This is a genomic window from Enterococcus sp. AZ163 (assembly GCF_050498925.1).
GTDB classification, from domain to species: domain Bacteria; phylum Bacillota; class Bacilli; order Lactobacillales; family Enterococcaceae; genus Enterococcus_A; species Enterococcus_A ferrettii.
Genome location: NZ_JBIPAO010000001.1, coordinates 228,803 through 270,000, shown reverse-complemented (window position 1 = coordinate 270,000; position 41,198 = coordinate 228,803). Strand labels below are relative to the sequence as shown.

At 40.1% G+C, this 41,198-nt stretch carries 33 protein-coding genes, 1 pseudogene and 1 other annotated feature (2 of these 35 running past the window's edge); of the genes and pseudogenes, 20 read left to right on the top strand and 14 right to left on the bottom strand.

What is annotated here, in order from left to right; translation table 11 throughout:
* The 3 genes from metK to IGI46_RS01325 form a co-directional block, all read left to right on the top strand.
* A protein-coding gene (gene metK / locus IGI46_RS01335; protein ID WP_429964555.1) for a methionine adenosyltransferase crosses the window boundary here: on the top strand, window positions 1-888 show its 3' portion. It extends 303 nt beyond the left edge of the window; the window shows 888 of its 1,191 coding nt (coding positions 304-1,191); its start codon lies beyond the left edge, outside the window; it ends in the stop codon at window positions 886-888.
* Window positions 889-990: 102 nt separating this feature from the next.
* Entirely contained in the window at window positions 991-2,463 is a 1,473-nt protein-coding gene (locus IGI46_RS01330; protein ID WP_429964554.1) for an MDR family MFS transporter, read from the top strand.
* 55 nt (window positions 2,464-2,518) lie between these two features.
* Window positions 2,519-3,304, top strand: a complete 786-nt coding sequence (locus IGI46_RS01325) for an alpha/beta hydrolase (RefSeq protein WP_429964553.1) — start codon at window positions 2,519-2,521, stop codon at window positions 3,302-3,304.
* On the opposite strand, the gene IGI46_RS01320 is transcribed toward IGI46_RS01325, so the two are convergent.
* Genes IGI46_RS01320 through IGI46_RS01310 form a run of 3 tightly spaced genes read right to left on the bottom strand, consistent with a single transcriptional unit; the run spans window position 3,301 to window position 5,487 of the window.
* Window positions 3,301-3,876, bottom strand: coding sequence for a class I SAM-dependent methyltransferase (locus IGI46_RS01320; protein WP_429972686.1), 576 nt, complete (start codon window positions 3,874-3,876; stop codon window positions 3,301-3,303). The genes IGI46_RS01325 and IGI46_RS01320 overlap by 4 nt on opposite strands.
* Window positions 3,851-4,831: a TIGR01212 family radical SAM protein gene (locus tag IGI46_RS01315; protein ID WP_429964993.1), complete on the bottom strand. Its 981-nt coding sequence runs from the start codon at window positions 4,829-4,831 to the stop codon at window positions 3,851-3,853. The genes IGI46_RS01320 and IGI46_RS01315 overlap by 26 nt, the downstream gene beginning before the upstream one ends.
* A complete protein-coding gene (locus IGI46_RS01310; RefSeq protein ID WP_429972685.1) occupies window positions 4,831-5,487 on the bottom strand; it encodes a phosphatase PAP2 family protein in 657 nt (218 codons plus the stop codon). Before IGI46_RS01310 ends, IGI46_RS01315 begins: the two co-directional genes overlap by 1 nt.
* Window positions 5,488-5,620: 133 nt before the next feature.
* Window positions 5,621-5,814, top strand: a binding site (T-box leader).
* 50 nt (window positions 5,815-5,864) lie between these two features.
* Between IGI46_RS01310 and leuS the strand changes: the two genes are divergently transcribed.
* Window positions 5,865-8,378, top strand: coding sequence for a leucine--tRNA ligase (gene leuS, locus IGI46_RS01305; RefSeq protein ID WP_429964550.1), 2,514 nt, complete (start codon window positions 5,865-5,867; stop codon window positions 8,376-8,378).
* A gap of 42 nt (window positions 8,379-8,420) precedes the next feature.
* On the opposite strand, the gene IGI46_RS01300 is transcribed toward leuS, so the two are convergent.
* Complete coding sequence (locus tag IGI46_RS01300; protein WP_429964549.1) at window positions 8,421-9,521, bottom strand: glycerol dehydrogenase; 1,101 nt, start codon at window positions 9,519-9,521, stop codon at window positions 8,421-8,423.
* A gap of 221 nt (window positions 9,522-9,742) precedes the next feature.
* Between IGI46_RS01300 and IGI46_RS01295 the strand changes: the two genes are divergently transcribed.
* Genes IGI46_RS01295 through IGI46_RS01285 form a run of 3 tightly spaced genes read left to right on the top strand, consistent with a single transcriptional unit; the run spans window position 9,743 to window position 12,244 of the window.
* On the top strand, window positions 9,743-10,477 hold the full coding sequence (locus IGI46_RS01295) for a metal ABC transporter ATP-binding protein (RefSeq protein WP_207703058.1): 735 nt from the start codon (window positions 9,743-9,745) through the stop codon (window positions 10,475-10,477).
* Complete coding sequence (locus tag IGI46_RS01290; protein WP_429964548.1) at window positions 10,467-11,309, top strand: metal ABC transporter permease subunit; 843 nt, start codon at window positions 10,467-10,469, stop codon at window positions 11,307-11,309. The genes IGI46_RS01295 and IGI46_RS01290 overlap by 11 nt, the downstream gene beginning before the upstream one ends.
* Window positions 11,306-12,244, top strand: a complete 939-nt coding sequence (locus tag IGI46_RS01285) for a metal ABC transporter substrate-binding lipoprotein (RefSeq protein WP_429964547.1) — start codon at window positions 11,306-11,308, stop codon at window positions 12,242-12,244. Before IGI46_RS01290 ends, IGI46_RS01285 begins: the two co-directional genes overlap by 4 nt.
* Window positions 12,245-12,370: 126 nt before the next feature.
* Here the strand turns inward: IGI46_RS01285 and IGI46_RS01280 are convergent, their stop codons facing one another.
* The gene (locus IGI46_RS01280; RefSeq protein WP_429964546.1) at window positions 12,371-13,870 is read right to left on the bottom strand and encodes a UDP-N-acetylmuramoyl-L-alanyl-D-glutamate--L-lysine ligase; all 1,500 of its coding nucleotides are present in this window, start codon (window positions 13,868-13,870) and stop codon (window positions 12,371-12,373) included.
* Window positions 13,871-14,215: 345 nt separating this feature from the next.
* On the opposite strand from IGI46_RS01280, the gene IGI46_RS01275 reads away from it, so the two are divergent.
* Window positions 14,216-15,862, top strand: a complete 1,647-nt coding sequence (locus IGI46_RS01275) for a polysaccharide biosynthesis C-terminal domain-containing protein (RefSeq protein WP_429964545.1) — start codon at window positions 14,216-14,218, stop codon at window positions 15,860-15,862.
* 38 nt (window positions 15,863-15,900) lie between these two features.
* Here the strand turns inward: IGI46_RS01275 and IGI46_RS01270 are convergent, their stop codons facing one another.
* Complete coding sequence (locus IGI46_RS01270) at window positions 15,901-18,573, bottom strand: HAD-IC family P-type ATPase (protein WP_429964544.1); 2,673 nt, start codon at window positions 18,571-18,573, stop codon at window positions 15,901-15,903.
* A gap of 527 nt (window positions 18,574-19,100) precedes the next feature.
* Between IGI46_RS01270 and IGI46_RS01265 the strand changes: the two genes are divergently transcribed.
* On the top strand, window positions 19,101-19,760 hold the full coding sequence (locus IGI46_RS01265; protein WP_429964543.1) for a LysM peptidoglycan-binding domain-containing protein: 660 nt from the start codon (window positions 19,101-19,103) through the stop codon (window positions 19,758-19,760).
* A 174-nt stretch (window positions 19,761-19,934) separates the two neighbouring features.
* Window positions 19,935-20,519: an undecaprenyl-diphosphatase gene (locus tag IGI46_RS01260; protein ID WP_429964542.1), complete on the top strand. Its 585-nt coding sequence runs from the start codon at window positions 19,935-19,937 to the stop codon at window positions 20,517-20,519.
* 11 nt (window positions 20,520-20,530) lie between these two features.
* On the opposite strand, the gene IGI46_RS01255 is transcribed toward IGI46_RS01260, so the two are convergent.
* Together IGI46_RS01255 and IGI46_RS01250 are read right to left on the bottom strand one after the other, a co-directional pair.
* Window positions 20,531-21,148 carry a helix-turn-helix transcriptional regulator gene (locus tag IGI46_RS01255; RefSeq protein WP_429964541.1) on the bottom strand — a complete coding sequence of 206 codons (618 nt, stop codon included), beginning with the start codon at window positions 21,146-21,148 and terminating at the stop codon, window positions 20,531-20,533.
* 93 nt (window positions 21,149-21,241) lie between these two features.
* On the bottom strand, window positions 21,242-22,093 hold the full coding sequence (locus IGI46_RS01250; protein ID WP_429964540.1) for an RluA family pseudouridine synthase: 852 nt from the start codon (window positions 22,091-22,093) through the stop codon (window positions 21,242-21,244).
* 254 nt (window positions 22,094-22,347) lie between these two features.
* On the opposite strand from IGI46_RS01250, the gene IGI46_RS01245 reads away from it, so the two are divergent.
* The 3 genes from IGI46_RS01245 (at window position 22,348) to msrA (ending at window position 25,954) form a co-directional block, all read left to right on the top strand.
* The gene (locus IGI46_RS01245; RefSeq protein ID WP_429964539.1) at window positions 22,348-24,534 is read left to right on the top strand and encodes a PBP1A family penicillin-binding protein; all 2,187 of its coding nucleotides are present in this window, start codon (window positions 22,348-22,350) and stop codon (window positions 24,532-24,534) included.
* A 67-nt stretch (window positions 24,535-24,601) separates the two neighbouring features.
* Complete coding sequence (locus IGI46_RS01240; RefSeq protein WP_207703047.1) at window positions 24,602-24,943, top strand: YlbF family regulator; 342 nt, start codon at window positions 24,602-24,604, stop codon at window positions 24,941-24,943.
* 180 nt (window positions 24,944-25,123) lie between these two features.
* On the top strand, window positions 25,124-25,954 hold the full coding sequence (msrA, locus tag IGI46_RS01235; RefSeq protein ID WP_429972684.1) for a peptide-methionine (S)-S-oxide reductase MsrA: 831 nt from the start codon (window positions 25,124-25,126) through the stop codon (window positions 25,952-25,954).
* Window positions 25,955-26,005: 51 nt separating this feature from the next.
* Here the strand turns inward: msrA and IGI46_RS01230 are convergent, their stop codons facing one another.
* The 3 genes from IGI46_RS01230 to pflB form a co-directional block, all read right to left on the bottom strand.
* Window positions 26,006-26,872 (bottom strand): aldo/keto reductase, encoded by an 867-nt coding sequence (locus tag IGI46_RS01230; protein WP_429972683.1) that lies wholly within the window; start codon window positions 26,870-26,872, stop codon window positions 26,006-26,008.
* A gap of 79 nt (window positions 26,873-26,951) precedes the next feature.
* On the bottom strand, window positions 26,952-28,307 hold the full coding sequence (locus IGI46_RS01225) for a GNAT family N-acetyltransferase (RefSeq protein WP_429972682.1): 1,356 nt from the start codon (window positions 28,305-28,307) through the stop codon (window positions 26,952-26,954).
* A 319-nt stretch (window positions 28,308-28,626) separates the two neighbouring features.
* On the bottom strand, window positions 28,627-30,903 hold the full coding sequence (pflB, locus tag IGI46_RS01220) for a formate C-acetyltransferase (RefSeq protein ID WP_429964535.1): 2,277 nt from the start codon (window positions 30,901-30,903) through the stop codon (window positions 28,627-28,629).
* A 430-nt stretch (window positions 30,904-31,333) separates the two neighbouring features.
* On the opposite strand from pflB, the gene IGI46_RS01215 reads away from it, so the two are divergent.
* Window positions 31,334-32,203, top strand: a complete 870-nt coding sequence (locus IGI46_RS01215) for a hypothetical protein (RefSeq protein ID WP_429972681.1) — start codon at window positions 31,334-31,336, stop codon at window positions 32,201-32,203.
* A 120-nt stretch (window positions 32,204-32,323) separates the two neighbouring features.
* Here IGI46_RS01215 and IGI46_RS01210 read toward each other — a convergent pair.
* Window positions 32,324-33,859, bottom strand: a pseudogene (locus IGI46_RS01210) (IS1182 family transposase); the annotation flags it as partial.
* Between the two features lie 143 nt (window positions 33,860-34,002).
* On the bottom strand, window positions 34,003-35,403 hold the full coding sequence (locus IGI46_RS01205) for an APC family permease (protein ID WP_429972680.1): 1,401 nt from the start codon (window positions 35,401-35,403) through the stop codon (window positions 34,003-34,005).
* Between the two features lie 130 nt (window positions 35,404-35,533).
* On the opposite strand from IGI46_RS01205, the gene IGI46_RS01200 reads away from it, so the two are divergent.
* Window positions 35,534-36,307, top strand: coding sequence for a helix-turn-helix transcriptional regulator (locus tag IGI46_RS01200; protein WP_429964532.1), 774 nt, complete (start codon window positions 35,534-35,536; stop codon window positions 36,305-36,307).
* A gap of 45 nt (window positions 36,308-36,352) precedes the next feature.
* On the opposite strand, the gene aguA is transcribed toward IGI46_RS01200, so the two are convergent.
* Entirely contained in the window at window positions 36,353-37,456 is a 1,104-nt protein-coding gene (gene aguA / locus IGI46_RS01195; protein WP_429964531.1) for an agmatine deiminase, read from the bottom strand.
* Between the two features lie 210 nt (window positions 37,457-37,666).
* Between aguA and IGI46_RS01190 the strand changes: the two genes are divergently transcribed.
* The 5 genes from IGI46_RS01190 to ilvB form a co-directional block, all read left to right on the top strand.
* On the top strand, window positions 37,667-37,876 hold the full coding sequence (locus IGI46_RS01190) for a helix-turn-helix transcriptional regulator (RefSeq protein ID WP_207705226.1): 210 nt from the start codon (window positions 37,667-37,669) through the stop codon (window positions 37,874-37,876).
* A complete protein-coding gene (locus IGI46_RS01185) occupies window positions 37,876-38,349 on the top strand; it encodes a hypothetical protein (RefSeq protein ID WP_429964530.1) in 474 nt (157 codons plus the stop codon). Before IGI46_RS01190 ends, IGI46_RS01185 begins: the two co-directional genes overlap by 1 nt.
* A 68-nt stretch (window positions 38,350-38,417) precedes the next feature.
* Window positions 38,418-38,882, top strand: a complete 465-nt coding sequence (locus tag IGI46_RS01180; protein ID WP_429964529.1) for a hypothetical protein — start codon at window positions 38,418-38,420, stop codon at window positions 38,880-38,882.
* 71 nt (window positions 38,883-38,953) lie between these two features.
* Window positions 38,954-39,685 carry a TraX family protein gene (locus IGI46_RS01175; RefSeq protein WP_429972679.1) on the top strand — a complete coding sequence of 244 codons (732 nt, stop codon included), beginning with the start codon at window positions 38,954-38,956 and terminating at the stop codon, window positions 39,683-39,685.
* A 144-nt stretch (window positions 39,686-39,829) separates the two neighbouring features.
* Window positions 39,830-41,198 carry the 5' portion of a biosynthetic-type acetolactate synthase large subunit gene (ilvB, locus tag IGI46_RS01170; RefSeq protein ID WP_429964527.1) on the top strand. 314 nt of this gene lie beyond the right edge of the window, so the window shows 1,369 of its 1,683 coding nt (coding positions 1-1,369); the start codon lies at window positions 39,830-39,832; its stop codon lies beyond the right edge, outside the window.

Here is a 41,198-nt window from a genome sequence, read left to right as displayed (position 1 = left end):
CCAGACATTGCTCAAGGTGTTGATGAAGCGTTGGAGATACGTGGAAAAGATCAGAATTTAGATGAAATCGGTGCTGGAGATCAAGGGTTAATGTTTGGTTTTGCAGTTGATGAAACACCTGAATTGATGCCTTTACCTATTTCATTGAGTCATCATTTGGTGAAACGATTGGCTGATTTGCGTAAGTCTGAAGAAGTGGCTTATTTAGGTCCAGATGCTAAATCGCAAGTAACGGTTGAGTACGATGAAGAAGGAAAACCATTACGTGTGGATACAGTTGTTATTAGCACTCAACATACTGAAGAGGTTGATAATGCTACCATTCAAAAGGATGTCATGGAAAAAGTAATCAATCATGTCATTCCTGCCAGTTTACTGGATAAAAAAACACGTTACTTCATTAATCCAACAGGTCGCTTTGTAATCGGCGGGCCTCAAGGAGATGCTGGATTAACTGGCCGTAAAATCATTGTTGATACGTATGGCGGTTATTCTCGTCATGGTGGTGGTGCATTTTCTGGTAAAGATGCAACAAAGGTTGATCGTTCAGCTTCTTACGCAGCACGTTATATCGCGAAAAATATAGTTGCAGCTGGTTTAGCTGAAAAAGTAGAAGTTCAATTGGCTTATGCGATTGGTGTCGCGCAACCTGTTTCTATTTCAGTCAATACTTTTGACACAGCTTCAGTTTCTGAAGAGAAACTGATTGAAGCGATTCGTGAGAACTTTGATTTGCGTCCTGCGGGCATTATTGAAATGTTAGATTTGCAGCGTCCGATCTATAGTCAAACAGCTGCTTACGGGCATTTTGGCCGAACAGATATAGAGCTTCCTTGGGAGCAAACAGATAAAGTTGATGCATTAAAGAAAAGCTTAAACATAAAATAAAATCGTACAGACGTAGAAAATAAATCTATGGAGTAAAGAGGCGGTTTCTGTTGATCATCTTGATCAGTAGGACCGTCTTTTTTCTGTTAATAGGAGGGGAAAATGGAAAGAAAAACGAATAAAAAATTAGTAACTACTGGAATTTTTATAGCTACTTTTATGACTGCAATTGAAGGAACGATTGTTACTACTGCAATGCCAACGATTGTCGGTTTGCTTCATGGCATGGAGATTATGAACTGGGTATTTTCAATTTATTTATTAACCAATGCGATGATGACACCGATTTATGGTAAGCTTGCGGATAAAATAGGTCGTAAGCCTATTTTTATTGCAGGGATTATTATTTTTGTTTTAGGATCGGCTTTATGCGGATTTTCGAATAGCATGATGACCTTAATTATTTCCCGAGCAATTCAGGGAATTGGTGCTGGAGCGATTATGCCAGTAGCCTTAACCATCATTGCGGATATGTATGAGTTTGAGCAGCGAACAAAAATTTTGGGTTTAAATAATGCTGCATGGGGAATTTCTAGTGTACTGGGACCTTTAGCGGGAGGATTTATTGTTGATACAATTGGCTGGCATTGGATTTTCTTTATTAATGTGCCAATAGGGATTGGTCTGATTTTCTTGATGCAATACTTTTTAGTGGAAGAGAAAAGGGAAAAGAGCACCAAAGAAATGGACTTTTTCGGCAGTATTTCGTTGATGTTGACGTTGGTAAGCTTATTGCTTGGGTTTCAGTTTTTAGGTGATAAGGGCATAAGTTCACAGGTAATAATTCTGTTTTTACTAACACTAGTTTTTGGAGGGACGTTCGTTTTTGCAGAGAAACGTGCAGAGGACCCCGTGATTGATTTGAGTTTGTTTAGGAATACGGCTTTTATGCTAGTGAATGGTGTAGCTTTCTTAATTAGTGGGTTTTTGATGGGTTTGGATGTCTACATTCCGATGTGGATGCAAGGTGTTTTGGGTAAATCTGCTGCAATTGGTGGATTGGTCATGGCCCCGTTATCAATCATTTGGATGGTGGGTTCCTTTTTATCTGGTCGCTTGTTGGTTCGTATGGCTGCAAAACGAGTATTGGCTATCGGTTTGATGGTCATCATGCTAGGGGCAGCAACCTTGCTGATTTTACCGATTCATAGTCCGTTTTGGTTATTCTTCATTATTTCGGGTGTGTTGGGCTTGGGTTATGGTTTGTCGTTAACTACAACAACCGTTGAGGCACAAAATAGCGTTCCGCAAAATGAGGTTGGAGTGGCTACTTCATTCAATACCTTGTCGCGAACGATTGGACAAACAGTCATGGTTTCAATTTTTGGAATTATTATGAATATTCAAATCGCTCACAGACTACCGACCGTTGGTGTGATCGGTGATCCTGATATTATGAATAAGTTGATTAATCCTCATACGGCAATGCAAATTGAACCCATGCTGCGTGAGAAATTAAGAGGAGTTTTGTTTAATGGTTTGCATCTCGTTTATCTGGCAGGGTTGATTTTGATCATTTTAGCGTTTGTTTTTACATTATCGGTTGGCAAAAAGCGAGAAAGTGATACACTATAAAAAAGGATTTTAGCCCTGTTCGATGAAAGAGCGAGCTGAACAAGGAGGAAAAGGAATGGCTTTCTTGCAAGTAAATGTTTATTCCAACGTATTGGAAATGGAAGTATCAATGAATGTACTGTTGCCGCAAACTACCCATAAAAAAATCGGAACCGTAACGCAGGGAGTAACTGAAGATGTACCGGTTTTGTACTTGCTTCATGGGATGGGCGGCAATCATAGTGTTTGGGAACGCCGAACCTCCATTGAACGTTATGCATCTATTTATCAATTGGCGGTGGTTATGCCATCGACTGATTTAGGTTTTTATACGGATACAACTTATGATATGAATTATTGGACTTTTTTATCTGAGGAGTTGCCAAAGATCGTACATGAGCTGTTTCCTCAGATCACTTATAAACGGGAAAAGACTTATGCTGCTGGTTTATCTATGGGTGGCTATGGTGCATTAAAGTTAGGTCTGCGTAAACCAGAAATGTTCGCAGCAGTGGCTTCTTTATCTGGAGCATTGATTTTGAATAACGTTGATGCTCTATTAACAACCCGCAAAGCTGCTTACTGGGAAGGAATTTTTGGTCCGTTAGATCAAATCAAGGGTTCAGCTAATGATCCAATGACTATGGTTGAAGAGTTGGCAGCAAGCAAAGATGAAGCACCTCACTTCTTTTTAGCTTGTGGTACAGAGGATTTCTTATATCCTGCTAGTCAGTTTATGGCGGCAAAGTTAGCGGAAAAGGATTGGGCTGTTACCTTTGAAGATGGTCCAGGAGAACATAATTGGATATTTTGGGATCATTGGATTCAACGAGTATTAGAATGGATGCTAAAAGGCAACTAGGAATTTCCTAGCTGCTTTTTTTTTTCTACACAAACCAAAATAGGGGGATTATTTTTTTGATTGATGAATTGATAGGTAAGAACGCTATAGTTTTCTTGCGGCAAGTTTGTGCAATAATCGAGTACGGCATTCTTTTCCTGATTCCCTCCATCATGGCCGTAGTAAATGACTAAAATCATTCGACCACCAGAAGATAGACGTTTCAAAATGGCTTTCATCGCTTGCTTAGTTGTATCAGGTAAAGTGATAATTTTCTTGTCACTGCTAGGTAAATAACCGAGATTGAAAATGGCTGCTTGAATTGGCTGACTTTCAGCGATTGTGGTTTCAATGGTTTCGTGTCCAGCTAAGAAAAGCGAAGAACGGGTAATCAATGCACCTAACTTTTCTTCGGTTTTAGTTAAGGCTTGCTCTTGAATATCAAAAGCATAAACCTGTCCATCGTTTCCTACTAATTCAGCCAAAAAAAGTGTATCATTGCCGTTTCCCATGGTGGCATCAATGACGTGATCACCAGGTTTAATAATTTCTTTGAGTAGGGTATGACTATAGCGTAAGGCTGTTTGCAGCATGGCTATTCTCCTGTCTAGCATTGAACTTTCCTTGATAAGAATTTCGCCAAAGCATTTCTTGATCGATAGCATTTAGAACTTCCCATTTTTTGAGACTCCACATAGGTCCCACTAAGGAATCCCAGGGTGCATCCCCTGTTAAGCGATGGATGATAATCTCCTCAGGTATCATTTCCAACTGATCACAGATAACAGAAACGTAATCTTCTCGAGTCATCAGTTGCAGCTTGCCTTCAGCATAATCGCGCAACATACGAGTGTTACGCATCAGATGCAACAGGTGAAGTTTAATTCCTTGAATATCGGAATCTAAAATGGTCCGCTTTACATTTTCTCGCATCATTTCCAGCGACTCTCCCGGCAATCCATTAATTAAGTGAGTGCATACATTGATGTTATGCTTGCGTAATCGAGCAACTGCATCGGTATAAGTAGAATAATCATGGGCACGATTGATTGCATTGCTAGTTTCCTCAAAAGTTGTTTGCAGGCCCAGTTCGACCCATAAATACATTCGTTGGTTCAACTCAGCTAAATATTCCACTACCTCGTTTGGCAAACAATCAGGACGGGTCCCTACTGAAAGACCCACGACACCAGGTAAATTAACGACCTGCTCAAAACGTTCGCGAATGACTTCGACAGGGGCATGTGTATTAGTAAAATTTTGAAAATAGACAATGTATTGATTGACGCTTGGCCATTTCAAATGCATCATATCAATTTCTTTTTGAAACTGTAGTGGCAAAGGGTCACTGGGAGCAACAATCATGTCACCAGATCCAGAGACACTGCAAAAGGTGCAACCACCATGAGCAGCAGTACCATCACGGTTTGGGCAATCAAATCCGCCATCTACTGGAACCTTAAAAATTTTTCCACCGAATTCTTGACGCAGGGCATAATTCCAAGAGTGATAACGTTTGGTGGGATCATCCGTATAGGTAAACACAATTATTTCCTCCCAATGGTTTTTAAATCGTAAACTAATTTTTGTTGGCGGTAATAAGGATAGGTGAACAGCAGCCAGCTAATTCCTAGTAAAAAACCACCTAATACGTCGGTTGGGAAATGAACACCCAAATAAATCCGACTTACTCCGATACCAAGGATCAATAAACCCAATAAAATTTGCAGAGCATACTGCCAAAATTTATTTTTGATAAATAGTCCTGTTGTAAAAATTAGTGTTCCGTACAAAATCATACTAGTTACTGAATGACCACTTGGAAAGCTGTAGCTATGTTCAGTGACCATATGAGGTAGAATGGTCGGGCGTGCACGTTGAAAGAATAACTTTAACAGCTGATTAACGACACCACTGATAATTACTAAGTTAGCACCTAACCAAATTGCTGTGATCCTTTCTTGGCTAAACCAGAATAATCCTAAAAATACAGCGGCCAAGATAACAATAGTCAAAGGGTTGGCAAATTTTGTTACCCATAGAAAAAATGTATCCATGGCAGGTGCCAGACTGTGAACACCTTGGATAATAGTCTTATCAAAGCCCTTCAAGGTTGTTGGATAAAAACGCACAATGTAGCAAAGTGCAGCAAACAGCAGCAACGTGAAGCTGCCAGCTAAATGATAATAAGGTTTATTTTTCATGATAATTCCTTTCTATACTAAACGCCATTTATTATACCATGAGCCTAAAGAGGCTTTAGCGATTTTTCTGATTCTTAAAAAGGAATTAAATTGAATTTATCAAGGGAATCTGCTAAGATGAAACTACTTGAATACTGATGCGTTGACAAGGAGTAGTAGAAGTTTTGGCATTTCAGAGAGTACGCGGTTGCTGTGAGTGTACATGCAAGGCCTTTGAACTTACCTTTGAGCATGATCAATAGGATCCGGTAAAGTGACCGTTATCTCTTTGAGGTTTGGCGTAAGCCAGATAAACATAGGTGGTACCACGTTTTCAACGTCCTATAGAAGATTGGCTTCTATAGGACTTTTTTTAATACAAATTAGGAGGAAGAGCAGTGAGTTACAATCATAAAGAGATTGAAAAGAAATGGCAGAAATACTGGGCTAAGCACAATGTCTTTAATACCCATGATGATCCAGAGAGTCCCAATTTCTATGCATTAGACATGTTTCCCTATCCATCAGGACAAGGCTTGCATGTAGGCCATCCTGAAGGCTATACGGCAACGGATATTATTTCACGCATGAAACGAGCACAAGGCTTTAATGTGCTTCATCCAATGGGGTGGGATGCCTTTGGTTTGCCAGCAGAACAATATGCATTAGATACCGGCAATGATCCGGCTGAATTTACTAAGAAAAATATTGAAACTTTCAAGCGTCAGATTAACTCATTAGGCTTTAGTTATGACTGGAACCGCGAACTTAATACGACTGATCCAGAATATTATAAATGGACACAATGGATTTTTGAGCAAATGTATGAAAAGGGCTTGGCTTATGAGGCGGAAGTTCCCGTGAACTGGGTACCTGAATTGGGAACAGTTATTTCTAATGAAGAAGTAATTGATGGTAAAAGTGAACGTGGCGGATACGATGTTGTTCGTAAGCCAATGCGTCAATGGATGCTTAAGATCACGGCTTATGCTGATCGTCTATTAGATGATTTAGAATTGGTTGACTGGCCAGAAAACATTAAAGAAATGCAGCGCAATTGGATTGGACGCTCAATTGGCGCCAATGTGACCTTTAAAGTTGCGAATTCAGAAGAAGAATTCACCGTTTTCACAACTCGTCCTGATACTTTATTTGGAGCTACTTATGCAGTGTTAGCACCAGAGTTGGATTTAGTTGGAAAAATTACAACACCTGAGCATCAAGAAGCAGTAGAAGCTTATAAAGTCGAAGCAGCGAAAAAATCGGAGCTGAATCGAACGGATTTGGCTAAAGAAAAAACAGGTGTCTTTACCGGAGCTTATGCTATCAATCCAGTTAATGGCAAGGAAATTCCGATTTGGATTGCAGACTATGTATTAGCTTCTTATGGTACTGGTGCGATCATGGCGGTTCCTGCTCATGATGAACGTGACTATGAATTTGCTAGAACATTTGGCTTAGAGATTGTTCCTGTTTTAGCAGGTGGTGACATTGAACAAGAAGCCTACACTGGCGATGGGGAACATATCAATTCTGATTTCCTTAATGGGTTGGATAAACAGGAAGCAATTGACAAAATGGTTGCTTGGCTGGAAGAACATAACTGCGGTAAAAAAGAGGTCAGCTATCGTTTGCGGGATTGGTTGTTCTCCCGTCAGCGCTACTGGGGTGAACCAATTCCTGTAATTCATTGGGAGGATGGCACTACAGGATTAGTTCCTGATTATGAGCTGCCATTGATCCTGCCTAAAACGGAGAATATTCAACCAAGCGGAACTGGTGAATCGCCGCTGGCTAATATCGAGGAATGGGTCAATGTTGTTGATCCTGAGACAGGAATGAAGGGTCGCCGAGAAACCAATACGATGCCGCAATGGGCGGGCAGCTCTTGGTATTTCTTGCGTTTTATTGACCCTCATAACAAAGAAACCTTAGCGGATTTTGAAAAGCTGGAACGTTGGATGCCAGTTGATCTTTATATTGGCGGGGCTGAGCACGCAGTATTGCATTTGTTATATGCTCGTTTCTGGCACAAATTCTTGTACGATATCGGTGTGGTTCCAACAGAAGAACCATTCCAAAAACTGTACAATCAAGGAATGATTTTGGGACAAAGTTTCCGTGATGAACGTGGGGCATTAGTTCCGACCAATCTGGTTGAAAAAGGTGACGGTGGCTGGTTCAACGTGGAAACTGGTGAAGAGCTGGAAGAAGCTCCAGCGAAAATGAGTAAATCATTGAAAAACGTCGTCAACCCAGATGATGTCATTCAAAAATATGGTGCCGATACGTTGCGTACCTATGAAATGTTCATGGGACCATTAGATGCGGCCATTCCATGGAGCGAAAATGGATTAGAAGGCAGCCGCAAATTCTTGGATCGAGTATGGCGCTTGATTGTTGACGATCAAGGGAAGATGCGAGATCACATTACTAAGATTAATGACGGAAAATTGACGAAAGTCTACAATCAAACCGTTAAAAAAGTGACGGAAGATATCGAGAATCTGCATTTCAATACGGCTATTTCTCAATTGATGGTCTTTGTTAACGAAGCTTATAAAGTAGATGCCTTAACCTACGAATACGTAGAAGGTTTTGTTCAGTTGTTGGCACCAATTGCACCGCACATTAGTGAAGAACTATGGCAAATTCTAGGACATGAAGAAGGAATTTCTTATGTTCCTTGGCCAATTCATGATGAAGAAGCTTTGGTGGAAAATGAAATTGAAGTAATCCTTCAGGTGAACGGTAAAGTCCGCAGTAAGCTGACCGTAGCGGTTGATCTGGAGAAAGAAGAACTAGAAAAACTAGCTATGGCTGACGAAAACATTTTGCGCAATATTGAAGGCAAATCTGTTCGTAAAGTGATCGTGGTACCAAATAAATTAGTCAACATTGTGGCTAATTAAACAAAAAAATGAAGCTGTCTCAATGCGAGACAGCTTCATTTTTTATTTAGGATGATACATCGTTACATAGGCATCCACAGCCTTTAGAGCTGCGGCCACATCATCAGCCGAGACTTTCATCGGCATAGTGTGAATTGTTTCCTCTTCAATTGTGGCCTGTTCGCCAATCTTAATCAAATCCTCGTAAGGAGCATCAGCCAAATACATGTCCTCCAAGGTTGTTGGCAAATCGAGTGTCTGATATAAATCAATATATTTATCTAATTCTTCCTGTGGGGCATTTTCTAGCATCAATTGAGTCAAGGTTCCATAAGCCACTTTTTCGCCATGAGACAACTCGTGAATTTTGCCATCTAAAACAGTAAAGCCGTTATGGATGGCATGGGCTGCGGCTAAACCAGCACTTTCAAAACCTAATCCGCTTAATAATGTATTGGCTTCTACAATTTGTTCAAAGGCATCAGTAACAACGTTGGCCCGGTTTGCTTCCATCGCTTTGAACGCATTTTCAAAAATGATTTCCTCGCATTTTTCAGCAATTGCCATCGCTGCTGCAGTTTGAGCACCGCCAGCCATCGTTTCACTATGGCTTTGGGCAACTGCACGAGCCTCGACTAAGGTAGCTAAAGCATCCGCAATACCAGCTGCCAATAATTCGGCTGGAGCATTAGCGACAACTTCGGTATCAATCAAAACTAAATCCGGATTTTTTTCATAAAAACGATAGCCTTCAAATTTCCCTTCATCAGAATAAATGACTGAAAGTGATGAGGTAGGCGCATCGGTTGAAGCAACGGTTGGCAGTACTGCGATTGGCAAATTGAAATTATCAGCCACTGCCTTGCCAGTATCAATAGCCTTCCCACCGCCTAATGCGACGATGACAGCAATATCTTCTTCTTCAGCTTTTTTTCCAATTCGTTCAATTTCGTCTTCTGAAGCTTCACCGCCAAAAATTTCTTTGATTGGTTTCATGTCTTCGTTTTTCATTGTTTCAAATAACTCTTCACCAACAATTTCCCAGACATCTTTATCAGTAATAATTAATACATTCGATCCCAAGGCTTTGATGTACTTCATACCATTTTTCAGCATCCCTTTGCCTTGGACATAGCGGGACGGACTTGCAAAAATTTTTTCCATCGTTCTTCCCTCCATTTAAATGAATACATTTAGTTTGTCATAGAAATTAACAGACATCCAAAAAAATGCTTTCACCCCAATTTGAAATCCGCCATTGAAATTTTCTAGAAAATATAAGTTGTGCTTGAATTAAATGTTAGAGTTGACTTATCTGCGAAATTAGGCTAACCTAAAACTATAGAAAATGAGAATTATTATCAATTCATTCGAGGTGGGTAAAAATGATTATCTGTGAAAATATTAACGTCAGCTACAACAATCAAGGAACAGCTCTGGAGGATATTAATCTTTCGCTGGAGGGACCAACCATTACTGGGGTTATCGGACCCAATGGTGCTGGGAAGTCAACGTTACTGAAGGCCATTTTAAATATAGTTCCTCATAGTGGGAATGCCGTGATAGATGGAGAAGCTGCAACGAAACGACTAAGTTCTATCGCTTATGTGGAACAAAAAAGCGCGCTTGATTTTACTTTTCCTATTACAGTTAAGGAGTGCGTTTCTTTAGGAACTTTTCCAGCAGTAGGTTTATTTAAGCGACTTGGTGCTAAACAGTGGCAAGATGTTCAAGCAGCTTTAACAGAGGTAGGTATGGAAAAATATGCGGATCGCCAAATCAGCGAGTTGTCAGGGGGACAATTTCAACGGGTGCTAGTTGCACGTTGCTTAGTTCAACAGGCGGATTATATTTTTCTTGATGAGCCCTTTGTAGGGATTGACTCCGTCAGCGAAGGCATTATCATGCAAACATTGCAACAGCTAAAGAAACAAGGCAAAACAATTCTGATTGTCCACCATGATTTGGGTAAAGTTGAAACTTACTTTGATCAGGTCATTTTGCTGAATAAGGAATTGATTGCAGTGGGAAAAACAAAGGAAACGTTTCGTAAAGCCAATTTGATTCGAGCATATGGCGATACGATTTTTATCGGAGAGGAAGTTCGCCATGCTAGCTAATTTTATTGAAGGATTGCAGGAGTTTCATTTTCTGCAAAATGCCTTAATCACCGCTTTAGTTATTGGCGTTGTTTCCGGGGTGGTAGGCTGCTTTATTATCTTACGAGGGATGTCTTTAATGGGGGATGCTATTTCTCATGCGGTTCTGCCGGGAGTGGCGATTTCCTACATATTAGGAATTAATTTCTTTATAGGGGCCATTACTTTTGGAATTTTAGCTTCAGTTATCATCACTTTCATCAAAAGCAATAGTGTAGTGAAGGGAGATACAGCAATTGGGATTACCTTCAGTTCATTTTTAGCATTAGGAGTAATCTTAATCGGAGTTGCCAACAGTTCGACAGACTTATTCCATATCCTATTTGGGAATATTTTAGCGGTACAAGACATTGATAAATGGATCACGATTGGTGTAGCAGTCATTGTGTTGACCGTAATTATTTTATTCTTTAAGGAGCTGCTAATTACTTCCTTTGACCCACTAATGGCCAAAGCATTAGGAATGAAGGTAAATTTTTACCATTATTTACTGATGATCCTGCTGACTTTGGTAGCAGTAACAGCAATGCAAAGTGTTGGAACTATTTTGATCGTAGCTATGCTGATTACACCAGCAGCAACCGCTTATTTGTATTCAAATAGCTTGAAGACCATGATGCTGATTTCTGCTTGTCTGGGGGCTCTGTCTTCTTTGCTGGGGCTGTTTATCGGTTATACATTCAATATTGCTGTCGGATCCTGCATCGTCTTAACAGCAACCAGCTTCTTTATCATCAGTTTCTTTGTGTCACCAAAACAAAATTTTTTACGAAAGAAGGTAGCAAGTGAATGAAAAAAATTTTAAAGAGTAGTCTATTCGCCATTCTAGGCCTAGTGATATTTGCCGCATGTTCCTCCGAATCTGCTTCCACTAAAGAAGAGGATAATGGAAAATTGAAAGTGGTCGTAACCAATTCGATCTTAGCTGATATGGCTAAAACAATTGGACAGGATCGAATTGATTTGCATAGTATTGTGCCGGTGGGGAAGGATCCTCATGAATATGAGCCTTTGCCAGAGGATGTGCAAAAGACCAGTAAAGCCGATGTCATTTTCTACAATGGCATTAATCTGGAAACCGGTGGGAATGCCTGGTTTACCAAACTGGTGGACAATGCCAATAAGAAAAAGGATCAGGACTACTTCGCAGTTAGTGATGGTGTTGAAGTCATTTATTTAGAAGGACAAAGCGAAAAAGGAAAAGAAGACCCACATGCCTGGCTAAATCTGGAAAATGGCATTATCTACGCCAAGAATATTGAGAAGCAGCTTTCAGCCAAGGATCCTGACAATCAAGAATTCTATCAAGCGAATCTTAACAAATATGTAGATAAATTAAGCACATTGGATCAAGAGGCTAAGGAAAAATTCGCCGCAATTCCTGAAGACAAGAAAATGATCGTTACTAGTGAAGGCTGTTTCAAATACTTCTCCAAGGCTTACAATATTCCAAGTGCATATATTTGGGAGATCAATACAGAAGAAGAGGGAACCCCTGATCAAATTAAGGAACTCGTTCAAAATTTACGTGCTAGCAATGTTCCGTCTTTATTTGTTGAAAGCAGTGTAAATGAGAAACCAATGAAGACTGTTTCCAAGGATACGAATATCCCAATTTATGCCAAGATTTTCACTGACTCCGTTGCTGAAAAGGGTGAAGATGGCGACAGCTATTACGCCATGATGAAATGGAATCTGGATAAGATCTCGGAAGGTTTATCCCAATAAAAAAGGAAAGTACTCTGTCTTGTAAGATGGAGTATTTTTTTCTTGTTTGAAGGCACTGACAGCGTAATACCAGTTGAAAAAGAGGACCTAAAATGGGCACATTTTAGGTCCTCTTCTGGTGTCAGGTTATTTGTTTAAGTAATTCTCTACAATGACATAATCGCCTTCGTAAAACTCGTCTTTTCCGTTTAAGGTCATATAGTTGTCAGTTCCTTTACCAGCTAAGATAACGGCATCATTAGGGCCAGCAGCTTCTATAGCTTGTAAAATTGCTCGTTTACGATCTTCAATATAAGAAACAGAAACTTGCTCGTTTTGAATCGCCTCTTGGATTTCATCGGCAATTTTTTTCGGATCTTCAAAGTTAGAATCGTCCATAGTAAGAATGGCTGCATCGGCAAATTCGCCAATCGCTTGTCCCAGTCCTTCACGGCGGGATTCGGCTTTGTTACCGGTAGAACCAGTGACGACGGTAATTTTACCTTTAGGATGGTTATCCTTGGCAAAGGATAGGATCGTCTTCATGCTCAAATAATTGTGAGCATAATCTACATAAATGTGGGCGCCATTTTCTTTAATTAAAAGATTCATCCGACCAGGAACTAGTGCTTCTGCTAGTCCTTTTTTAGCATTGGCAAGATCTGCACCTACCAATCGGCTGGCAATTAAAGCGGCCGAAGCATTTTCTTTGTTAAAATCTCCCGCTAAACGTATAGTGTATTCACCATTAAGACCTAAATCATCTGCTTCAGCTTGCAAAACGAAAGATAAGGGATGCTCCAATGGTTCAACATGGTAATCAGCTCCCATATCGCCATAGGTAATAACAGGGATATTTCGTTGTTGAGCCATTTCCAGCAGCAAATCACTATGGTCTGTCTCGTTTTGCAAAACAACTTTTTTTGAATTAGCAATCAGCTGACGTTTGCAGTAGAAATAATCCTCAAAGGTAGGATGCTCTATCGGTCCGATATGATCTGGTGAAATATTTAAGAAAATACCTACATCAAACGTCAACCCATAGACTCGAGCCACTTTGTAAGCTTGTGAAGAAACCTCCATTACAAGATGAGTCATACCATTTCCCACTGCTTGATGCATCATCTTGTACAGCTCTAAAGATTCTGGCGTTGTCAATTGTGACTTGAAGAAAGTAATGCCATCTAAGGTAGTACTTAATGTAGAGAATAAAGCTGTTTTTTGCCCATTCGAACGGTCCAGAATTTTTTTGGCGAAATAGGCTGTGGTTGTTTTGCCTTTGGTTCCAGTAATACCAATGATTTTCAGTTTTTCCTGGGGATGATCATAAAAGGCCATACTTAAAACAGCCAAGGCTTTTCGAATGTCATGAACGATGATAGCTAACTCCGCATCTACCTCGTAAGCTTGTTCAGCAATATAAACGGACAATCCTTGTTCTAATGCTTGCTCCAAGTAATCCTGCTTGAAATTATTTCCTTTACAGAAGAATAAAGTGTTCTCATCCACTTGACGGGAATCGTAGGACAATTGCTGAAAGTTTTTTTCAAAGGGAGCCGTCAAGCACCATTTAGCTGGTGTAATAAACTCTCGTAATAGGTTTTCTTTTTCTAAAATTGTTTGGATCTGCGTCAATGTTAAAGTCATGCAGCAACCTCCGTTACATTTTGTCTAAGTTATTATAGCACAGCGATTATTATGCAGTGTAAAAAAGGTCAAAGTTCATGAAGGCTTTATGAGAAAATCAGCAAACTTCAGCTTTTGCTAGTTGACCGCATATTTTCTTATTATTATAATCAATTTATGGCAAAAATGGATACTTGGTGTTTTTGGATTGTTAGTATCAATTTTAAAATAAAGAAATACAGCTAAATTCAATTTCTGAATATCAAATTTAATTTTTGGGAATCTTGTCATTATTAGTCAGGAAGGCTTCATTTTAGAAGAAAGAATGGTTGGCATGGGCCAGCTGAAAAAAGAAAGCAGGTTATTATGGACAATCGCAAAGCGGCCTATCGACCCGTTTATAACCCGAAAGAGAAGGTGATTCAACAGGCTTCTTGGTTAACAAGCGGCACTTTTTATTCCTGCTTATTAGGAGCGGTATTGATTATTCCTTGGTACGCATGGATGAAGGGGCAAGGAAATATTGCGAATAGCTACTTCGATATGAGTTATACTTGGTTTGGTATTTTTGGATTGGTGGCTACAGGTGGACTTCCCAGTCTTTTGGCCCAACAGGTGGAAAAATACAATGCCATGAGTGAATATCGAACCAGTCAGCGGTTATTCATTCGCTGCCTGCAGATTAGCTTAGCTTCAGGTGTGCTGGCAGCAGGAGCAATGTTTTTCTTGGCTCCATTTTTAGCCGGCGTCTCAAGAGGCGGAGAAGACTTAACAGCAATTTATCGTTCTATGAGTCTCGCCTTGGTGTTTTTCCCAGTGATGCGCGTATTACAGGGCTATTTTCAAGGCATGCAGGACATGTTTTCCATTGGTTTATCACAGCTAGTTTATCGCGGACTGCATGCATTGTTTATTCTTCTGAGCAGTTTTTTCTTGTTACAGGTAGTTCAAAGTAATTTTCGTACTGCCGTCATCCAAAGTGTATTTGCTGCTTCAGTGGGCGCTGTAGGAGCTTTGGTAGTCTTACTGCTTTGTTGGCAAAAGGATCAGGAACGCTGGAAAATTCAGGGAATGCGCAGTTTGGATAAAATGGAAAACTCCATTCAGATGATTCTTTGGGAAGCCTTTTTAGAGGTTTTGCCTTATGTTCTTTTAGGGGGAGGTCTCCTTGGTTATAAACTAGTGGATCAATTGACGTTTATTCCAATGATGGCTGCTCATACTAATTACAGCAATGAACAGTTGCTAAACCTTTATGGACTGTTTCGAGCAAATCCAGATCGGATTGCAGTTCTGCCTGTTGCAGCAGCCGGAACCTTGCTCTTTCGTTACTTACCTTCATTATTGGAGCGAATTGCTAAGCGGCAGAAACGTGAAATTGTTCGGTTCATCAGTATTCATTTGCAGCGTTTTGTTTATCTTATTTTACCGGCAGTGCTTTGGTTGATGATCAATGTACGGCCCGTTTATACTCTATTTTATGGTGCCAATCTCTTAGGAAGCCGAGTAATGAACTTAGTCTTGTTGAGCAGTTTCGTTGCAGCCTTTGGACTGTTTACTGCTTTGTTGCTGCAAAGTCTGGAACTAGCGAAACCTGCTTTGTATTATTGGATTGCGGGATTAGTTTTGAAAGGAATCCTACAAGCACCGCTAATTGAATTACTGGAGGCTTATGGTCCTCATATTGCAACAATCTTAGGGCTGACTCTTACCTGTGGGTTGTCTTTTAGAAAAATCAAAAAAGCAACAAAAAGCAATTATCAGCTGGCCTTTCGTCGGATCCTGCTAATTGTGTTATTGGTATTGGTTTGTGGGGTGATTACAATCGGTGTCAAACAGCTTAGCTACCATTGGTTATCCCCAGACAGCCGTTTACAGGCATTGTTGATTTGTTTAATTACAGGCCTGCTCAATACCGGTTTATATCTATATCTTACCCTTAAAATTCGTCTAGGTGATAGATTGTTGGGCGCAAGAGCGAAACGTTGGCGTAAAAAAATGAGAATTAAATAGAAGAAAACCCGAGCAATCACACTCGGGTTTTATTTATGTTATGAAGATTTGTGGGTAACCAGAATTGGCTTGCTGTTTCGGCGATTGCGCCATTTGTCAAATTCAGTAATGATTAGAATCAACATACCAGCAAGAAGTGAAACACCCCATTCAACTAAACTCATAGGAGCTGTGTGGAAGGCTTGCTGCATGAAAGGCACATAGGTCAAGATTAGCTGCAGTCCGATCATAATTGCAATGATAACGAAAGCCTTCTTATTGGTAAAGAATTCCTTTGACAGGGCATACTGAGAAGTACGGATATTAAATAGATAGAAAATTTTGCTGATAACAATAATATTTACCATCATAGTACTTGCAGTAGTATGATCAATTCCACGATCTAAAATCCAATCGTAAGCCATCAGGGCGGTTAACGCCATCAGAATCGAAACGTAGGCCATCTGAAAAATATCATGACGGCTCATAAGGCGGCTGCCGGTTTTCTGAGGTGGTCGATCCATGATGCCTTCTTCAGCTGGTTCAAAGATGAACGCAAACTGAATTGTAATTGCCGAAACCATATTGATCCATAGCAGCTGAGTCGCCTGTAAAGGCATATCAATCTGCATCAAGATGGTAAATGCAATGATTAGACCTTCAGCAAAGGAAGTCGGCAGCAGGAAAAGAATACTCTTCTTAATATTGTCGTATATTCGGCGACCTTCACGAATGGCAACTGACATGGTAGCAAAGTTATCATTAGCCAAAATCATATCAGCGGAATCTTTAGCAACGTCGGTTCCTTTAATCCCCATTGCAACACCAATATCGGCTCGTTTCAAGGCTGGTGCATCATTCACTCCGTCACCAGTCATAGCAGTAACTTTGTGATTGGCCTGGAGAGCTTCGATGATCTCTAATTTATTTTTCGGTGTCGTCCGAGCAAATACTTGGTGGCTAATTGCAGCCGCTTCTTTTTCAGCTTGCGATAAACGATCCCATTCTGGACCAGTAATTGCTTTAATTTCAGGAGCTAAGCCTAGCTGTTCACCAATGGTTTTGGCAGTTACTGGGTGATCGCCGGTGATCATTTTAACTTCGACACCGGCTTGACGCATGTCCTTCAAGGAACCAATAACTTCTTCTCGCGGTGGATCAATGATGCCGGCTAAACCTAAGAAGTGAATCCCTTCAGCTAAAAGCTCGTGAGTAACCTCTTCAGTTGTTGACGAGACCGATTTATACCCTACTGCAACAACCCGCTTGCCTTCTTCAGAAAGTGCCAGCACCTGTTCGCTCCAAAAATCATGATCAAAGGCTGCTTCTTGAGTTTGAGCCATCGGAAACAGCTTATCCGGAGAGCCTTTAATATAAACTAAGCGCTGACCGTTTGGCTGCTGCACCAGCTTCGCCATGTAGCGATATTCTGAGTCAAAGGGCAGCATATCAATTTCGGAAACAGCTGGTGGGGCCTTTTTCAACTTTTGATATAAGGTTAAAAAAGAGCCATCTGTTGGTTCGCCATTGATTTGCCAGCGATTGTCTTCCTCAAAGAGCAAAGTATCGTTCGCTTCATAACCTGCTTCTAAAAAGCGTTGCACTTTTTCATCAGGAGCCACGATTTGACCATTTTCCAGTAGTTTTCCCTCTGGTTTATACCCGAAACCACTGACTGTATAGTGATGTTCATCAATCAATACATCGTTGACAGTCATTTCATTTTTGGTCAAAGTCCCCGTTTTATCAGTAGCAATCACATCCACCGAACCCAATGTTTCAACAGCAGGCAACGTTTTAACAATCGTGTGTTTGTTTTTAGCCATGTCGCTGACACCCATTGCTAATATGACTGAGGTGGTTGCCGGCAGCCCTTCTGGAATGGAGCCAACAATCATGGTAACAACTGCCAGCGAAAGAACAGAAAGGGAATAGGTGTCAAAGAATAGTCCGAATAAAAACAGCATAACCGCTGCTCCAATAACTACATAAGACACACCTTTACCCAAGCCATCGATTTGCTGCATTAATGGAGACTTGCGCTGTTTCACTTGACTGACTTCAGTAGAAATTTTCCCAATTTCAGTATCGGCTGCTGTAGCGATAACCACTCCCAAGCCGCTTCCGTTTGTAATGGAAGTAGAAGCAAAGGCCTTGTTGATTTGTTCAGCCAAAGGAACTTCTTCCTGTGGCAAATCAGCAGCAGTCTTTTCGATAGAATCGGCTTCTCCAGTCAAGCTGGCTTCTTGAATCCGCAGGTTGTCAGCATCGACAATTCGCAGGTCGGCAGGTACACTGTCTCCGGCTTCCAAAAAGACTACGTCGCCAGCAACTAAATCTTCGGTAGGGATATCCATTCGGGTACCATCGCGATAGACTGTAGCTTCGGTGGCCAGCATTTGTTTGATTTTTTCCAGGGCGTCTGAAGCATTTGCTTCCTGGTAGTAACCGATAAAAGCATTAATGATAACTACCAGACCGATAATGATGGCATCAGAAGAATGACCCATCAGTAAAGTTAAGAGCATCGCGACGATTAAAATGTAAATGATCATGTTATGAAATTGACGTAAAAACAGTTTCCATTTCGGGGTTTTCTTGGTTTCCAGCTTGTTAGGGCCAAATTGAGCTAAACGCGCTTGTGCTTCCTGTTGGCTCAGACCTTGTTCAAAATCTTTTTGTGGATAGCTTTCCTGCAATTGTTGCAGTTTCTGGTGATAATCTTCCTTCATGTGTAAAAAACACTCCTTATTTTAAATTAGAATACGCGAAAAAAGCACCTTGTCTTATGACAACGTACGTAAATAAGCCTATTCTTTTTGAAAATAAGGAACTTCGTAATAGTAAGACGTCTGCTGGGCGTCTGGGTCCATTTTTTTATCACCTCCGATATAGTTAATTTATCAAATAAAGTTGAATTAGTCAAAAAACTGAAAATAATTTAACTTATTTTGAATAAATGCGAGGTATTGAAAAGCAAAAGAAATGTTTCAAACTTTTACAGAAAGATTGCAATGTTTCAAGAGGATAAGTAAAAAATTATACATTTGCGTGAAGAAACCTTGAAGATAAGCCGTTTTTGGTCGATAAGAGAGAAAGGCAACTATTTCAAAAAAGTGCAGGTACTGCGTTTTGTTACATTTTTACACAGGATTGTAACCAAATGTCATAGGATTTTCACCCATGAAATACGAAAGGGTGGTAAAGTTACTCTCGTAGTCAAGAAGACGTAGAAACCTATATGGAGGAACTTAACATAATGAAATTAGGAAAAACATTCTTATTTGGATCTTTATTAGCAGCAGGAACTGGTATGGCTTTTGGTGGGCAAGATGCGCACGCAGCAGAAAAATATACTGTTGAATCTGGCGATACTTTATCAAAAATTTCACACAAGTTTGCTGGCGACAACAGCTTAGTTGATGCAATTGCTAAAGCGAACAAAATTTCAAACGTGAACATGATTTTTGCTGGTCAAGAATTGACAATCGACAAAGAAGGTAAAGCAGAAGCAACTCCTGCACCTGCAGCTGCTGAAGCAGTTAAAGAAGCTCCAGCACAAGAAACAGCACCTGCTGAACAAGCAGCGGCTCCAGTTCAAGAGGAAGCAGCACCTGTGGAACAAGCAGCAGCTCCAGTTCAAGAAACAGCACCAGTCGAACAAGCAGCAGCTCCTGTAACTGAAACAGTACCTGCAACAACTTCTTCAGCAAAAGAATGGATTGCCCAAAAAGAATCTGGTGGTTCTTACTCAGCATCAAATGGCCAATACATTGGACGTTACCAATTAAGCTCATCTTACTTAAATGGTGATTACTCAGCAGAAAACCAAGAACGCGTAGCTGATCAATATGTAACTTCACGCTATGGTTCATGGGAAGGCGCTCAGTCTTTCTGGTTAGCAAACGGCTGGTACTAAGATAAAACATTCGAGACTCCTTTTTGAGGGAGTCTTTTTTTGTTTGCATTTTTAACTGTCAGCTTGGTTGTCTTACTGATTTGTAAGCTAAAAAATCACCTTGTAAGTATTTCTTGGTGGTGTTCCTTGGTAGGATTATTTTTAGTAATCAGAAATATAACCAGGAGGCAACGAATGGATACATTGGATAGAACACTTTTCCATCTGATTAATAATTGGGGCAGCCGATCAAGTTACTTGGATGCGGTAGGCATTTTTTTCGCTGAAATGTCTCCGTATCTCTTGGCTGCTTTTTTGATCTTTTCATGGATAAGGAACAGAAATTATCCGGAGAAGCGGGAGACATTGCTAATTGCTGCGCTGAGTTTTGTAGTGTCAGAGGGTTTGGCTAAATTGATGGGGAAGTTTTATTATCATGTTCAACCTTTTGTTACTTTAGAAGCCAATCAATTGATTGCAAAGGATGTAAACAATAGTTTCCCAAGTGACCATACAGTTCTTATGGTTAGTTTCTTGTTCGTACTGTTTCTTGCTGGGTGTTCAAAAAGCAAATGGTTATATCTTTTTTGGGCATTCTTAGCAAGCATAGCAAGAATTTTTGTTGGGGTACATTACCCATCAGATGTATTGGTGGCGGCTTTAACAGCAATTGCGGTAGGCAGTGTGTGCTATTATTCGCTTAGAAGAGTAAGGTGGTTACGGCAGTTTGTTGACTGGCTTAGTAATATGGAGAAAAAGTTGGTTCATAGACGAACATAAACAGGGGCTGATTATGCCCCTGCTTGTTTTTCCGCAAAGTAATGGTCAATATGTTCTTTGATAGCAGCCGTGTCCTTTGTTACAAAGAGATCCCCTGGAAGCAGCAATGTCTTTTCTTCTGAATAGGAGACAAGTAGCTTGAATGGTTCGGGAACAATATACAAATCGGGTTCTTCTTCAATTGTACTAGGATCAAAATGTACATCGTAATGCGGGGACAGCTCCTTTTTCAAAGCATTAATTAACCGAATTTGACTAAAATGACCATAAGCAGTGATGAAGTGGTAATTGATACCTTGACTAACATAAACAACAAAACAAATCGTTTTCATGCGATTCCGCTCCTTAGCAGAAGGCTCGTAAATCCCTTCCGGATTGGTTTGGAAAATGAAATCAAGGACCGAACGTTTTTGTTTTTCAGTAGCATTTTCGATTCCCAATAGGTGATCGACACTTACCTCAAACAAGCGACTCATTTGAACTAGCAGCTCCAAATCGGGGTAGCTTTTATCCAACTCCCATTTAGAAATGGTTTGACGAGAAATATTCAGATAGTCGGCTAACTCCTGTTGTGTCAAATGTTTCTTTTGTCGTTCTTCCTTGATGCTTTTTCCTAACTCTATCTTCACTTTACAGCTTCCTCTCCAAATAACTAGTGTTTTGAATGAACCAATCCGTTGCTGCAGCAAAAAGTTGATGCAACGCGGCGTTGCATCAAGATGCTACCACAATCCAGGCAAGGCGCTCACTGTAATTTTCTTTTTCGTAAAAGGCTGAATGAGATGCAATTCATACGCATGCAGCATCAAACGGCTATTTGAATCTTTACTATACAATGGGTCACCAACAAGGGGGTGCCCCAGACTGGCTAAATGGACTCTAATTTGATGCGTACGACCAGTATCTAATCGACAATAGATTGCTGTATTTTTGCCAAGCGGCTGGGCAATAGATACATGGGTAATAGCCGATTTGCCAGTTTTTAGATCAATTCGACGTTTCCGACGATCATGGCGATCACGACCAATTTTTTTATTAATCGTCAGGTCTTTCGTCAGTTGTCCATGAACAATGGCTTGATAACGACGATAAATCTCTTTTTTTTCCAGCATCCGACCTAGAATAGGCAAAATAAACTGATTTTTAGCAAAAAGAATAGCTCCGCTGGTCTCCTTGTCCAAGCGATGAACAACGTGAGGCTGATTATCCGGTGATAAGTAAGCAGCCAGATGATTGAGCAAAGTATCCGTTTCGTCAGGCTGATTAGGATGAGTTTTCATTCCGGCGGGTTTATTGACAATAATCAGATGTTCATCTTCATAAAGAACGGTAATTAATTTTTTATTGCCTAATTGAATGGCGCGTTTGGGATAGTCATTATCTTCTATTACTAAAGTAATCTCATCATTTCCCCGAACCTGTTCTTGAAAATGGCAGAATTTTCCATTCACTAGGATTCCCTTACGCGTACGGATGAAATGCCTTACTTTTCTTGGAACCAGCCAGTCTTCTTCTAAGAGCTCTTTGACTGTCTTAGTAGGTGAATTCGCTGGTAAAGTGATAGTAAATTTCATTGGTTTCACTCCTCGCCCTTAATTGTAACAATCTTTGAGATGAAAGCAAAAATAAATTAGGTAAAAAGGTATTTTGTTTAAATGGTTCTTTCCCCTGTGTTTTCTGCAAATTAACAGATATTTAAGAAAAAAATCAGCTTTTCCTTGAGTTCTCATGCTAGAATAATGCCAATGTGTATCCGTCTGTAGACGTACGCGTAAAGCTTAAAATTGTGTTACACTAGGTCTGATTTTGAAGGAGTGGGGATCGATAAATGGATTTTCAGAAAATTTGGCAAAAAGTCAAAAGCGCATTAAAGACGTTTTGGATATGGATCAAGCCTTATTTGATTCGGTTCCACCATGCGCGCAAACGTATTTGGAAAAAATATCACGTGAATAAAATCCTGCTTCTATTGACGTTGGTTGTGGTTTTAGTTACCAGCATTTATTTATTTTATTTAGCTAAATCTGTCAATGTTGAAACGCTGCAATCCAGCTTGAAACAGTCAACCGAAATATACGATCAAAAAAATGAACAAGCCGGTACCTTATATGGTCAAAAGGGCACCTATGCAGAGGGAGATCAAATCTCTCCTTATATCAAGGATGCCGTGGTTTCGACTGAGGACCGCAGCTTTTACGAGCATCACGGCTTTGATATTAAAGGGATTGCCCGGGCCGCAGTTGGTACCCTGACTCGTGGAAGAATTACTGGCGGTGGGAGTACCATTACCCAGCAGTTAGCTAAAAATGCTTATCTCAGCTTAGACCAAACCCTTGAACGGAAGGCGAAAGAGCTGTTCATGGCGATCGAAATCGAAAAGAAATACAGTAAAGATGAAATTTTAACTATGTACCTAAACAATGCATATTTTGGTAACGGCGTATGGGGCGTGCAGGATGCCGCGCGCAAATACTTTGGTGTCGATGCCAATCAGGTGACGATTGGTGAAGCAGCAACCATTGCCGGTATGTTGAAAGGACCAAGTATTTACAACCCAATTGATAACTTGGAAAATGCTACAAATCGGCGTAATACCGTACTGAATGTGATGGTAGACAATGGCAAATTGGATGCCGCACAAGAACAGCAAGAAGCCCAGGTTGATCTAGGTTCGTTACTGAATGATACGTATACTGCTGGTGATGCTGGTTACAAGTATCCATTCTATTTTGATGCGATAATTGATGAAGCAGTGGATCGCTATGGCTTAAACGAAAAAGATTTACTGAATAAGGGGTATAAGATCTACACAGCATTGGATCAAAATTATCAGCAGCAAATGGAAGCTGTTTATGCCAATAATTATAATTTTCCAGCGAATGCTGCTGATGGAGCAATGCCACAATCCGCTTCTGTAGCATTAGATCCGACAACCGGAGGAGTAGAAGCGTTAGTTGGACGCCGTGGTGAACATGTCTTCCGGGGGTATAACTTTGCAACCCAGATGAAACGGTCACCTGGTTCCACCATGAAACCATTAAGTGTTTATGCACCAGCTTTAGAAGCAGGTTACAAACCGGATAGTATTTTACAGGATGTCCCACAAGAATATTACGATGCGAAAAACTATAGCGGTACCTATCAAGGTGAAGTACCAATGTACCAAGCAATCGCTCAGAGTCTAAATTTACCAGCTGTTTGGACACTTCATGAAATTGGATTAGACAAAGGATACAACAAGGCAAAAGAGTTCGGTATTCCGTTGGAAAAATCAGATAAATATTATGGATTGGCTCTAGGTGGCTTGGAGAATGGGACTTCCCCGATGCAAATGGCCGCAGCTTACGGCGCTTTTGCCAATCAAGGAAGAGTCTATAAGCCGCACTTAATTACGAAAATCATTGATTCTACCGGAGCAGTTATTGAAGACAATAGTGATCCGAAATATGAACAAGTTATTTCAAAAGAAGTGGCGGACAGTATGACCAGCATGCTGCTGGGTACCTTCTCTAATGGTACAGCAGTGCAGGCTGCACCAGCTGGTTATACTATGGCTGGAAAAACTGGTACGACTGAAACCAACTTTGATGCTACCAAAGTAAATGACCAATGGATTATCGGTTATACACCAAATATCGTCATTTCTACTTGGTTAGGCTTTGAAAAAACTAGCGAGACTCATTACTTAAGCGGAACTAGTGGTGATGAAGTGGGGATGGTCTTTAAGGCCGAAGCAGAATCACTCTTGCCATATGCGAAGCAATCATCCTTCAATGTAGCTGATGCTTATGCAACAGGCGGCCAAGTCGTTCCTGCAGATGAGTTCGGCCAATCCAATGAAGACAAACAGTGGCAGGAAGATCTGAAAAATATCGGGGATAAAGCTACCGAAGGCCTCAATGGTTTTGGCGAGAAAGCAAAAGAAGGAATGCAGCAATTTGGAGAGAAAGCAAAAGAAGGTTTTAATCAATTAAAGGACAAAGGAATCCAATGGTTTCAGGATCAGGGAAATTAGACTTTGAACCCGTTTCCATTCATGTTATACTATGAAAGTAACTTTTAATAGAAAATGAGGGAAAATCATGACAAACATTTATGACACTGCCAATGGATTAGAAAGCGAAATCCGCCAATTACCAGAATTTAAAGCGTTAGAGGAAGCTTTTGCGAAATTAAAAGAAAACCCTGAAGCGTATAGTGCGTTTAAAGAATTCCAAGCTTTCCAACAAGAACTACAAGAAAAACAAATGACAGGCGAAGATTTTTCTGACGAAGATGCAGAAAAAGCGCAAGATCTAGCAACAAAAGTACAACAAGAAGAAACAATCAACGAATTGATGAGCAAGGAACAAGCTTTCAGCGTAATCATTAATGATTTAAATCGGATCATCATGACACCGATTCGTGACTTGTACGAAGGATAAAATTTATTCCCAGCAGAATGTATCTGCTGGGATTTTTTTATGTCTGAGAATGATGAAAAGAATCTCTTAAGGCGCTTTTTGTAAAAAACAGTTTATTCGTGTATTTTCTTTACTTGTGGTAAATTTCTAGTGTATTTCCAGCAATAAAACTACTTTGTTTTTGCTAAAGGAGATCTTATTATGAAACTATCACAAGAGAATACAATGACTGAAATTTACAACCTGATATTGAATTCCAAAACCCGGGATTGGGAACGTTCTTTGCTGTTGGAAGCAAAAGATGCCATAGAAACGGGAGCTAATTACAATGAAACTATTGCTAAGCTGGAGGCAGCCCTGCGACCCTTGGCAAGCAGGAACAATTTAACACCAGATGTGACTGATTTTTATCAGAAGATTATCGGGGAATACCAGTCAGAGCTGGAATACGACAGCAGCAAGCATCAAGTTACCGATCCTCGCTATCAAAGTCGTGCTGTTTTCGCAGGAGGATGTTTCTGGTGTATGGTAGAGCCCTTTGAAGAGCGGCCAGGAATTATTTCGGTGTTGTCTGGTTATACTAACGGAGAACTTGACAATCCCAGCTACGATCAGGTTCTTGTTGGAAATACCGGGCATGTGGAAGCAGTGGAGATCATTTTCGATACGCGAATAGTCCATTATCAGGAGTTAATCGACTTGTACTGGCAGATCACGGATCCTACAGATGACTTTGGACAATTTCAAGATCGAGGCACTCAATACCGTCCAATTATTTTTGTTCAGGATGAAGAGCAAAGGCAAATTGCTGAGGCAGCAAAACAAAAAATCATTGACTCAGGATACTATAAAAAGCCGATTGTGACTGAAATTCGCTGGGCCAGTACTTTTTGGCCGGCAGAAAATTACCATCAGGAGTTTTATAAAAAACAGCCGAAAAGATACAAAACAATCAAGAAATCCCGCCAACAGTTTTTAACCTATCAGCATCTGAAAGGGAATCTGCGAAAGGCGTTTACCAAGAACAATTAAAAAAAGGAGCAGCAGCAAATCATTAGATTGGCGGCTGCTCCTTTCACTTGACTAGTTGTCGGTTGCTCTGCGGAAAACCGGAATATCACTATGATCACCGTAATCAACACGACCGATAGTTTTCAAAGCATCCATATCTTCTTCAGAGATGTTGAAGTCAACATCGGCATTATTTTTCATATGCTCGATATTTTCTGTTTTAGGCAAAGGCAGCAGATCCAGTTGCAGGCAATAGCGAATGGCTAGTTGGGGAATTGAGACCTGATACTTGTCTGCCATGTCAATAATTGCTTCGTTACGCATCATGGCACCGTGAGCAATTGGCGAGTAAGCTTCTACTAAAATATCATTTTGTTGAGAAAAGTTAATCACATCGAGTGGTGTATGTCCGATATGTGCTAAGATTTGATTCACCATTGGTTTTACTTTGGCATTGGCTAAAAGGTTTTCTAAATCAGCCTGTTCAAAGTTGGAGACACCAATTGCCCGCAGTTTTCCAGCTTCATAGGCCTCTTCTAATGCTCGCCAAGCTTCTAAATTCCCCTCAAAGAAATGTTCCTCGTCGTTCTGGAATTCAGCCCAAGGTTTAGGACTGTGGATAATCATCAGGTCAATATAATCTAATCCTAATTTCTCTAACGATTCATCAATTGCAGTCAAAGCTTCTTTGTAATTTTTGATTTCAGCAGCTAGCTTAGTCGTTACAAAAAGATCCTTGCGATCTACACCCGATGTGCGAATTCCTTCACCAACTCCAGCTTCATTTGTATAAGCTTGTGCCGTATCAATATGGCGATACCCCACACTAATGGCATCTCGAACATCCTTGGCTGCTTTTGCATTATCAATCATCCAGGTACCGAAACCAATTTTGGGAATTGTTACACCATTAGATAAAATAAAACGTTCATTCAACATCATTATTCCTTCTTTCCTTAGGATAATATCATCATAAACCTTAACCCTAACTTTAAGGCAAGCGATATGCTGACTTTTTTTAGTCTATGTCTAATTTCATGAATCCTACCTCAAAGGGGAGGTTGGTAAAGGTCTTAGTTTCCAAATGAACAAATCCATGTTCTTCGTACCATTTTTTTAAGCGAGTGTTTTCTTCAATAATACCAATTTTAATGGACTTTCCACCTCTCTCTTTGATTAAAGTCTTCACTTGCTGCATGATCATGCTGCCATATCCTTGATGGCGATATTTGGGTAGAATTGCTACCTTTTCTAAGGAATATTCCTGGTTTTGTGTGTTTTCTAACTGGAAGAAACCAATCATTGTATTTTGGTAAAAAACACCATATAAATTTTTGCCTAGCTTCAGATCATCCAATAGATGGTTTGTTTGAGTAAAGGCACCATTGGTAGGGCAATTATCTCTGGTTAGTTGAAATTCTTCGGCAACCGTTGCGAAGCTTCTTCGAATGACTTCAGCTGCTTCCGCGGTGTCTTGCTTTGTCAGCTGTTTGAATTGGACCCTTTCACTTTTCTTCGCTAGTTTGCTATTAAATAGAACCAGCCCGCCCAAAATAAATAGACCACCAATCACCGTTGACCAGCCGGGTACCTCATCAATTAGCAGAAAACCTAAGATAGAAGTAAAAAAAGGGGTTAAATACATATAATTACTAACCGATGCTACATTGTCTGCTCGTTCAAAAGCCTTAGCCCAGCAAACATAGGCTACAGCACTGGAAAAAACGCCCATTAAGACAATACAAAGAATTGCGAGCCAAGAAGCCTGCTGTACCTGTTGGAAAGAACTAACTGAAAAAATGGAAAGTAAAATTGTTCCAGCAAAAATACTATAGGTAGTCACCTGAATTGCAGCATATTTTTTTACTAAGCGCTTGGAAAGCAGATTGTAAAAACTCATACAAAAAGCTGCTACAAAAAACCAGATTAAGCCATAATTAATCGTAAAACCGCCAGGCAGTAAAGTGATCAACAGCACCCCCATAAAAGAGAGGGAGCTGGCAAACCATTGAAGTTTGGTTAATTTCTCTTTGTAAATAAAGCTGGATAAAACGGAAGAAATCATCGGAACTGCTGCAATGATTACACTGCCAGTAGCGGCATTGACTGTTTCTAATCCCTTATTAAAAGCGATCATGTAAATGAAAAAACCGACGGCACCGGTTAAGAAAATCCAACCCAAATCCTGTTTTTCAACTTTTTTAAGTTTAATTATAGGTGCTAATAAAATTAGGGCAATTGAGGCTACAATGTAGCGTAAAAATGAAATGGAATAGGCTGAAAACTCTCCCATGATAAAGCGAGACAGCACATAGGAAATAGACCAGCACAAAATACTTGCCATGGCGTAGAAGTGATAGCTCTTTTTGTTCACAAATTCACGACTCCTTTCATGCTTACTGTATCATGAAAGGGCTAGTGATAGGAGAGAACTTTTTAAATTAAGCCGAAAAGTATCTAAAGTCATAGAGACTGTGAAAGTTGTATGGGTGGTTAACTAAATCTAAGGGAATCATTTTTCTAAGTGCAGGAAAAATGAGTATTGACTTCGTCCGCCTACCATCCAACTAAACAACACGAACGAAGAGTAGCTGATAGGTTTTATAGATTTCTTTCGCTCTGAATGAAACTGCGAAAAGTTGGACTGGCAAAAAAACACCGGAAGAAAAATCTTCCGATGTTAAAAGCATTTCTTATAATGAATGGTGGTCAGTTCTTGAGATTACGTCGCGACGTTGTTCAGGTGTTAAGTCACGGAATTTAACAGCGTAGCCAGATACACGGATAGTAAAGTTCGCGTATTTAGGATTATCGATGTCCTTATCCATTTCTTCCAACAGTTCACGACCAAATACGTTGACATTTAAGTGGTAACCGCCACGGTCAAAGTAACCATCAAGGACGTTACGCAGGTTATCAATTTGCATTTCTTCATCATCTGAGCGACCAAGTGCACCTGGGTTGATTGTTTGAGTATCAGAGATACCATCCTGTGCACATGAGTAGTTTAATTTTGCTGTTGAGTTCAGAGATGCCAACAGGCCATTTTTCTCACCTAAGAATTTGCCATCTTGATAACTTGGGTTTGCGCCTGGAGCCAATGGTTTACCTGCACGACGTCCGTCTGGTGTATTCCCAGTGTTTTTACCGTACACAACATTTGAAGTAATTGTCAATAATGACAAGGTTGGTGTTGAGTTGCGGTAAGTATGCTGACGCTTGATTTGGGCCATGAAGTATTCCAAGATCCAGTTTGCTTCTTCATCAGCTTCATCAATGTCATTCCCGTAAGTTGGGAACTCGTTTTGTGGAACGTAGTCCACTGCAAGTCCGGTTTCGTCACGGATGACTTTAACGTTACCATGTTTGATAGCCATTAAAGAGTCTGCTGCGTGAGAAATACCAGCGATACCAGTCGCAAAGGTACGTTTCAAGTCAGTATCCATTAATGCTAATTGAGGTGCTTCATAAGCATATTTATCATGCATATAATGAATCACGTTCAATGTATTTACATATAATTCAGCTAACCAGTCCATGATGTCTTTGTAGTTTTGGATAAATGTATCGTAATCCAACGTGTCGCCATCCATTGGTCGCATTCTTGGTCCCACCTGCATGTGAGTCATTTCGTCGACGCCGCCGTTGATTGCGTACAAGACTGCTTTTGCCAAGTTAGCACGAGCACCAAAGAACTGCATGTCTTTACCGATAACAGTTGCTGATACACAGCAAGCGATTGCTGCATCGTCAGAACCCCAGTATTGACGTAATAGATCATCATTTTCCAATTGGATCGAAGAGCTTTGCTTAGCAACTTTTGCTGCGTAAGTTCGGAAGCCTTCTGGTAATTTTGAAGAATACAAAACAGTCAAGTTGGGCTCTGGTGAAGGTCCCATGTTAGTCAATGTGTGCAGAATGCGGAAGTCATTCTTCGTTACTAATGAAGAACCATCCATGTTCATACCAGCAATTGACAGAGTTGCCCAGATTGGGTAACCAGAGAATAATTGATTGTATTCAGGAGTACGGGCAAATTTCACCATACGTAGTTTCATGATTAAGTGATCGATTAATTCTTGTGCTTCAAATTCAGTAATCAAGCCGCGGTCCAAGTCACGTTGAATATAGACATCCAAGAAAGCTGAGATACGTCCGATAGACATAGCTGCTCCATTTTGTGATTTGATTGCTGCTAGGTAACCGAAGTATAACCATTGGATTGCTTCTTTAGCGTTAGCTGCTGGAGCAGAAATATCAAAGCCGTAAGAAGCGGCCATATCTTTCATGTCTTTTAAGGCACGGTATTGTTCCGCAACTTCTTCACGCAATTGAATGACATCGTTGGTCATGGTTTTGTTGCCGACCAATTTATGGTCTTTCATTTTTTGTTCCATTAGATAGTCAATTCCGTATAAAGCAACGCGACGGTAGTCGCCGATGATGCGGCCACGGCCGTAAGCATCTGGCAAACCAGTGATGATTTTGTTTTTACGTGCTAAGCGCATTTCATCTGTATAAGCATCAAAAACACCTTGGTTATGTGTTTTACGCCATTTGCTGAAGATGAAAGACATTTGGTCATCGACATCGTAGCCATTTGATTCTAAAGCTTTATTCGCCATGTTGATGCCACCAAAAGGCATGAAAGCTTGCTTCAACGGTACATCTGTTTGTAAACCAACAATTTTTTCTTCTTCTTTAATCAGATAGCCTGGCTCATGAGAAGTGATCGTTGCTGGAATGTTGGTGTCCATGTCATAAACACCGTTTTTCTTATGCTGTACGTCAAATAGTTCTTGTAATTTGTCCCATAAAGTATTTGTACTTGGTGCTGCTTCTTCTAAAAAGCTGTCGTCGCCTGTGTACTCAGTGTAATTGCGTTTGATAAAGTCTAATGTGTTTACTTCATGTTGCCATTTTCCGGGAGTGAAACCTTCCCATTGTTCAAACTGTAATTTGTTTTTCATTGAAATTCTCCTTATTATTCGTTGTGTGACTAATTATTTTTTCCAAATATTAGTCGGGGGGTCATGCAATATACTAATCTGCTAAAAATATATGATAATTATTCTAATTATCAATTAGAGTGGAAATATGCAGAATAAGTATCCTTATTGAGATTGAAAGAAAGCGCTTCTTGATACCGAGAGTATAACAGATAATGTTGCTGTTTTGCTACTGTTTTTTCGAAAATAGTCAAAAAAACTAGATTTTCCGCTAATTTTATACAACAGATTGATATGCTGTATAACAGTTTATGATAAAATTTTAATGATACTATTTGTAATTTAACTATGATTAAATAAAAATAAGATGAGTAAGTATGTGAAGGAATTGCTAAAAAGGAGGTTTGTTTTTTTATGCTGCTGATTTATAGTAAAGTAGGAGGGGATTAAGATGGATACAGCCTTACAGCTTCGAAAAGCTTATGATAAAAAACAGTCACTCACCGATCAGGAAATTGAACAGTATCTTGCTGCATCTCCAATCGTAAAAAAGCTAACTAAAGACTGGGTTGAGCAGCCATTCTTCGCTATCTTTCGTTTGCTTTGTTTAGCAGAAATTCCTTATAGCCAACGACTTCCTTATACTCAAAATCTGATGGCGTATGTAATAGCAACTACTGCCACAGAGGAGGGCTTTTCTTATACCGGAAAAGTTGAGGGAATTGTCCCTTGCTACAACGTGATGCTGTTGGAAGCTTTTACTCGTTTGGGACAAGCAAAGTCACCAGAGGTTCAAGCAGCCTTAAATTGGATTAAAAGGTACCAAGTATTTGAACGCAATCATACCACCAGTTGGCCTCACAAAGGAATTTGTAAGCATGGTGGCTGTATGCTCAAAACTCCCTGCTATATTGGAATTGGAAAAACGGTGCGAGGATTAATTACTTACGCAGAGTGCACTAGCCACAGAGATGAAGAAGTGGAAGTACTAATAAAGCAAGGAACAGACTATATGCTGAAGCATCAGCTTTTCCAACGACTTTCTAACCAGCAGCCGATTAGCGCGCATATTACCGATATCATGTTTCCGCAAGCCTACATGCTTTCGTTAACTGATTTAGTTTTCATTGCTAATAAAGCTCATTTATGGGAAGACAAGCAAAGTCAACCGCTAAAGGATTTATTACGAGAAAAAGAAATAGCTCCACAGCAATGGAAACTAGATTATATTTATGGGCACAAGGGGTACAAGGCCTTTGAAACCCGACGTAAAGCTTCCGAATGGATTGGGTATTTGTTTGCTGAGGTGTGTAAAACATAAAAAAGAGGCTGTGACATAAGTAGTCTCTAAACGAATAAAAAAAATACCCACCTCCCGAAAATCTATCAATGATTTTCAGTGAGGGGGTCATTTTGTCTATGTAAGAAGTCCTGAAGTTCGTCCTGCAACTGCCAACTTCATCATATTGAGGGCCAACACGAGGAGGCCGGTTTCTCTCTTCACTTTTTCCATACCTCGAACATGGTAACGAGTGAAACCTAAACAAGCTTTCATCCGACCAAAAACAGGTTCTACGTCGATTTTTCTTCGTGCATAGATTTTTCCTGTTTCAGGAGTTGAAAGCAGAGTGACTTGTTTCGCTTTAAAATATTCCCAGGAAGGGTTGACGCTTATTTTTCTGGTGTATCCTTTTTGTGTTAATGCGGCTGGAATAACTTGTTTATTCTGATCGTATTTCTCCGCTTGATATTCTTTAAAATCTTTTACGAACCCTTCATCATCTATTCGTTGACGGTAGGCATGAAAATTGCAACGAACACCCTTTGGATCCACGTAATAATCGGCTTCTTCATAATAGGTCCAGTTCATGACTTTTCGCTCATCCGTTTTCCATTTCTTACTTTGTTCCTTGAGCATTGTTGCATAAGGAATCAATGCAGTATACTGTGCGTACTCATCCTCTAATTGTCGATAATTTTTTTCTGACCCATATCCTGCATCAGCAACAATCACGGTTTCTTCAACCAAATCCATTTTGTCTAAAAATGGAAGTAACGTTTTTGTGTCTGTCGGATTTTGATAAACATCATAACCTACTATATATTGATTACAAGTGGCAAGCTGTAGATTATAGGCCGGCTTCAACTGGCCATTATGCATGGGATCTTCTTTAACCCGCATGAAAGTAGCATCTACATCCGTCTTTGAATAACTGTTGCGAGTTCCACAAAGAGTGAGACGAAGGTGATGTTCAGCCATTTTTTCGCGACGTTCCGTTAGTTTTCGTTTTTGTGATTTCACTGTTCGACGTTGTTGTTTTGCAGGATTAGGAGAGACCTTTTTGGTCTCTTGTATTTCCTGTTCCACCTCTTCTAAACGCAGCTCTAACCGTGTTAGAACTTCATCCAATCGGTCCAAGGTAAGGTCTGAACCTTCAGGAATATGTTTTACTTGATAGGCTTCTTTTAACTCGGTCATCAAGGTCAAGATCGTTTCACGATTCATTTGATCATACCGAAGTGTGCTCTTTTTCCAAACAAAACTGTATTTATTCGCATCGGCTAGAATCTTTGTACCATCAATAAAGAGGGCGTCATCAATTAATTGACGTTCCCGTAAATAGCTGGTTAATGATTCCAGACTTTGATTGACTAACGTTTCTACATCGTTGGAAATACGGAAACGTGCAATAGTGCGATAAGAAGGCACACGTTCCTGCGTCAACCAGCGTGCTGGCAAACTTTCTTCCGCAAGTTGTTCAATTTTACGGCTAGTAAATACGCTGCGAGTATAAGCAAATAAAACGAGTTTTAGCATTAAACTAAGATCGTACTCCCGAGGTCTACCAAAAAGATAAGGTTCCTTGAACTGAAGAGCCTCAACTAATTCATGAATAAACCAGGCAGTATTCTCTTTTTTTGGAACATAGGAAGTAGATATATTCAAAGTAAGCTGAGCCATGTTATAATTAGTCATGTGTTTTGGTCCTTTCGAGGATTAAAGTTTGAGTATAGGCGGCCACCTATACTCTTTTATTTTACCCAAAAATGCCAGTAAAAAGAACGATAATCGTCATTTCACCGGCATTTTTTTAAGACTTATGTCACAGCCTCATATCTTCAACGTGTTTCATCCGGTAAATGTGGGGATTCATCATTTGAAACTTGTCCTTTAGAATGATAGAGCCAGATGCCCAACAGCAGTGTAATAATTGTTCCTACAACATAAGTACCGATTACAAAGCTGGATTCGGCGGTAACAAACATTAAAACCATACTGAGAATCAAACAAGCTTCACCTAAAATGGAGCAAATGACTAAACCAGTCATGCCACCAGGTACTTGGTAGACACGTTGCATTGTGGCATCCCTTTTTCGTAAAATAATGGCTGCTGGAAACATAAACAGGTATGGAATCATCAAAATAATCACACTAAAAGAGAAGATCGTCCAAAAGATGGCATTGGCATCACCAGTCGTTGCGTAATTGACAATAATCAAGAAAGTAGCCACAATACCCATGAAATAATACAAGCCATCAGGTGTTCCATATTTTTTATTGCGATGCTTCAAGAAACGGTTTCGCTGATCTAATTTTGCAGCAATAAAAACTTCATTGGCGCCTAAGGTCCAAGAGACCATGTTGGAAATGAGAGTGCTCATCGATACCAAAATGATCACGTAAAAAACAGGCATTTGAAAACTGCCAAATACTTTGCATAGTTCCAGCAAAGCATAGTAAAAACCATCTACTGTATCAATTTGATTTGCTGGAATGGCAACTAATACTCCGTAGGTCCCGAAGATATAAAGGGCTGAAATAATTACCCCAGCAACTACTGTCATTTTAGGAATCGTTTTTCCAGGATTCGCAATTTGATTGCCAATTGAGCCAATCAATTCGAAACCCAGCAGATTATAAATTATGACTGAAATATAGCGCACGGTATTTCCAGGAGTAGGAATAAACGAAGCTGCGGAAAAATCATTTGCAGTTCCGTGTTGAAGGGCATAAACAATGCCCATAAAGCCGAAAATCAGCAGGACAGCTATTTTGAAAATTGCGGCGATATTCGTTACGGTGACAGACAGATCCACTCCACGGATACCAATATAAACAATTAACCAGCACATGACTAAAGCCAAACCGGCTAAAAAGAACGGACTGGCCTTTGGCATGAATGCATAAGAAAACCAACTGGAGAAGGCGACAAATACAGCGGGCATCCAGAAGGCGACATTCACCCAGTAAAACCAACCATTTAGTACCCCGATCTTATCACCAAAGGATCGTTTGATCCATAAATAAATTCCGCCATCCCCTGGATAATTACTTCCTAACTCAGCAGTTACTAAGCCATAGGGCAAAAAGAAAAGTACGGTAGTAATCAGCCAAATTGTAATCGAAGAAACGCCAATTGCTGAGGAGGCGACGAAGGAATCTAATACTAAAACACTGCAAATCGTAAATAAGATACTTTTTACCAAGCTTACTTTTTTTTCTTCCATGGTTCTACGCATTCCTTTCATATACTAGGGCACTGCAAATGGCTCAAGCAAAACCTTCGCATTTTTTGTGATTTTCAAAAGAACTAGCTAACATGGCACCTACGGAGTGTTATAATCAAGAAAAATGATCGGAGGCAAAGGAATGATACCGCTTACTGATAGTGTGTGGCAGAAAATCAATACCTTCATCTATTCCATTTACCAGACAGACACAATGGATGCTTTACGTGTGACCACACTAGAAAAGCTTCCTGAATTAGTCATATCAGACTGTTCTTTTTTTGATATGGCTCGGATTGAAAAAGGCCAGACACGTTACTTCAACCCGCTATCTTTAACGATCAGTCAAGAAAAACTGAATGAATACTTTGAATCGTTTATTTATGGTGATTATGTTTCCTGGATGTTTTCCCTTCATAAAAATTCTGTCGTTTATTGTGATTCAAAAATTGTTACGGAAGAAGTACGGGAACAAACTCCTTTGTATAATCAATGGCTGGAGCCAATGAATTTGTATTATAGCTGCGGAATAAATTTTGTACGGGAAAATACCCCTTATGGCTCGCTTAATCTATTCAATTCTCGTAAACGTGGCGATTTTACTCAGCAAGATTTAGCCATTTTAACGATTTTAGAGCCGCATTTTACCCTGAAGCTGACGCAGCTGTATCCCCATGGTCTGCCAATTTTATCTGACAAAACCGTTGAGCAACCATTGGATAAATTTCATTTAACGGAGCGGGAACAAGAAGTGGTTCGTTGGTTGTGTTCTGAAGCCAGCATGGAAGAAATCAGCCAGCAAATGTACATTAGTGTCCATACCGTTCGCAAACATGCGGCCAATATTTACCGCAAAACTAGCTGTAAAAATCGCAATCAGTTGATTGCCTTCATGAACAAAGCTTTGAACACATAAGAAGGTCGCTGAGAATCAGGCAGCACTCTCAGCAACCTCAGGTTATTAAGGTTTAGGTTTTTGCAGGGTCATACAATGAATGTTGCCGCCGCACAAGGACCATTCGCGACTCCAGATACGGACGATTTCACGATCAGGCATTAATTCCTTGAACATTTTGCAAGCAACCTCATCCATCGGATCATCAAACTGCGGTACCACTAATGCACCATTAATCATATAGCTGTTAATATAAGTAACAGCCAGCGGCAAGCCGCTTTCACGAGTTGCTGCGGTATCACTAATATCAATACCCGCATTTTCTTCCTCGCTAATGTAAAGAATTTCAGGAATCGGTACTTTATGGATTTCTAATTTACGTCCCTTAGCATCTGTTTCTTGACTCAGAATATCATAGGCTTCTTTTAATGGTTTGTATTGTGGGTTTTCTTCATCATCCGTCCAAGAAAGAGCGATTACTCCAGGTTTAATGAAGAAGCAGACATCATCAATGTGTCCATCGGTTTCATCAAAAGCCATTCCATCCTTAAGCCAAATAACCTTTTCTAAATTCATGTATTCCTTCAGTAAATCCTCGATCTCATCACGAGTCATTCCCGGATTACGATTGTCATTGAAGACACTGTTCTCAGAGATTATCAGGGTACCCTCACCATCTACCTGTGTTGCTCCGCCTTCCAGAATCATTTTAGCAGTCGCATCGTAGCGGTCGATATTTTCTAATTCTAACAGCTTTTGCGCAAACTGCGAATCCAGTTTCCAAGGGAAATACAGCCCTTCATCTAATCCGCCGTAGGCATTGAAGCCCCAGTCAACGCCGCGAATATCGCCTGTATCATTGATTACGTAAAACGGACCTTTGTCCTGTGCCCAAGAATCATCGGTGGACATCTCAATGAGCCGAACTTCCTCTGGTAAACGCGCCCGAGCATTTTCATACTGCGCCGCCGAACAAATTACACGGACCTCTTCATACGGAATCATCTTCTCAACTACATCCACAAAAACTTTTTGCGCTGGTTTACCGCCATCACGCCAAGTATCGGTGCGCTCTGGCCAAATAATCCAGGAGCATTCATGCTCTTCAAATTCTCCCGGCATCCGGTAGCCGTCTTTTTTTGGTGTACTGTCTTTGATTGATCGTGCCATTTTTTCCACTCCTTTATCTTTGTTGTGTTTAGTGTATGCCTAATCAACTAATTGAATAAATTAGTGAGGATAAGTATTTGTTAGGATTACTCAAATGAAGTAGAAATGAAGTAGTCTACTAGGGTAAGAAAAATCCAAGGTAAAAGTATCTTTACATTTTTTGAAGATAAGTTATAATTAGGTAAAGATATCTTTACGAAGGGGAAGCAGATGAAAGTCATTAATCATATCAAGGAGATTCGGGAAGCCAGAGGAATTCCGCAATATACGATGGCTGATGCTGTGGGAGTTTCACGTCAGACCATGACGGCAATTGAAAAAGGTAAGTACAATCCTAGCCTGGAGCTGTCTTTGAAGATTGCGGAGTATTTTGAACTGCCGTTTGAGGAAATATTTTATTTGGAAGGGAAGAAGAAGTGATGGGAAGATCTGGGTATGCTTTTTTTCGGGGAACTTTTGAGGTTAATATTTTTTGGGTTATTTTTTTCATAGTCTTACTCTTTTTAGAGATCTATGCAATTGGAGAAAGTTTTCTTTTTATTCTTCGAGCGCAAGACAAAACCAATTATGAGGTAGAGAACAGGGGCTTTATTAACGCCTTAGCCAAGAGCTTTGTGATTATTCTACTTCTTCATTTTGTCCAAATGGTTGTACGAGTGGTTCATTATGAGAAGACTGGGACGGATATCAATTTGTTGGTTAAACCTGGGTTGTTGATTTATGGTTTAGACGGCCCACCTAGAAATCATTTTGAATCTTTTGGAGTAGACTTAGTTATCTTGGGGATTTGTCTAGTAACAAGCCGTTTGCGCTATCGGACTTGGAGTTTGAAAGAAAGTTTCGCGGCGGGAGTTGCTGCTTTTAAAGAAAATCGACAGTTGAAGAAGAAATAGCAGGTATTAGGTGGAGTACTTTTATTGCCGTTTGAGAAAATAGGTTATTTGGAAGGGAAGAAAAAGTGATGGAATTGAGGACAGTTAGTTCTTTTTACCTAGCTGGTTTAGGGATAGGTACAAGAATTGTGGTATGGATATTTAGTTTTCTGTCGATCTATGGTTTCTTTTCTTCGCTTGTTTACCTCATCAAAGAAGTAAGTAGAAAGAATGATGAGCTGGTGAGAAGAATTTTAGTTCATGCGATGGCGATGAGCTTTGTGATTATTTTGTTGCTGCACTTTGGTCAGATGCTTACTCGATTGCTGGTTTTTATCAACACCGGTAATGATTATCATTTTTTAGTCTCGTCTGGGTTATACATAAGTAACTTGGATGTGAAAAGAGCTCATTTGGAATTTTTTGAAGTTGATCTTGGCGTATTTGCAATTTGTCTGCTAATAAGCCGTTGGCGCTACCGTACATGGACGTTAAAAGACAGTCTTACAACTTGGATAACTGTTACCGGTGAAGAGAGATATTCAAAGAAATAATCATTTTCCGACTAAAGTAGGAGGTCGGCATGATGGAGTTGTGTCATACTTTTATTAGAAGGAGTGACACTATGACTAGATCAATTGACGGTTTCAAATTAAAATTAATTGCAATTATTGCGATGGCACTAAACCATATTGGGAGCGGCTTTAGCCTGGGGGATTATTCTCCACCAATATATTTCTTCACTGAATTTATTGGAAAGCTGACTTTCCCGATTATGGCGTATCTGCTGGTTGAAGGGTTCTATTATACGAAGAATCGAACGAAGTATGCGGGAAGATTAGCGATTTTTTGCCTGGTTTCTGCCTACCCTTTTCATTTATTGTTTCATCCGAATCATCCATTTAGTGCGATTGAACTGGTTAACAACATTTTCTTCACACTCTTGATGGGACTACTTTTGTTGATGACTTGTGAAAAGGTTAAAAGTACGAGTGGTCAGGTCGTTTTAGCCTTTCTTTTCTCATTTATGACTATCCTGTCAGACTGGACTTTAATTGGTGTACTGATAATATTTGGTTTTTACAAATTACGGGGTCGTAAAATAGGCATCATTCTTCCTGTTATTTATGGGGCAGTATTTTTATTCGTAATTATGGCATTAATGCATGTCAGCGCCCCAGCGGTAGTTCCACTTTATGAAGTGTTTACTGGATTGGGGATTTTATTGGTTATTCCGATTTTATTGGCCTATAATGGCGAGCGCGGGTACTCTCCTACCTGGGTAAAATGGGGATTTTATGGTTTTTATCCGTTGCATCTGCTACTACTCGTTGGTATTCGCTTTTTAATTCAATAAGTCTAAAGTCGTTAACAGAAATTCACTGCAATTTTTGTTAACGACTTTTTTTGCTTTTCGAACAAGCAAACTTTTATTGACAGAAAAAGCTCATGTGATAAAATGCAAGTAAATACTTGCATTTTAAGATTGGAGGTTGATTATATGATTTCGGGAGCTGAATTAGTAGTTAAGGCACTCATCCAAGAGGCGGTCGAGATTTGTTTTGCTTATCCAGGGGGCCAAGCGATTGATTTGTTTGATGCATTGTATCAACGAGAAGAATTTCGGGTAGTGCTGCCTAGGCATGAGCAGGGATTAGTTCACGCGGCAGATGGGTATGCGCGCTCAACTGGCAAAGTAGGAGTTTGTATAGTAACTAGTGGGCCGGGAGCGACTAACCTAATCACTGGTATTGCAACAGCGGGGTACGATTCGGCACCGTTAGTTTGTATTACTGGACAGGTAGCGACTCATTTAATTGGAAAGGACGCTTTTCAAGAGATTGATATGGTCGGATTATGCCGGCCAATTGCTAAATATGCGGTTACAGTTAAACGACGTGAAGACTTAGGCGCGATTCTCAAGAAGGCTTTTGTCATTGCACAAACTAGGAAACAAGGAGTGGTTGTGGTAGATATACCTAAGGATATTCAACAAGCCCTGGGGAGTGACAATTATCCAGAAGAGGTAACGATTCGCGGATATCAGCCGCAATTAGAAGCATCAGTTGAAAAGGTTCAAGCTGCCGCAAATTTATTGAATACAGCAAAACATCCTGTTGTTTTAGTGGGTGGAGGTGTTCATCGTGGTAAAGCACATAAAGTATTGCTGGCGCTGCTTGAAAAGAGCCGCATACCGGTTGTAACAACAATTATGGGAAAAGGTGCATTATCCAGCAATCATGAACTTTATATAGGTAATATTGGAATTCATGGTAGCTTTGTTGCGAATTATGCCATCATGAACAGCGATGTCCTTTTAGCGATTGGTACACGCTTAAGTGACCGAGTAACAGGGAAAAGTGAGACCTTCTGTCCAACTACGAAGCTGATTCATCTAGATATTGATCCAGCGGTTATCAGAAAAAATGTGAACGCTGAGCTGGCTATTGTGGGTGATGTTCAACGGATTTTGCCACAATTGACTAAGCAGGTTGCGTCTAGAACTTATGAAAACTGGCTGAAGGAATTGCAAGAAAAGAAAGCAGCTCAACCAATTGAAATGGCAGAAGCAGGTATAACACCAGAAAAAATTATTCGAAAAATAAATGACTGTTTTTCTAATACAATTGTCGTGACAGATGTTGGACAAAATCAATTGTGGACAACACAGTTTTTACAAGTAAGCAAAAATATTCAATTGCTTACTTCTGGTGGGTTAGGTACGATGGGGTTTGGTTTTCCAGCTGCTTTAGGAGCAAAGTTGGGAAATCCTGAGAAAAAGGTAGTTGTTATAACCGGAGACGGTGGATTTCAGATGAATTTGCAGGAGCTTGCTACCGCTGTAATGGAAAATATCCCAGTGATCATTT

Bases quoted from the DNA above. Each gene is read 5' to 3' on its own strand.
- IGI46_RS01285 (WP_429964547.1), top strand. From the start codon at position 11,306: ATGAAAAAAATTTTAAAGAGTAGTCTATTCGCCATTCTAGGCCTAGTG.
- IGI46_RS01250 (WP_429964540.1), bottom strand. From the start codon at position 22,093: ATGAAATTTACTATCACTTTACCAGCGAATTCACCTACTAAGACAGTC.
- IGI46_RS01185 (WP_429964530.1), top strand. From the start codon at position 37,876: ATGGGAAGATCTGGGTATGCTTTTTTTCGGGGAACTTTTGAGGTTAAT.
- IGI46_RS01240 (WP_207703047.1), top strand. From the start codon at position 24,602: ATGACAAACATTTATGACACTGCCAATGGATTAGAAAGCGAAATCCGC.
- IGI46_RS01295 (WP_207703058.1), top strand. From the start codon at position 9,743: ATGATTATCTGTGAAAATATTAACGTCAGCTACAACAATCAAGGAACA.
- IGI46_RS01200 (WP_429964532.1), top strand. From the start codon at position 35,534: ATGATACCGCTTACTGATAGTGTGTGGCAGAAAATCAATACCTTCATC.
- IGI46_RS01230 (WP_429972683.1), bottom strand. From the start codon at position 26,872: ATGTTGAATGAACGTTTTATTTTATCTAATGGTGTAACAATTCCCAAA.
- IGI46_RS01275 (WP_429964545.1), top strand. From the start codon at position 14,216: ATGGACAATCGCAAAGCGGCCTATCGACCCGTTTATAACCCGAAAGAG.
- msrA (WP_429972684.1), top strand. From the start codon at position 25,124: ATGAAACTATCACAAGAGAATACAATGACTGAAATTTACAACCTGATA.
- IGI46_RS01175 (WP_429972679.1), top strand. From the start codon at position 38,954: ATGACTAGATCAATTGACGGTTTCAAATTAAAATTAATTGCAATTATT.
- IGI46_RS01205 (WP_429972680.1), bottom strand. From the start codon at position 35,403: ATGCGTAGAACCATGGAAGAAAAAAAAGTAAGCTTGGTAAAAAGTATC.
- IGI46_RS01320 (WP_429972686.1), bottom strand. From the start codon at position 3,876: ATGCTGCAAACAGCCTTACGCTATAGTCATACCCTACTCAAAGAAATT.
- IGI46_RS01300 (WP_429964549.1), bottom strand. From the start codon at position 9,521: ATGGAAAAAATTTTTGCAAGTCCGTCCCGCTATGTCCAAGGCAAAGGG.
- IGI46_RS01245 (WP_429964539.1), top strand. From the start codon at position 22,348: ATGGATTTTCAGAAAATTTGGCAAAAAGTCAAAAGCGCATTAAAGACG.
- IGI46_RS01310 (WP_429972685.1), bottom strand. From the start codon at position 5,487: ATGAAAAATAAACCTTATTATCATTTAGCTGGCAGCTTCACGTTGCTG.
- IGI46_RS01330 (WP_429964554.1), top strand. From the start codon at position 991: ATGGAAAGAAAAACGAATAAAAAATTAGTAACTACTGGAATTTTTATA.
- IGI46_RS01270 (WP_429964544.1), bottom strand. From the start codon at position 18,573: ATGAAGGAAGATTATCACCAGAAACTGCAACAATTGCAGGAAAGCTAT.
- IGI46_RS01190 (WP_207705226.1), top strand. From the start codon at position 37,667: ATGAAAGTCATTAATCATATCAAGGAGATTCGGGAAGCCAGAGGAATT.
- IGI46_RS01280 (WP_429964546.1), bottom strand. From the start codon at position 13,870: ATGACTTTAACATTGACGCAGATCCAAACAATTTTAGAAAAAGAAAAC.
- IGI46_RS01265 (WP_429964543.1), top strand. From the start codon at position 19,101: ATGAAATTAGGAAAAACATTCTTATTTGGATCTTTATTAGCAGCAGGA.
- IGI46_RS01325 (WP_429964553.1), top strand. From the start codon at position 2,519: ATGGCTTTCTTGCAAGTAAATGTTTATTCCAACGTATTGGAAATGGAA.
- IGI46_RS01290 (WP_429964548.1), top strand. From the start codon at position 10,467: ATGCTAGCTAATTTTATTGAAGGATTGCAGGAGTTTCATTTTCTGCAA.
- pflB (WP_429964535.1), bottom strand. From the start codon at position 30,903: ATGAAAAACAAATTACAGTTTGAACAATGGGAAGGTTTCACTCCCGGA.
- IGI46_RS01180 (WP_429964529.1), top strand. From the start codon at position 38,418: ATGGAATTGAGGACAGTTAGTTCTTTTTACCTAGCTGGTTTAGGGATA.
- aguA (WP_429964531.1), bottom strand. From the start codon at position 37,456: ATGGCACGATCAATCAAAGACAGTACACCAAAAAAAGACGGCTACCGG.
- IGI46_RS01215 (WP_429972681.1), top strand. From the start codon at position 31,334: ATGGATACAGCCTTACAGCTTCGAAAAGCTTATGATAAAAAACAGTCA.
- IGI46_RS01260 (WP_429964542.1), top strand. From the start codon at position 19,935: ATGGATACATTGGATAGAACACTTTTCCATCTGATTAATAATTGGGGC.